The following is a 50,258-nucleotide window of genomic DNA, read 5'->3' on the forward strand; positions in this document are numbered from 1 at the left end:
ACGACGTACCCGCGGGACACGACCGGCTCGACGGCGGCGCCGTTCACCTCGAGGGCCGGGTCGCCCGCGATCCACGACGGCACGCGCAACCGCAGCGTCGCGCCGTCGGCGACCGCGCCGCCGTCGAGCGCGTCGACCCGGAAGGTCACCGTGTCCTCGTTCGGCAGGTTCGCCTCCTGCGTGAGCCGCAGGTTCTGCTCCGCGTGCTCGACGGTCGAGGAGAAGAACAGGTTGACCCACACCGAGCCCTGGCCGGTGAAGTAGATCGAGTCGCCGAGCTTGGAGAAGTTCTCCATGCCCGTGCCGGTGCAGCACCAGAACTCGGTGAACGGCAGGTTGTACACGCGGTGGTAGCCCGACGCCATGGGGTTGAAGTACGTCGTCGTCCCCGTCTCCGGGTTCTGCGACGCGAGGATCGTGTTGATGAACGCGTTCTCGTAGTAGTCCGCGTACCGGACGTCCTTGCTGAGCTTGAAGAGCTCGCGCGCGAGCTTGAGCATGTTGTACTCGTTGCACGTCTCGGCCGTCTCGGCGTTGCGCGCGGTGCCCTGCTCGTCGGCGCGCTCGTGCAGCGAGCCGGGCGCGTGGAAGTGCTCGGCCTGGCTGTTGGCGCCGGTGACGTAGGTGTGGTCGCGCACGACGATGTCGAAGAAGTTCTCCGCCGCCGCGAGGTACATCGGCAGCTCGTCCTTCTCGGCGGGCGTGAGCAGGTCGTAGTAGTCGGGGTTCTGCGTGAAGACGCGGTAGCGCTTGAGCGCCCCGAGCAGCTTGGGGATCTGCGTGTTCGCGTGCTTGCCGGGCAGCACGTCCTGGCCCGCGGCGAGCTGGCGGAAGAACGTCACCTCGTCGAACGCCTCGGCGGCCTCCTTGATCCGGACGTCGCCGGTGAGGTCGAACAGCTCGTACAGCGCCTCGTTCATGCCGCCGTACTCGGTGCGGAGCATGACGTCGGTGTTCGGGAGCTTCGCGACGCGCCCCTGCACGTAGAGGCCGAACTCGGTCGCGACGGCGAGCGCCTGGTCCCCGACGGGGCCGTCGACGTACTCGGCGACGTCGAGCAGCCCGGCGAGCACCTTGTGCAGGTTGTACCAGGGCACGATGACGTTCTCGTCCGACGTCCCGGTGCCCTGCACCTGGTCGAGGATCGACTCGCGGAACGCGGAGACGTACCCGGCCGAGCCGGGGTGGGCGGCGGCGTACGCGTCCTGCACGCGCGCGAGCCCGCCCACGCCCTCCTCGATCTCGGTGAACAGCGCGTCCTTGGTCGCCTGGTCCCGGGTCGAGGACCACGACATCGCGAGCGCCGAGAGGTAGTGCCCGAACGCGTGGCCGCGGAAGTTCACGGCGTTGCTGCGCTCCCAGCCGCCGTACCCGGCGGCGGTGGTCGGGGTGAGCCCGCCGACCTTGTAGAACTCGTAGAGGAACGTCTCGGAGTCGAGGCTCAGCAGGTACTCGTGCTCCTTCGCCGCGGCGTTCTGGAGGAAGTCGTCGGAGAGCAGCACGGACGGCAGCGCGGTGTCCTCGAGCGGCGTCTCGTCGACGAGCGCGGGCACGACGACCTCCAGGTCGCGCGTCACGGGCTCGCCGTCCAGGTAGCGCACGGTCGCGGTGAGCGTGACGTGCGCGTCGTCCTCCCCGATCGTCGGCCGGACCACGGTCCCGTCGGTCCCGACGATCTCCGGGTGCGACGACCGCCACGTCACGGTCGAGCCGCGCGAGCCCGTCGTCGGCAGCACGAGCGCGACGGTCGCGCGCTCGGGCAGCGACAGCGCGTCGGCGTCGTCCTGGGCGATCGCGTCGCGGTCGACCGTGCGCCCGCTCTCCTCGTAGAGCCCGACGACGTCGCCCAGGTCCGCGACGGCGTCGTACAGGCGGTAGTCGTCGAGCGCGGCCCGGAGGTAGGCGCCGTTGTACTGGGGTCCGTTGAACCCGATCGTCTTGGGCAGGGCCGGGTCGGAGCCGAGCACGCCCGTCGCGTCGCCGCCGACGGCGTTGGCGACCGTGGACGGGACCTTCTCGCCGTTGCGGTAGAACGCCACGTCCTTCGTCACGTGGTCGTACGTGACGACGACGTGCGTCCACTCGTCCGCCGGGAAGAACGCCGCACGGTCGGAGCTTGCGACGCGGACCTTGTACGGCTGGCCCGACGCCGGCCCGACCGACAGCGCGAGCGGCACCGTGTCCGACTCGGACGACAGGTACCAGCCGTCGGAGTTGTAGGCCCGCTTGTTCCACGTGATCACGTGCTCGCCCGAGAGCTTCCCATTGGGCTCCACCCAGAACGAGAGCGTCAGGTCCTCGGGCTGCAGCGCGGTCGACGACCCGAGGTCGAGGTACGTGCTCCCGCTCAGTCGCAGGGCCTGCCCCGCGCCGTCTACGCCATCGACGTAGGAGTAGCCGGTGGGCGCGGAGCCGGCGTGGCCCTTCAGCGTCACCGGGTGGGCGAGGGGGCTCGCGTCGGCGACGTCGCCGTCGAACGCGAGGTCGAGGACAGGGTCGGGCAGGGCGTCGGCCGCGACGGCGGACGGCGCCCAGGTGGTCAGGGCGAGCGCGGCGGCTGCCGCCACGGCAGCCAGCCGGGCCGCGCCGCCGGGTCGACGGCGGACGCCGTCGGTCGGTCGGGGGTGCATCGTTGCTCCTCAGGGTCGCGCGCGGGCGGCGTCGCCCGCGCGTCGGGACGTGCGGTGTCGTGCAGCTCGTCGCGCGACGACGTCGTCGCGCGGTCGTGCGAGAGCGGCCCGCGCACGACGCGCGGGCCGCGCCCTCGTGGCCCGCCGGACCGGCCACGAGGGAAGCAGGCACCCGCGAGGTAGAACCGGCGGTCGCGAGGTAGAGCCCGGAGGCTTCTACCTCGCGACCTGCGGTTCTACCTCGGGGTCAGCCGCAGTCGAGCGCGTCGTAGGCGACGGCGACGGTCGTGGTGACCTGTTCGCCGTCGAGCGTCGCCGTGCCCGTCATCGTCGCCGTACCCGCCGGGGCGGACGTCGCGCGCGTCGCGAACGACTGGTACGCGTTCTTGCCGGGCGCCACGTCCGCGACCGCCTTCTCGCCGTACGGCGTCGAGAGCGTCACGGAGACCGGGACGACCTCGCCGTTCGTCGCGCGCACGGCGACGTACGCCTTGCCCGCGAGGCAGCGCGGCGAGACCTCGACCGCGAGGTCGAGCTCGGGCGCCGCGTCGGACGCGTGCAGCCGCACGAACGTGATCGAGTGCGCGGGGAACTCGTAGGAGAACTCCTCGCCTACGCCCGTGAGCGTCCGCTCCACCGGGACGACCCGCTCCGGGTCGGCCTTGGTGTTGGTGTCCGACGGCGCGCCCACCATCTCCGTGACCGTCGCCTGGTCCGCGATCCCCTCGGAGCCCTCGACGTGCACCTGCGTGCGCGCCGCGGTCGCGGTGGGGTTGACGACCTTGACGACGACGTCGCCCGTGTCGTCGTCGCGCGTGACGACCTGGTAGAGCGACTTGGTCGACGGCTGCTCGTAGGACATCTGGAGCTCGCCGTCGAGGTAGAGCTCGATGGTCGAGCCCTCGACGACGACCTTGACGTGGTACGGCTGGCCGGCCTCGATGCTGTGGTTCTCGACCGCCTGCACCTCGTTGGCGCTCCCGCCCGACGCGCGCTGGAGGGCCTGGCGCGAGTTGTTCCAGCCGCCGAGGTTCCACCAGTAGTAGTCGTTGGGGCCGCCGGCGGCGAAGCCGACGAGGAAGCCCTCGGCGCCCGACGTCTTGCGCGCGTCGAGCTCGAGCGTGAAGCTCGACCAGTCCTTCGCGTACGCCCCGGCCACGATCGACCGGGCGTCGGTGACGTTCGTCGCCGACTGCACGTAGGCACCGTCCTGCGCGGCCCACGTCCCGGACTGCGGCTCCCACTGCGACGCACCGGACTCGAAGTCGTCCGAGAAGAGCACGTCGCCGCTCGCGTTGTCGGTCACGCGCACGTTGTCGTACTGCGCGGCCGTGTTCCACGTCGAGAGGAAGATCCCGCCGTCGAGCGTCGCGTCCGCCGCCGCCGGACCGGAGTGCGTGCTCGGCACGACCTCGTCGCCGGCGTTCGCCGAGAACATCTGCTGGACGTAGTAGTTCACCGAGCCCCACGACTCGTCGTTGTCGAACCAGATCGCGTCGGGCGACCACTGGACGTACGACTCGTTGGCGAGCAGCGGCGCGTACGACGCGAGCCGCACGACGTCGGAGTTGCGCTCCAGGCCCGTCATGAACGACGCCTCCGCGAGCGCGTTCGCGAACGTGTTGCCGCGCGACGCGTACTCGCCGAGGAACACGTGCGGCCCCTCGCGGTCGTAGGAGTCGTAGCGCTCGTCGTTCTCGAGGAACCACTGCGGGTCGTTGTAGTAGTGCTCGTCGACGAGGTCGACGTCCTGCTCGCGGTTGAACTCCCAGAGCTCGTCGAACCGCTGGCCCGTGTCGTCCGGACCGGAGTTGGAGATGATCTGGACGTCCGGGTAGGCGGCCGCGATCGCGTCGCGGAACGCCGGGAAGTTGGCCTCGAAGGTCTTGGTGTTCTCCTCGTTGCCGAGCCCGATGTACTTCAGGCCGAACGGCTCGGGGTGGCCGAGCTCGGCGCGCACGGCACCCCACTCGGTCGTGACGTCACCGTTGGCGAACTCGACGAGGTCGACCGTGTCGTCGACCCAGCGCTGGATCTGCGCGGGGTCCGTCATCTCGGGGATGGTGCTGCCGCAGCCGTTGGCGCCGACCGACACCACGGGCAGCGGCGTCGCACCGAGGTCCTCGGCGAGGAGGAAGTACTCGAGGTACCCGATGCCGTACGACTGGTTGTAGCCCCAGAAGTTCCAGTTGGTCGCGCGCTCCTCGACCGGGCCGATCGTCTCCTTCCACTGGTACGTGCGGCGACGGTCGGTGAAGTTGCTCTCCTCGTACGTGCGGAACGTGCCGACGTTCGTCACGCAACCGCCGGGGAAGCGCAGGAACTGCGGGTCGAGCGCCTCGATCTTCTCGGCGAGGTCCTTGCGGAGCACGGACTTCCCGTTGACCGGGCCGACCCACGTGTCCTGCGGGAAGAGCGAGACCTGGTCGAGCGCGAGCGTGCCCGCCGCGCCGGAGAGCAGCGCGAGGCGCCCGGCGTTCGTCGTGCCGGTCGCCGTGAGCGTGACGTCGTACTTCTTCCACGCGTTCGAGCCGTCGACGGTGACCTCGCCGGTCGCGTACGCCGTGGTCCCGGCGGCGTCCTCGACGCGCACGGTGACGGTCTGCGCCGTCGCCGACCGCGCCCAGACGGAGAAGTCGTACGACTCCCCCTCCTCCACGAACAGGCCCGTGTTGTACCCGGCGTTGCGCACCCCGGCGCCCGCGGCGGTCGTCGTGAGGTTCAGGTAGTTGCGGTTCGTCGCGTTGAGCCGCCCGGCGTCGTTCACGACCTGCGTCATCGCCGTCGCGCCGCCGCGGTTCGCGGCGCTCCACGCAGTGAGGCCGGTGAACGACCCGTTGTCCTGGTTGTTGAACTCGAACGACCGGTTGCGCACGAGCTCGGCGTACAGGCCGCCGTCGGCCGCGTAGTTGATGTCCTCGTAGAAGATGCCGTACAGCTCGTCGCTCATCGCGGTGCGCTCGCCGGCGAGGTCCACGGTGATCTCGTGGTCCGCGCTCGCGGCGGGCGTGACCGTCAGCTTCGTCGCCGCCTCACGCGAGCCGAGGACGAGCGCACCGTCCTGCGCGCGCACGCCGGCGTACCGCTCCGGGTCGGCCGCGTCGCGCAGCCAGACCTTGCCGCCGCCGGCGTCGGTGAGCCGCAACGCGGTCGCGTCGTCGCCCGCGGCTCCGAGGGAGAGCCGGGACGAGCCGGTGACGACGACGGGCCGGTCGCCGACGGCGAGCGTCACCGGGGACGTGCCCTCGGGGCCGTCGGCCGCCGTCGCGTCGAGCGCGACCGTCGTCGCGGGGCGCTCGTCGTCGAGGGCGAGGCCGTCGTCGGTCGCGACGAGGTACCGGGCGTCGCCCGGGCCTGCGAGCGTGAACGCGCCGTCGGGCACCTGGTCGGCGCCCTCGGCGGTCTGGAGCGCGACGTAGTCGAACGCCGCCGCGTGCGACGTGCCGTTCTGCGCGGCGAGCGCGTAGAGGCCGACCTGCGTGGTCGGGAAGTCGACGGTCACGGAGCCCGCGGGCTGCCACGCGGCGCCGTCCCAGAAGCTCGTCGCGATCGTGTCGCCGGTGCGCTGCATGCGCAGCGTCTCGCCCGTGGAGCCCGGGCGGTCGGTGAACGCGGCCGCGGAGAAGACGCCCCCGGTCTCGACGTCGTTCTCGATCGCGCGGCCCGACGGCGACAGGCTGCCCACGAAGGTCAGGCCGGAGCGGACGTAGTTGTCCATGTCCTGCCACGCGATGAGGCCTGCGCCCTGGTACACCGTGGCGACGGGTGCCTCGAGGTGGGTGACGACGGTGAAGTCGCCGGCGGGCACGTCGAGCAGCACGACGTTCTTGGCGCTGTTCGCGTCCTGGTAGGTGTCGCCGGGCTGCGACGCGAGCGTGAGCTTCCCGCCGCCGACGGTCAGCGCCTCGGGCACCGGGTTGACGACGGTCCAGTCCGCGCCGAGCGCGGCACCCTCGAACGCGTCGACCCAGGCGCCGTCGGGCTGGTCGGGCTCCGCGGCGGAGGCGGGCACCGACGTCGCGAGCGCGACCGTGCCCACCAGGCCGGTCACGAGCGCCAGCGCGACCGCGCGCCGGCGGCGGGCCGTTCGGGGCCGTGGCGGGTGAAGGGACGTATCCATGGGCTTCCTCTCTTCGTCGAGAGACACGCACCGTTGCGTGTGAGCGTTAACAGGATCGTGGCCGAGCCTAGTGTGAACGCTCACATTCGACAAGGTCATGTCGTGACACACCGTCGGCAGGGCTCGTGCCCGGCCGACCCAGGGGTGCCGGCCCCCGTCCAGCTCCGGTGATCCCGGGCGAGAGCCCGGGCAGACGACCGCGGCACCGGGCCGGTCCGCGGGAGGTCACGAGGACGCTCCCGCCGGACCGGCGCCGGCGCCGTCGGCTCACCTCCGCCTGACGACCAGCACGCGCTGCAGGATCACGAAGACCAGGAGCAGCACGCCGATGACGATCTTGGTCCACCACGAGCTCAGCGTGCCCTCGAAGGTGATGATCGTCTGGATGAGGCCGAGCACGAGCACGCCGAGCACCGACCCGAGCACGAAGCCCGTGCCGCCCGTGAGCAGCGTGCCGCCGATGACGACCGCCGCGATCGCGTCCAGCTCCATGCCCACGCCCGTGAGCGAGTAGCCGGACCGCGAGAACATCGCGAACAGCAGGCCGCCGATGCCGGCGCACGTACCGCTCACCACGTACACGAGCACCTTGGTGCGCGCGACGGGCAGGCCCATGAGCATCGCCGACTGCTCGCCGCCGCCGATCGCGTACACGGTGCGGCCGAACTGCGTGTAGTGCAGCACGTAGAAGGCGATCGCGACGACGACCAGGGCGATGATGACCGCGGTCGTGATGCGCCAGCCGTCGCCGAACTGCTGGCTCCAGCCCGCCAGGGCGACGAACGACTCGTCCGTGATCGGGATCGACTGCAGCGAGATCACGTAGCAGAGACCGCGCGCGAGGAACATCGCCGCGAGCGTCGCGATGAACGGCTGGATGTCGAAGACGTGCACCATCAACCCGACCGCGAGGCCGAGGACCGTCCCGATGAGGACCGAGATGAGGAGCACGACGGCGACGGGCCACCCGCTCTGGAGCAGGGACGCCGTCGTGATGCCCGAGAGCGCCACGACCGCGCCGACCGACAGGTCGATGCCGCCCGTGAGGATCACGAAGGTCATCCCGACCGCGAGCACGATGAGGAACGAGTTGTTGATGAAGAGGTTCGAGATGACGCGGGCCGAGAGGAAGTTCTCGTACCGGCTGCCGCCCACCACCAGCATGAGCGCGAGCACCGCGAACGTGCCGAGGACCGGGAGGTAGCGCCGGTCGAGGCGGAAGCGGCTCGTGAGTCGCTCGGTCATTCTCGGGCCTCCGGGGGTGGCGGTCTCGGCGCCCCGGGGGTCGGGCGGCGAGGTCGGGGCAGGGGTCTGCACGGCGGACATCAGGCGCTCACCTCCGCGGCCGCGGCGGCCGTCGGGGCCGCGCGACGTCGTCGGGCGGCGACCAGGTCGCGCACCTTCGGCGACTGCGCGAGGCAGACCGCGATGACGACGATCGCCTTGAACAGGGGCGTGACGGACGGCGAGATGCCGAGCATGGTCACCGTGAGCGTGAGCGTCTGGATGATGAGGACGCCGACGAGCGTGCCCGAGAGCGAGAACTTGCCGCCCGCGAGCGACGTGCCGCCGATGACGACGGCGAGGATCGCGTCGAGCTCGATGAAGAGGCCGGCGTTGTTCGCGTCGGCCGCCATGGTGCTCGAGGAGATCATGAGGCCCGCGAGGCCCGCGAAGAGCGCGCACACCGCGTACACGGTCCAGATGATGCTGCGGGACTTGACGCCGGCGAGGCGGCTCGCCTCGGGGTTGATACCGACGGACTCGATGAGCATGCCGAGCGCCGTGCGCCGCGTGAGCAGCGCGACCGCGGCGAAGACGACGCCCGCGAGGACGACCGCGACCGGGACGCCGAGCCAGAACCCGGAGCCGATCGCCTTGAACGGCGCGCTGTTGACGGTCGTGATCTGGCCGCCCGTGATGAGCATCGCGACGCCGCGGCCCGCGGTCATGAGCACGAGCGTCGCGATGATGGGCTGGATCCCGAGGACCGAGACCAGGAAGCCGTTCCACACGCCGAGGACGAAGGACAGCGCGAGCGCGATCCCCGCGGCGACCAGGACGGTCGTCAGGCTGTCGGGCGAGGGCGACGACGCGATGAAGCTCAGCGCGACGGCGCCGGAGATCGCGACGACCGCGCCGACCGACAGGTCGATGCCCCGCGTCGCGATGACGAGCGTCATGCCGAGGGCGACGAGCAGCAGCGGCGCGCCGTTCTTCAGCAGGTTGACGAGCGAGCCGAACAGATGACCGTCCTGCAGCCGGATCGAGAGGAAGCTCGGCCGGTTGATGGTGTTGACCGCCAGCAGCAGGACCAGCGCGACGATCGGCCAGAAGAGCCGGTGCTGGACGGCGCGCTGCCAGGCGGGTGCCGTGGTGCTCATGACTCCTGCCCTCCGCTCGCGATGAGCTCGACGACGTCCTCGACCGTGACGTCCTCGTCGTTGGTGATCTCCGCGACCTTGACGCGGTCGCGCATGACGGCGATGCGGTGGCTGAGCCGCAGCACCTCCTCGAGCTCGGCCGAGATGAAGACGACCGACATGCCCTCGCCCGAGAGCTGGGCGACGAGCTTCTGGATCTCGGCCTTGGCGCCCACGTCGATGCCGCGCGTCGGTTCGTCCAGGATGAGGAGCTTGGGGGCCGTCGCGAGCCAGCGCGCGAGGAGCACCTTCTGCTGGTTGCCGCCCGAGAGGTTCTTGATGAGCGCGTCCGGGTTGCCGGGGCGGATCGCGAGCGCCTTGATGTACGTCTCGACGATCTCGTCGACCTGCTTCTTCGGCAGGCGTCGGGCCCAGCCGCGCTCCGCCTGGAGCCCGAGCACGATGTTCTCGCGGATCGTCAGGTCGCCCACGATGCCCTCGGCCTTGCGGTGCTCCGAGGAGAACGCGATCTTGTGCTGCATCGCGCTGCGCGGCGTGCGCAGGCGCGCGGGCGCGCCGCCCACGCGCACCTGGCCGGAGTCGGCGCGGTCCGCGCCGGCGAGCAGGCGCGCGAGCTCGGTGCGGCCCGAGCCGAGCAGGCCGGCGAGGCCCACGACCTCGCCCGGGTACACGTCGAGGTCGAACGGCTGGACGGATCCCTTGCGGCCGACGCCGAGCGCCTGGACGAACGGGGTGGTCCCGTCGCGGTCGGCCACCGAGCGCTTGGGGGCCTCCTCGAGCTCCTCGAGCACCTCGAGGGAGGTGCCGATCATCTTGGAGACGAGCTCGAGGCGCGGCAGCTCGGCGGTGACGTACTCGCCGACGAGCTTCCCGTTGCGCAGGACCGTCATGCGGTCCGAGATCTCGTAGACCTGCTCGAGGAAGTGCGAGACGAAGAGGATCGCGACGCCCTCGTCGCGCAGCCGCCGGACGACGGCGAAGAGCTGGGCGACCTCGTCCGCGTCGAGGCTCGAGGTCGGCTCGTCGAGGATGAGGACCTTGCACTCGACGACGAGCGCGCGGCAGATCGCGACGAGCTGCTGCACGGCGAGCGAGTGGGCCGCGAGCGACGAGGCCGGGTCGATGTCGAGGTTGAGGCGGGCGAGCATCTCCCCCGCGCGGCGGCGCGTCGTGCGCCAGTCGATCGCGCCGAGGCGGCGCGGCTCGTGGCCGAGCATGATGTTCTCGGCGACCGAGAGGTTCTCGCAGAGGTTGACCTCCTGGTACACCGGCGAGACACCGGCGGCCTGGGCCTCGCCCGGGCCCGAGAACGTGTGCTCGGCGCCGTCGACGACGATGCGACCGGAGTCGATCGAGTAGACGCCGGTGAGCGCCTTGATGAGCGTCGACTTGCCGGCGCCGTTCTCGCCCATGAGGGCGTGGACCTCTCCGGGCCGGAGCGTGAGGTCGACTCCGTCGAGCGCCTTGACGCCCGGGAACTCGATCGAGATCCCGGTCATCTCGACGACGGGTCGACCGTCGGGGACGGCGGTAGTCATGGGTGACCTTCCGTGCAGCGGTGGCGACGGGGCTGCCGGGCCCCGGGGCGCCTCAGGACGCCGGCGACGTCGGCATGCCGGCGGTGGTGCGTCGGCCGCGCGCCGGGGAGACGTGCTCTCCCGGCGCGCGACCCGTCCGTGGTGGCGGGGCCGGTCGGCGTCGACCGGCCCCGCCGGGCGGGCGTCCTCTCGGATCGCTCCGAGAGGGCCGCCGAGCGCCGGTCAGTACTCGCGCGTCGGGAGCGCCTCGACGGCCTGCTCCTGCGTGAAGGACTGGTCCTCCACGACGATGCGCTTCTCGACCTCCTCGCCCGCGACGACCTTCTTGATGATCTCCGCCAGGTCCGGGCCGAGGAGCGGGTTGCACTCGACGATGAAGTTGATCTTGCCGTCGGCGAGCGCCTGCATGCCGTCCTTGACCGCGTCGACGGTGACGATCTGGATGTCCTCGCCCGGGACGAGGCCCGCGGCCTCGATGGCCTCGATGGCGCCGAGGCCCATGTCGTCGTTGTGCGCGTAGACGAGGTCGATGTCGTCGTGCGCCTGGAGGAAGCCCTCCATGACCGTCTTGCCCTCGGCGCGCGTGAAGTTGCCCGTCTGGGAGTCGATGATCGTGACGTTCGGGTTGTCCTTCGTGGCGTTCTCGAACCCGGTCTTGCGGTCGATCGCGGGCGCCGCACCGGTGGTGCCCTGGAGCTCGACGACGTTCATCGGCTCCGTCGCGGCCTCCGAGACCCAGTCGCCGGCCATCTCGCCCTCGAGGATGAAGTCCGAGCCGATGAACGACTCGTACAGCGTCTCGTCCTCGGAGTCGACCGCGCGGTCCGTGAGGATCACGGGGATCCCGGCGTCGCGCGCCTCCTCGAGCACCGCGTCCCAGCCGGACTCGACGACCGGGGAGAACGCGATGACGTCGACGCCCTGCGCGATGTAGGAGCGGATCGCCTGGATCTGGTTCTCCTGCTTCTGCTGCGCGTCGGAGAACTTGAGGTCGAAGCCGTTCTCGGCCGTGAGCGTGTCCTGGATGGACTTGGTGTTCGCCGCGCGCCAGCCGGACTCGGCGCCCACCTGCGAGAAGCCGACGACGATCGCGTCGCCGCTGCCGCCGTCGCCACCCGCGTCGTTGCTGCTGTCGTCCGTGCTGCCGCCCCCGCTGCTGCACGCCGCGAGCGCGAGGACCGCCACGCCGGCGAGGACACCCGTCAGACGCGTGCGCGCCTTGGTCGTGCTGAACATGCTCTCCTCCTTGAGATGCGACCTCGGCGCCGTGCCGAGGGTCGTCGGGTCGTGCCAGCCCACCATCGGGCTGTTGACTCTTGTTGATACATGTTTGCTTGTGTCAATGTCTAGCGGTGTCAGTGCCCCTCCCGCAAGCCCCGACCCGGCATTCCGCATAACCGTTCGGTAACCGTTGTGGTCACCGCCCGGCACTGCGGCGTGCCGTGCGCGCGGAGCCTGCCGAGGCACCGAGCCCCAGACCTGCGGATGTGATCGCTCACACCCTCCCGAGAGACGATGTTAGCGCTCACACGCGCGGAGGGGAAGCGACCCCCCGTCACGGTTCGGTCACGACCGCACCGACCGAGAGGGCCCCCGCCGCCGAGATAGCGACGTACAGCCGCGACGGCGCGCGAAAGGGTGTCGCAGGTCGCTATCTCGGCCGGGGGGTCGCTATCTCGGCGTCAGAGCGGGAGGGGTTCAGAGGCCCTGCGCGACGCGGTAGAACACCTGGTTCCACCGCACCTGGTCGCGGAAGCCTCGGCGCGTCGTGGCCTCGTCGATGACCAGGAGCTCGGTGCGGGCGATGTCCGCGAAGACCTCGAACGCGTCGATCCCCGCGGCCGTGGAGAGCACCGTGTGGTGCGCGCCGCCCGCCGTCAGCCACGCCTCGGCGGAGGTCGCGAAGTCGGGGCGCGGCTCCCACACCGCACGCGCCACGGGCAGGTGCGGCAGCGGCGCGCTGGGCGCGACGACGTCGACCACGTTGGCGGTGAGGCGGAACCGGTCGCGCATGTCCGCGAGGGACACGACGACGCCGACGCCCGGATCGGCGTCGAACACCATGCGGACGGGGTCCTCCTTGCCGCCGATGCCGAGCGGGTGGATCTCGACCCGGGGCCTGGAGGTCGTGAGCGACGGGCAGATCTCGAGCATGTGCGCGCCGAGGATCTTCTCGCTGCCGGGCGTGAGGTCGTAGGTGTAGTCCTCCATCAGCGACGCCCCACCGGGCAGGCCTTCGCCCATGACCTTCGCGGCGCGCACGAGGACGGCCGTCTTCCAGTCGCCCTCGGCGCCGAACCCGTAGCCCTTGGACATGAGGCGCTGCACCGCGATGCCGGGGAGCTGGCGCAGGTCGCCGAGATCCTCGAAGTTCGTCGTAAACGCCTTGGCGCCGACCGACTCGAGGAACGTCTCGAGCGCGATCTCCTGCCGGGCCGCGTACCGCAGCGACGCGTGCCGGTCGCCGTCCTTGCGCAGCTCGGGGACCACGTCGTAGAGGTCCTCGTACTCCGCGACGAGCGCGTCGACGTCGGCCTCGGAGACCTCCTCGACCGCGCGCACGAGGTCGTTCACGCCCCACGTGTTCACGCTCACACCGAACCGGAGCTCGGCCTCGGTCTTGTCGCCCTCGGTGACCGCGACGTTGCGCATGTTGTCGCCGAACCGGGCGAGGCGCAGCTCGTGCGTCGCGGCCCAGCCGGCGGCGCCGCGCACCCACGACCCCACGCGCGCCGTCACGGCGGGGTTCGACACGTGCCCGACGACCGTCGTGCGCGCGACGCCCAGGCGTGTCGCGACGTACGCGTACTCGCGGTCGCCGTGCGCGGCCTGGTTGAGGTTCATGAAGTCGAAGTCGATCGTGTCCCAGGGCAGCTCGACGTTGGCCTGCGTGTGCAGGTGCAGCAGCGGCTTGCGGAGCTGGTCGAGGCCCCCGATCCACATCTTCGCGGGGCTGAAGGTGTGCATCCACGTCACGACGCCCAGCACGCGGTCGTCCGCGTTGGCGTCGAGCATCGCGCGCCGGATCGAGCCGGCGTCCTTGAGCACGGGCTTCCAGACCACGTTCGCCGGGACGTCGGGCGACGCGTCGAGCGCGCGCGCGACCTCCTGGGACTGCTCGGCGACCTGCCGGAGCGTCTCCTCTCCGTACAGGTCCTGGCTCCCGGTGAGGAACCAGATCTCGCGGTCCGCGTAGGGCTTGCTCATGTCGGTCCATCTCTCGTGTCGTGAGGCGGGCGCCGCACCGCTGCGGTCCCGTCCCGGGTGGTCGTGCTGCTGTCGTGCTGCGTCGTGCTCCACGTGCCCGGTGCGCGGCGCACCGCGGGTGCCGAGACCGCCGCGGGGGGCGGCACCGACCCGTGGTCAGCGCGGGTCGGGTGCGGGCTGCTGCCCGTAGACGTGCTGGTACCGCGCGTAGAGCGAGTCGACGTCGTCCTGCGCGATGCGCGTGGGCTCGCCGAGCTGCCGGCTGACGTGCACGGTCCGCGCGACCTCCTCGCACATGACGGCCGCCTTGACCGCCGCGCGCGCGTCCGTGCCGATCGTGAACGGGCCGTGGTTGCGCATGAGGACCGCGGGGCTGCGGGATTCGCGCAAGGTCTCGACGATGCCGCGCCCGATCGAGTCGTCGCCGATCAGCGCGAACGGCCCGACGGGGATGTCGCCGCCGAACTCGTCGGCCATCATCGTCAGGACGCACGGGACGGGCTCGCCGCGCGCGGCCCAGGCGGTCGCGTACGTCGAGTGGGTGTGCACGACCCCGCCCACCTCCGGCAGGTGCCGGTACACGTAGGCGTGCGCCGCCGTGTCCGACGACGGCGACCGGTCGCCCTCGACGAGGGCCGCGTCGAGGTCGCACACGACCATCGCCGCGGGGGTGATGTCGTCGTACGCGACGCCGGACGGCTTGATGACGAGCAGGTCGCCCGAGCCGTCGGGGCGCGTGGTGTCGCGGACCCGCTCGGACACGTTGCCCGCGGTCCACACCACGAGCTCCCAGCGCGGGAGCTCGGCGTGCAGCGCGGCGACGCGCTCCTTGGCGGCATCGACGGCGTCGCGCAGGTGGGCGGGCACGGCGGGCACCGTGGGCTCAACGGGTGCCGCGACGTCCGCGGCCGGGGTGGGCGTGGTCATGCGAGGTCCTCTCCTTCGGTGCGGGCGGGCAGCGCCGTCACGGCGGCTCGCTCGACGGCGAGCCCCGCGGCGTAGCGGTCGAGGTAGGCCGCGAACCCGGCGACGTCCGCCGGGTCGGGCGCGACGGTCTCGATCTGGGCCGACGCGAACACGTGGTCGCGCAGGTACGCGCCGAGGTCGTGGCCGACGACACCGTCCGCAGACCCGGACGCGGTGCCCGACGCCTGGGCGCGTGCGAACCCGGCGAGCACCGCGATGCCCCACGCGCCGCCCTCGCCCGCCGTGCCTCCGACGCTCACCGGCGCGTCGATCGCCGCGGCGAGCAGCCGCTGCGCGACGCCCGCGGTGCGGAACATGCCACCGTGCGCGAGCATCCCGTCGAGCCGGACGCCCTCGCCCGCGAGGACGCGCATCCCGAGCGCGAGCGTCCCGAACGCGCCGTAGACCTGGGTGCGCGCGAAGTTGGCGAGCGTCAGGCGGCTCCCGGGCGTGCGCACGACGAGCGGCCGCCCCTCCGCGAGCCCCGTGATCGGCTCGCCCGCGAGGTAGTTGTAGGCCAGCAGCCCGCCACCGTCCGCGTCGCCGTCCAGCGCGGCGCGGAAGAGGGCGCCGAACACGTCGTCCGGGCCCGCGTCGCTGCCGACGGCCGCGGCGAGCTCGCCGAGCAGGCTCGCCCACGCGTCGAGCTCGCTCGCGCCGTTGTTGCAGTGGACCATCGCGACGAGGTCGCCCGCGGGGGTCGTGACGAGGTCGAGCTCGTGGTGCACGCTGCCGAGCGGAGCCTCGAGCACGACCATCGCGAAGATGCTCGTGCCCGCGCTGACGTTGCCGGTGCGCGGCGCGACGGCGTTGGTGGCGACCATGCCCGTGCCGGCGTCGCCCTCGGGCGGGCACAGCAGCACCCCGGGGACCAGCGCGCCCGACGGGTCGAGCCAGGCGGCGCCCTCGGCCGTGAGCCGGCCGGCGTCCGCACCCGCCACGAGGACCTCGGGCAGCAGCTCCGCGAGCTTCGGGCCCGCGCGGTGCGTCGCGGCACGCTCGTCGACGAGCGCGAGGAGCGCGTGGTCGTAGTCGCGCGTCGCCGGGTCGACGGGGAACATGCCCGACGCGTCGCCCACGCCGAGCACGTGCCGCCCGGTGAGCCGCCGGTGGACGTACCCGGCGAGCGTCGTGAGCGACGCGACCTGCGCGGCGTGCGGCTCGGCGTCGAGGATCGCCTGGTACCAGTGCGCGACCGACCAGCGCAGCGGGACGTTGTACCCGAGCAGCTCGGTGAGCTCGGCGGCGGCCGGGCCGGTCGACGTGTTGCGCCACGTGCGGAACGGGACGAGCAGCTCGCCGTCGGCGTCGAACGCGAGGTAGCCGTGCATCATCGCGGACACGCCGAGCGCGCCGTAGGTCGTGGGGCGCACGCCGTACCGCTCCTCGACGTCGTCGACCAGGCGCGCGTAGCACTCGCGCAGCCCGGCCTCGACGTCGTCGAGCGAGTACGTCCACACGCCGTCCTCGAACCGGTTCTCCCACGCGTGGCTCCCGCTCGCGAGCGGCGTGCCGTCGACGTCCACGAGGCACGCCTTGATCCGCGTCGACCCGAGCTCGATCCCGAGCGCGGTCTCCCCTGCCACGACGGCTGCCCGACGGCGGCCGACCTCGTCCTGCTGCACCATTGCTGCTTCTCCTCGTCGCGGCGTCGCGCCTCGGTCGTGACTGTCTTCTCGAATGTTAGCGCTCACAACCGGCGGGGCCAACTCCCCCGGCACTGGCATCTCCGATGTCTCGCGGATGTCTCGCAGGCAGGAGCGCGCGACGTCAGCCGCGCGGCGTCGCCGTGCTCTCGCGGACCATGAGCTCGGGCGGGATGGAGACGGGACGGACGGTCGCGCCGGACAGGGCGTCGATCATCATCCCCATGCACCGGCGCCCGAGGGAGCCGAACGGCTGGCGCACCGTCGTCAGCGGCGGGATGAAGTGCCCCGCGCCCGCGACGTCGTCGAACCCGACGACCGAGACGTCGCCCGGCACCCGCACGCCCTGCTCCCAGAACGCCCGGAGCAGGCCGAGCGCGAGCTGGTCGTTGCCGGCGAAGACCGCGGTCGGCCCGTCGCCCGCGCGGACCGCGTCCGCGAGCTCCTTCCCGACGGCGTAGCCGCGGTCGGAGGACCAGTCGCCGCGCACCGGCTCGGGCACCGGAGCACCGTGCTGCTCCAGCGCCGCGCGCCAGCCCGTCTCGCGCTCGCGCGCGTCGAACCAGTCGAGCGGGCCGGACAGGTGCAGCACCGTGCGGTGGCCCAGGCCGAGCAGGTGCTCGGTGGCGAGCCGGGCGCCGAGCCGCTGGTCGACCGCGATCGACAGGATCGCGCCGGGAGCGCCCAGCGCCCCGGCGCCCGGGCGCACGACCTCGGCGGCCTCGCCCTCGCCCGGGCGGTCGCGTGCCGCGATCATGATGACCGGCACCGGGGCGCGGAACGAGTCGACCGCCGCCGCGACGTCGGTCTGCGGCGCGATGACGACGATGCCCTCGACGCCCTGGTCCATGAAGTGCTCGAGCACGCGGTGCATCGTGTCCGCGTCGTAGCGCCGGATCGTCGCGACGCTCACGAAGTACCCCTGCTCGCGCGCGGCCTCCTCGACCGCGATGAGGGTCGACGTCGGCCCGTACAGCGCGGAGCCCGTCGTCACGACGCCGATCGTCCCCGAGCGCATCGTGACGAGCGCGCGGGCCGCGCTGTTGCGGCGGTAGCCGAGCGTCGCGATCGCGTCGAGGACGCGGTCGCGCGTCTCCGGCCGCACGCTCGGGTGGTCGTTGAGCACGCGCGAGACCGTCTGGTGCGACACGCCCGCGAGCCGCGCGACGTCGGACATCGCGGGCGGGCGCGTGCGCGGCGACGGCCCGTCGCTCACGACCCGGCCCCCTCGGGGTCGCGGCGCGGCGCGGGAGCGGCCGCGAGCGCCGCGGCAAGCTCGGCCGACCGGTCGCGCGCGGCCTCGAGCGCATCGAGGAACGCGGCGCGCACGCCGCCCGCGTCGAGGCGGCGCAGCGCGGCGACGGTCGTCCCGCCGGGCGAGGAGACCTTCTCGCGCGCGATCGCCGGGTGCTCGCCGGTCTCGCGCAGCATCGTCGCGGCGCCGTGCACCGTGGCGGTGGCGAGCTCGAGCGCCGTGGCGCGCGTCAGGCCCAGGAGGACGCCCGCCTCGGCGAGCGCGTCGATCACGTAGAAGACGTAGGCGGGGCCGGAGCCCGAGAGCGCCCCGACCGCGTCCTGGTCCTTCTCCGCGACGCGCACGACGAGCCCCGTCGCGGACAGGAGGCGCTCGACGAGCGCGACGTCGTCGTCGTCCGCGGCGGCACCGCCGCTCACGGCGCTCACCCCGGCGCCCACGACCGACGGCGTGTTCGGCATGACCCGCACGACGGCGGTGCCCGCCGGGAGCCGGTCCTCGTAGAAGGCCGTGGGGAGCCCGACGACGACGCTCACCACGACGGTCCCCGCGCCGACGGCGTCGTGGACCTCGTCGAGCAGCGCGGCGACGTCCTTCGGCTTGACCGCGACGACCACCACGCCGGCGCCGCGCACGGCCTCGACGTTGTCCTGGGTCGTCCGGACACCATGGCGCGTCGCGAGCTCCTCGGCCCGCTCCGGCCGGCGCACCGTCGCGACGACGTCGCCGGGGTCCCAGCCCGACGCGAGCGCGCCCGCGAGGACGGTCTCGCCCATGACGCCCGCGCCGAGGACGGCGAGCGGTCGCGCAGGGACGGACGGGGTCGGACGGTCGGTCATGGGCGATCAGCTCCCGGTGGTCGGTGAGGGCATTCTTGCGCACCCGGCGGGTGCGCGGGACCGCGGGGCGGCCGCCGCGGCGCCGCGCCGCGGGCCGTACGCCCCGGGCAGTGGGCGCCCGCAGGGCGTCGGGACGGCGTCGGGGACCGCGTCAGGACCGCGTCAGGACCGCGTCAGAGCGGGGTCAGAGCGGGGTCACAGCGGGTAGGCGGAGTACACGTCGGTGACGACGTCGGCGGGCCCGGTGGCCTGGAGGACGGCGGTGCCGTTGGTCCAGGTGACGGTCGCCTGCCCGTCGGCCGCGGGCGTCACCGCGTACGTGCCGGCGACCTCGCCGGCGACCTCGACGTCGCCCGTGTCCGTGGGCTCGCCGGCCGCGGCGACGAGGTCGCTCGCGGCGGTCTCCGCCTCCGCGACGGTGGGCCACTGCCCGGCGACCACCGTGACCGTCGTGGCGTCGTCGCCCTCGCCGTCCGCGTACACGAGCTCGTACGCCTCGAGGGCCCGCTCCGTGGACCACGCGTCCGTCGCCGAGTCGCTGCGCAGCACCAGGTCGAGCACCGTGTCCGGGAGCGCCTGCGCGAACGCGGTGGTCCCGGTGCGTGCGACGGGCTCGAGCGTGGGGGTCGGCGGGTCCGCCGTCACGGTCACCGTGGGCGCGGGCTCCGCGTCGGCACGGGCGAACCCCGGCCAGCCCCAGGCGAGCAGCGCGACCACGAGCCCGACGACGAGCACCAGCCCGACGAGCACGACGAGCCGACGGCGGCGGTACACGGCCGCCGAGGAGGGCCGCGTGTGGCGGCGGTCGCTCGCACCGACGGCGTCGCCGGGGCGGCGCGCGGCCGCGCCCTGCCCCGGTCGCGCCGGGCTCTGCCCCGGTCGCGCGGGTGCGGGCGCTCGTCCCGTCGGGCTCCCGCCGGGCGACTGGCTCATCGCGCCTACCTCCGCTGCTCTCGGTCCTCGCGGGCCCGGTCCTCTCGGCCGGGACTCTGCGGCCAAGAGTAGGACGCGCGCGTGCCCGACCCCTCGCGCTGACGCGGGGTGTCGGGCACGCGCGGACGGGTTCACCCGCCCGTCATGTCCCGGGCGGGGTCGGGATCGTCACCCGCAGCCCAGGGCGGCGTACTCCGCCCCGGTCTCCGTCGTCACCTCCGTGCCGTCGACCGTGCCGGTCGCGCGCACGACCATGGCGCCGGCCTCGACGGTCGTCGCGCGGACGGCGAACGACTGGTAGGCGCTCTTCCCGGGCGCCACCGCCGGGAACGACCGCGTCCCGTACGGCGTCTCGACGACGACGTCGACGGGCGCGTCGTGGTCGTGGGTCGCGACCACGGCGACGTACGCCTTGCCGGCGAGGCAGCGCGCCTGCGCGGTGACGGTGACCGGGAGCTCGGGCTCCGGGCCGCCCGTGCCCGGGTCGTCCGCGAACGCGCGCCACTCGGTGACGGCGACCGCCGAGTACGTCGACCCGTTGCCGTTCGCCGCGAAGGTCGCCCGGAGGCGCGACGTGGTGACCGGGTCGAACGTCACGGTGTTGAAGGCGGTCGTGCTCGTGCCGTACCCGGACGGGTTCGCCACGAGGGCCCAGTCCTCCGCCGCGTCGTCCCAGTACTCCAGCACCCAGGAGTCGGGGCGGACGACGCCGTCCCCGCTCCCCGGGTCCGAGTCCCGCCAGAACTTCAGCTCCGCGCCCGTGAGGCGGATCGGGCGCGACCAGTCGTACCGGACCCACTGCGTCGCCGGCCGCGTCCCGGACCACGTGCCCCAGATCTGGGCCTGGCTCGGGTTCGCCGGGTCGGCGCCGTCGTTGAGCGCGCCGACGCTGTTCCACCCCGCGGTGTACGACGCGCTCGCCGTGGCGATCGGCGCGACGTTGCCTGTGAGCGGTCCGGAGACGTCCGCGGGGACCGTCACGACCTTCGGCGTCTCGGCATTGCCCGCGGCGTCGACCGCGCGGAACGACACCCGGTGCTGGTTCGCGTCCGGAGCGGCCACGGGACCGCCGTACGGCTGCCACGCGCCGGTCCCGATCGCGTACTCGACGCGTGCGACCCCGGAGGTCGCGTCGGTCGCGGTGACCGTCACCGTGCGCGCCGCCGGGTCGAGGACGCCCGTGCTGACCGGCGCCACGCGGTCGATCCGGACGTCGAGTGCCGCCTCCGGCGAGACGTTCCCCGCGCGGTCCGCGGCCGTCGCGACGACCCGGTGCTCGCCGTCGCCCGCGACCGCGACCTCGGTCGACCGGGTCGGCTCCGTGGTGACGGGCGCGCCGTCGTCGACGGTCGTCGTGAGGACCACGCGCCCGCCGGAGTCGTCGGCGCCGTCGACCCGGACGCGCACGTCGGAGCGGAACCAGCCGTCGCTGCCCGCGCTGCCCAGCGGCGTGAGCGTCAGCGTCGGCGCCGTCTCGTCGCCCTCGGCCGGCTCGGCAGGGACCACCGTGACCTCGGTGCGCACGCGACCGCCCGCGTAGCCGAGCACGGACCCCTCGACGGCGAACGTGCCGGGGGCGGCGACGTCGTCCGCGGGGACCTCGTCCCAGAAGGCGGGGACCTGCAGCGTCTCCCCGCCGGGGAACGTCACGGGCACGGTGCCCGGCAGGTCGGTCTCCCCGACCTCGACCGTCACGCCCGGCGGCTCGACGGCGGCGGGCTGCTCGGCCAGGACCTTCCACTCCTCGACCGCGACGGCGGAGTACGTGCTGCCGTTGGTCGAGGCGTCGAAGACCGCGCGGACCTGGGTCGTGGTGACCGGGTCGAACGTCGTGTCCTGGAACCCGCTCGTCCCGGTGCCGTAGGCGCTGGGGTTCGGCACGTCGACCCACGCGCCGCCGTCGGACGCGTCCCAGTACTGGATGCGCCACGACGCCGGGGCGGCGACGCCGACGCCCGTGCCCTGCGGCTGGTCGTTCCAGAACTCGATCTGCGAGCCGGCGAGACGCATCGGCTGGTCCCACGTGTACTGCACCCACTGCTGCGGGGGGTTGTTCCCCGTCCACGTGCCCCACATGTCCGGGGGCAGGGGGTTGGGCCGCACGATCTCGTCGTTGAGCGCCTTCTTCCAGTACTGGGTCGGGACGGGCTCGTTGGAGACGGTGGCGGCCGCCTCCTGCGCGACGTTCGCGCGCGGCGTCGTGTCCTTGACCTTCGCGGGTGTCGTGACGACCTGCTTCATGCGGGGCGGCGACTGCGTGTCGTCCCACTCGACGCGGTCGATCGCGACCGAGCGCCGGAAGTGGTTCCCGCCGTCGGCGTCGGCCGTGTGGTAGGCGATCCACCACTCGCCGTCGAACTCGAGGATGCCCGGGTGGCTCGTCGTCGAGGAGACCGGGGCGAGGACCGTGCCGCGGTACGTCCACGGCCCCTCGGGCGAGGTCGCCGTGCCGTACGCGATGCACGCGTGGTAGTTCGCCGGGGTGCACGACGACGTCGGCCCGGCGTTGTTCCCCGCGTACGCCATGTAGTAGGTGCCGTTCCGCTCGAACGCCCACGCGGCCTCGAAGAACCCGGTGAGCCCGGTGACCGTGCGGACCTGGCCGACGGGCGTCTTCATGTCCTGCGCGAGCTCGAGCATGCGCAGGTTGGAGAAGCTGCCCCACCAGACGTAGACGCGGGCGTCGTCGCCCTCGCCGTCGACCAGGATCGTGGGGTCGATGTTGTGGATCGTGTTCGGGGTCGGGACGCGCTGCGAGATGATCGGCCCGCCGACGTGGTCGGTCCACGGGCCGGTCGGGGTGTCGGACACCGCGACGCCGATGCCGAACGCGTCGCTCGCCGTGCTGTCCGCCTCGTTCACGGGGACGTACCAGTAGTAGCGCCCGTCGACGCCCTGGACGACCTGCCCCGCGTACGCGCGGCCCGGCGTCGCCCAGTCGAACACGTCCTCGGGCCGCATGAGCGACGGGTGGTGCGTCCACTCCCCCGCGTCGACGTCGCTCGTCACGAACGCGCCCCACTCGTTCATGACGAAGTCGTTGCGCGTCGGGCCGGCCTCGTCGTGACCCGTGTAGACGTAGAGCTCGTCCTCGCCCGTCTCGTTGCCGGGCGCGCCTGCGGGGACGACGAGCGGCGCCGGGTCGGCCGAGTAGTAGCTGCCGTCGCCGAGGATCGGGTTCTCGGTGCTCGTGAACGTGTACGGGTCCGCGGCGGCGGCCGGCGCCGCGGTGGCCGCGAGCCCGGTGAGCGCCAGGCCGGCGCTGAGCACGCTCGCGAGCGCGGCGCGCGCGGGGCTCCGCCCGCGCGACGGTCGGGTGGTCGGTCTGTCGGTCATGGGCTGCTCTCCTGACGGTCGGGGCTGCTCTCATACCTGCACGGAGCGGGCCAGAGGTTCTGCGTGGAGGTCGTGCACCCCGGGAGTTCCCTCGGCCCCCGGGGCGCACGGTCGTGGAGCCCGTGCCGGCGGGCAGGTCGGCCGTGTGCCCGGCTGACGGGCGGTGACGCCCCCGCGAGCGGGGGTCGGACGCGTCACCGCCGTCGTCACGGCACCGTCGTCGTGCGCGGGGTGGTGGCCGTGCCGGACGGGCCGACGGCGGCGCGCACCTCAGCGGTGCCGCGTGCGGGCCGTCGTCGCGCTCGCGTCGTCACGGGCGTGCACCTCTCGTCGTCGAGCCGGTCGTCCGGTGCCGACCCTGCCACAGACAGAAACCTCATCGCAATGGTTTTCGGTCATCCGGTGCCGACATTGCTCGCGCGCTGGCGCAGGAAGGCTCGCGTCCTGCGCTACGAACCGCAGGATGCTGCGCACCGGCAGGTCGGGGCAGGCAGCGGCCGTCGCACGCCGGGAGAAAGTCAGTCCGGCCGGTTTTCGGTGTGCAGCCCGTGCTCGTGCTCGTGCCGGTGCTCCGCCCGGGCGCGGGCGCGCGACGTGGCGATCGAGACGAGCACGCCGACCACGACGAGGTCGAGCACGATCTGGACCATCGCCACGATCTTCGCCGCCTCGCCGACCGGGTGGACGTCGCCGTACCCGACGGTCCCGAGCGTCACCACGGCGAAGTACAGCGCGTCGGTGCGGTTCTCGATGCCGACGAACTGGTCGGCCATGAGGTAGTAGGCGAGGGCGAAGAACGTGACCACCGGCAGGAGCAGCCCCATGACCGACTGGACCCGGACGCTCGGCGTCCCCCACGCGCGGAGCTGGCGGCGCACCTGGACCACGAGGAGCGCGCACAGCAGCACCAGCCCGACGGCGAACACCACGAGCTGGACGACCTCGGGGGCGTCGTCGGTCGGCAGCGGGACCCCGTAGTAGACCGTGAGGCACGCCGTCGTGGAGGCGACCGTGAGGATGAGCGTCCACCACGGGCTGTCGTGCGGGAGCCTGCGCATGCGCCCAGCATCCCGCGCGAGGGCGTTCCCGTCGCGGCGTCGCGCCGGTGTCGGCGGCCGTGGCTAGGTTGGGCCCGTGACGTCGTCGACCACCGCGGCCCGCTCCGCGGCCGCCAAGCGCTCCCGCCCCGCCTACCGCTGCTCCGAGTGCGGCTGGACCACGGCCAAGTGGGTGGGCCGCTGCGGGGAGTGCCAGGAGTGGGGCACGGTGACCGAGGACGCCCCCGCGGCCTCCGGCCCGCGCACCACCCCGGTCTCGCCGACCCGCTCCCCCGCGCGGCCGATCGGGGAGATCAGCGTCGAGGCGGCGCGCGCCACGCCCACGGGCGTCTCGGAGTTCGACCGCGTGCTCGGCGGCGGCATCGTGCCGGGCGCGGTCGTGCTGCTCGCCGGGGAGCCGGGAGTGGGCAAGTCCACGCTCCTGCTCGCCGTCGCGAGCAACGTCGCCGCCGGCGGGTCGGACCTGCCGACGGTGCGCCCGGCCGGCGAGCGCGCCACCGCCGCCGCGCGCCCGACGCCGACGCCGCGACGCGTCCTCTACATCACGGGCGAGGAGTCCGCCGGGCAGGTGCGGCTGCGCGCGGAGCGCGTGGGCGCCCTCGCGCCGGGCCTCCTCCTCGCGTCCGAGACCGACCTGGCGACCGTCCTCGGTCACATCGAGGCGACCGAGCCCGACCTGCTCGTCGTGGACTCCGTGCAGACCATCGCGTCCGCCCAGGTCGAGGGCGCGCCCGGCGGCGTGAGCCAGGTCCGCGAGGTCGCGGCCTCGCTCATCGCCGCGGCGAAGGCCCGCGACCTCCCGGTGATCCTCGTCGGGCACGTCACCAAGGACGGCTCGGTCGCCGGGCCGCGCACGCTCGAGCACCTGGTCGACGTCGTGTGCCAGTTCGAGGGCGACCGGCACTCGCGCCTGCGGCTCGTCCGGGCCGTCAAGAACCGCTACGGCCCGACGGACGAGGTCGGCTGCTTCGACCTCACCGAGAACGGCATCGTCGGTCTCGCCGACCCGAGCGGGCTGTTCCTCTCGCACACCGGCGCCGGGTCCCCCGGCACGTGCGTCACCGTGACGCTGGAGGGTCGTCGCCCGCTCGCGCTCGAGATCCAGTCGCTCGTCGTGCCGAGCTCCCTGACCAACCCGCGCCGCACCACGAGCGGCGTGGACTCCAGCCGCCTCGCGATGATCCTCGCCGTCATGCACCGCCACGCGGGCGTGCGGCTCGTCGACCAGGACGTCTACGCGTCGACCGTCGGCGGCGCCAAGGTCACCGAGCCCGCCGCCGACCTCACGCTCGCCCTCGCCGTGCTCTCCGCGCGCGAGGACGAGGCGCTGCCCCAGGGCACCGTCGCGTTCGGGGAGGTCGGCCTCGCGGGCGACATCCGTCCCGTCACGGGCCTCGACCGCCGCCTGGCGGAGGCCGCGCGCCTCGGCTTCACGCGCGCCGTCGTGCCGCGGGGGTCGTTCCCGCGCCCCGTGGAGGGCATGACGATCCTCCCTGCGCGCCACCTCGGCGAGGCGGTCGAGCTCGCGCGCACGTGACCCCGTGGACCCGAGACCGGATCGTGACCTCTTTGTGGCGCGGGACCGCGGGTCCCTGCGGCCGGCAGAGCCGTACAGCGTAGGATTCCTTCGTGGCCAATCCCCCCGCGCACCCCGACGAGATGCTCCGGGAGACCCTTGCCGCCGTGGCACCCGGGACCGAGCTCCGTGACGGTCTCGAACGCATCCTCCGCGGCCGGACGGGCGCGCTCATCGTGCTGGGCCTGGACAAGGTCGTCGAGGAGATGTGCTCGGGCGGCTTCCAGCTCGACGTCGGCTTCTCGGCGACGCGCCTGCGCGAGCTGTCGAAGATGGACGGCGCGGTCGTGCTCGACCGCGACGCCAACCGCATCCTGCGCGCCGCCGTGCAGCTCCTGCCGGACCCGACCATCGAGACGACCGAGTCGGGGACGCGGCACCGCACCGCGGAGCGCGTCGCCAAGCAGAGCGGCTTCCCCGTCATCTCGGTGAGCCAGTCGATGCGGATCGTCGCCCTGTACGTCGGCGGCCAGCGCCACGTCCTGGAGGACTCCGACACGATCCTGTCGCGCGCCAACCAGGCGCTCGCCACGCTCGAGCGCTACCGCGCCCGCCTCGACGAGGTGTCGGGCACGCTCTCCGCGCTCGAGATCGAGGACCTCGTCACGGTCCGCGACGTGTGCGCGGTCGTGCAGCGCCTCGAGATGGTCGCCCGCATCTCCGAGGAGATCGCCGGGTACGTCATCGAGCTCGGCACCGACGGCCGCCTCCTCGCGCTCCAGCTCGACGAGCTCATCGGCGGCATCGGCTCGGACCGCGAGTTCGTCATCCGCGACTACGTCGACCTCGGCCGCAAGGACCGCTCGCTCGCCGAGGTCCAGAAGTCGCTCGGCGGCCTCGACTCGACCCAGCTGCTCGACCTCGGCCAGATCGGCCGCGTGCTCGACCTCCCCGGCGGCGGCGACGCGCTCGACGCCGCCGTCGCGCCGCACGGGTACCGCCTGCTGTCCAAGGTGCCGCGCCTGCCGGCCACGATCATCGACCGGCTCGTCGCGCACTTCGGCGGGCTGCAGAAGCTGCTCGCCGCGAGCATCGACGACCTCATGACCGTCGACGGCGTGGGCGAGCAGCGCGCGCGGGCCGTGCGCGAGGGCCTGTCGCGGCTCGCGGAGTCGAGCATCCTCGAGCGCTACGTCTGACCCACCTGACCGTCCGACCGACGAGCCCGCACGGAGGGGGACCGTGGACCACGTCGACGAGTGGTCGGCACTGGCCGACGCCTGGGCGCGCTGGTGGGCGCCCGCCGCGGCCCCGGCCCAGCAGGCGATCCTCGACGCCGCGGGCGTCGGGCCCGGCTCGCGCGTGCTCGACGTCGGGTGCGGCACCGGCGAGCTCGTCGCCCTGGCCCTCGCCCGCGGCGCGGACGCGGCGGGCTGCGACGCCGCCGCCGGGATGATCGACGTCGCGCGCCGGCACAGCCCCGGCGCCGACCTGCGCGTCGCCCAGGCCGAGCACCTCCCCTGGCCCGACGACGCGTTCGACCTCGTCACGCTCGTCAACGCCCTCGCGTTCACCGACGTCGCCAAGACGCTGAGCGAGTGCCGGCGCGTCGGCGACCTGGTCGCCGTCGCGACCTGGGCCGAGGACGACCGCAACGACCTCACCGTCCTCGAGCGGGCCGTCGCCGGCGAGGACCACGAGCCGAGCGACGAGGGCCGCGAGGAGGGCCGCCTCGGCACGCTCCTGGCCGAGCACGGCTTCACCGTCCTCGCCGAGGGCGTGGCGGACGCACCGATGGTGCTCGCGGACGCGGACGAGGTCGTCGCCGCGATCATGTTCGGCGAGTCGGACGACCTGCGCGCCGAGCTCCGCCCCGACGTCCTCGCCGCCGCCCGCCCCTTCCGCCGCCCCGACGGCACCTACCTCCTGCGCAACACCTTCCGCTGGGCCGTCGCCGGCCGCTGACCCAGCCGGTTCCCCGTCGAGGAGACCCCCCGCCGGCCGAGGGAGAAGGCCGCGCGAGACAGAACCGTGGTCGTGCGAGGTAGACCCCTGGTCCCGCCCGACGGGAGTGAGCTGGCGAACGCAGGACGATCCCGACCGAGACCGCGGGAGCCGCGAGGAACGAGCGGCGGATGGTAGACGCGGCACCACTACCCACCCCGCCACCCCAGGTGACCAGACCGCCGTCGGACAAGCCGACCACGGCTCTACCTAGCGCGACCGGCTCTACCTCGCGGGACCACGGCTCTATCTCGCGGAGGCGGGGGTCCTCATGCGCGCAGACGGGTCTCGCCCCGGTCCGTGGGGACGGACCGGGGCGAGACGTGGTGCGACGCGCAGGGTGCGGGTCAGCCGCAGGTGGCGGCGTCGTACTGCGCGGTGACCGTCGTCGACCTCCCCTCGGCGTCGGTGGCGACGACCGTGGCCTCGCCGGCCTCGACCGACGTCGCGCGCGACGCGAACGACTGGTAGGCGTTCTTGCCGGGCTCGACGCCGTTGAACGTCTTGGTGCCGAACGGCGTGTCGAGACGGACGGTGAGGGGCACGTCGTCGTCGTTGAGCGCCCGGACCGCGACGTAGACCTTGCCGGCGAGGCAGCGGGTCTCGGCCGTGACGGTGACCGCCGGACCGGCCGGGACGCCGTCGCCCACGGTGAGCGTGAGCGTCGTCGTGGTGGTGCCGGCGGTGCTCACGTAGTCCGGGAGGACGAGGTCGCCCTGGATCACGTACACGCCCGGCGTCTCGACGACGGACTCGTCGTAGTCCCACTCGACGCCGATCGCCTGGTTGTCGCGCGAGCCGTCGTTGTACGACACGAGGACCTTCGTGGGCAGCCACGGCTGCTCGCCGACGGCGACGCTCTGCTCGAACTGCTCCGCGCCCTGGATCGAGATGCCGCCCTGGGAGTTCTCCGGCCGCACGTAGACCTGGGCCTCGGCGATCAGGCCGTAGGTCGTGTTCGTGCCGTAGACGGTGAACGGCTCGACGTTGGTCTCCGCCACCATGGCCGGCGTGATCGGCTGCCAGGTGAAGTCGACCGCGCCGCGGCGACCGCTCGAGTAGACGACGTCGAGCGACGCGGGGAGCGTCGGGACCTCGCCCGTGACGGTCCGGACGACGACCGGGCTCGCCACGGAGTCCACGGTGTCGCCGTTGACGCGCCACCGCAGGATGCCGGTGCCGGCGCCGCCGGTCTGCACGCCGGTGATCCGGACGCGCAGGTAGCTGGCCTCGACGGGCTCGAACTCGAGGTGGTTGTAGGCGTTGCGCTGGAGCGCGCCCGCGTACGTGGAGCCGTCGGTCAGGGTCACGGGCGTCCAGTCGGTGCCGTTCTGCGAGTACTCGACGGTGTAGGTGTCCGCGCGCGGCATGCGCGTCCCGCCGTTGTCGTCGTACCAGTAGATGTCCGTCGAGGCGACGAGCACCGGCGACTGCCACGCGTAGCGGATCCACGCGGCGGTCTGCGCGCTCGTCCCGTTCGCGGCCTGGCCCCACGTGCCCCAGCCGTTGCCCGCACCCGGGTTCGAGCTGCCGGGCGTCGAGGACTCGTTGACGCGCAGCGGGTTCTCCCACGACGCCGACCCGCTCGTCGTGATCGTCGCGAGCGCGCCGAACTCGGCGGAGGTCGCCTTCTCGGTGAGCTCGACCTGGACGTCGCGCTCGGTCGTGAGCCCGCCGTCGGACGCGGTGAGGCGGAACGTGTACTCCCCCGCGACCGTGCCGGTCACGGTCGTGGTCAGGGCGTCGGCGTCGCCGAAGATGACGCTCGCGCCGTCGGGGGCGGAGACGGTCGTCCACCCGGAGGTGAGCGTGCCGTCGTCGGGGATGCCGTCGTCGGTCACGGTGCCGACGAGCGTCGTGGACAGGTTGCCGTCCTTGGACCGGTCGACGTTCACGGTGACCGTCGGGGCGTCGTTGACGACCTCGGGCACCTCGCGGCCGGAGTCGAAGACCTGGATCTCCGAGATCGCCGTCCAGTAGCTCGGCGTGTTCGTGAACGCGACGCGGACCTTGTCGGTCGTCACGGCCTCGAAGAGCGCCTCGTTGAACTTGGGGCCGGGGATCTTCGGCGCCTTGAACGCGTCCGGCACCGAGGTCCAGCCGCCCGAGCCGTCGGGCACCTGGACCGAGTACCGGACCGGCTCGCGGTACCCGCCCGCCTGCCGGTCGCTGACGAACCAGACCTTGACGTTGTCGAACGTCGTGGGCTCGCCGAGGTCGAGCTCGACGTACCCCGTGTCGCCCTCGGTCCCGTAGTTGCCCCAGTACGGCTCGTTGACGGTCGTGCCGTCGGTGACCGCGTCGAGCGACACGGGCCGCTCGGTCTCCTTGATGGCGCCCGGCGTGTAGTTCATCGACCCCGTGCTCCAGCCCGGTGTGTGGAACTGGCGCCACGGCGTCGGGCGCACGCCCTGCTGGGTGGCCGACGACGAGAGCTCCGCCCCGCGCGCGAGGTTGCCCGCGTCCTCCGTGAGGTCGATGCCCGCGGTCTTCAGGTAGGACACGACGCGCTCGTCCTCGATCGGGGTGTCGACCGCGGTCGGCAGGTCGGCGCCCTGGTCGTCCACGACCTCGACGGCCAGCCCCTCGTCGGACTCGACGACCTCGTTGGCCGCCGGGTCGTAGACGAACCGGCCGAGCGCGTCGGCCGCGGCCTTGCGCTCGCCGTCGACGAACAGGCTATAGCCCTCGCCGAGCCCGTAGTGCGAGCCGTCCTCGTCCCAGACGATCGTGACGTCCTTGCCGTGGTACCGCAGGTTGTTGACCATGAAGTGGTCGTACCCGAGGTCGATCGGCCAGAGCTCGATCTTGTCGTCGGACCGCGGCTGGATGCCGCCCATGTCCTCGACGTAGATGTAGTTCATGTTGCCGAGCATCACGTGGTTCGGGTTGTTGCGGTTGAACGTCTGCGTGCTCGCGTTCCAGTTCGAGTAGTACTCGGCCTGGTTCGGGACCAGCGCGTTGCCGTTCGGGTAGATGCTCCACGCCATCCAGTCGAGGAGCTTCGCGGCGTACTCGGGCGTGACGTACGTGTGGTCGGGGTCGTAGTGCCGCAGCGCGGACCGCACGCCGCGGTACTGGACCGTGAAGTTGATGTTGGAGAAGTTGTTCGAGCCGCCGATCCCGAACTTCGCCCGGTCGTACTGGTTGGCCGTGTAGAACGGGAAGATCGGGAAGTTGTCGCCGTACCGCAGGAAGCGGAAGCCGTCGACGTACCGGTCGGCGTCCTCGAACGGGATGAGGTTCTCCGCGTAGACGTCGTAGAGGTTCGACTCCTTCGCCGGGATGAGGTCGCGCTCGGCCTGGCTCAGCGGGTTCTGGTTCCCGCCCGACGTCGCGCCGTGCGACGTGCCCGCGAGGAACATGCGGGTCTCCTCGCTCCACAGCCGGCCGAGGATCGCGTCCCGGATCTCGTCGGCCGCGGTCCCCATCTCGGCGACCTTCGCCGGGTCGGCCCCCGCCATCGCGTAGAGCTGGCGGGCGGCGTCGAACGCGCCCCACACGTACGCGGACTCCGGGCGCTCGATCGTGCGCGCGCCCGGTGCCCCGGCGTTCACCTTGGGGTAGCCGAAGCTGATCGCGTCGGCGTCGTTGCCGGGCATGTAGTTGGTGTCGTAGGCGATGAGCTTGTCGTCGTTGCCGTCGTAGTGCTCGAGCTGGCCGACGCCGTCGCCCTCGAAGTACGTCGCGAAGCGCTCGGCGACCGCCGGACCGCCGCCGTGCACGTTGTACGCCTCGAGGCCCGCGGTGCCGAGGTACTGCGAGTAGTGGTTGTTCCAGCTCGTGTGGCCCGGGCTGTCGAGGAACGCCGACGACCCGGACAGCTCACCGATGTTGAGGATCTGGCCGTACCCGAGGTACGGGTTGCGGATCCACTTGGTGTCCTGCAGGTGCATGGGCTGCGTGAGCGCCACCGAGTTCTGGTAGAGGTTCACGCCCTCGATCGTCGTCGGGTACTGGTACACGTAGCCCGGCTCGTTCGCGTCGAGGCTGTTGTACCGCTCGCCCCACCAGCGGTACACGATCGCCTTCTCGATCGCGGCGTCGGGCACGTCGAGGTACGGGATGTCCTGCGCCCACTGCCGGTTGAACTCCGTCACGCCCGTGCGGAACGCGTCCGCGGGCGACAGCGCGGCGTACTCGTGGAAGCTCTCGACCGACTCGGGGAGCGTGTCGCTGGAGAGCACGCCGAGGACGGACAGGTCGACCGACCCGCCCGCCGGGACGGTCACCTCGCGGTCGAGGTTGGTGCCCACGCGCTCGAACCCGGGCGCCTTGAGACCGACCGTGACGTCGGACCACGGGGTGTCGACGAGCCCGTTGTTCGCGCCGCTCGTCAGGGTCCGCGTCCCGGTGAGCTCGTCGGCCGCGTCCGTCGACGTGGTCGCCAGCGGGGACGCCGCGCGGACCGTGAACGTCACGTCGCTCGCGCCGGGGTTGGTGAACGTGATCGCCGAGAGCGCCACGTTGTCGTACGTGATGAGCTTCTTGAGGTCGGCGGTGACGCCCGTCGTCCCGACCGTGTAGCGCGCCTTCGCGTGGCTCGGCGCGTTGAAGCGCTGCGCCCCGACCTCGGTGATCGTCTGCCCCGGGACGGTCACGGTGTAGAGGTTGCCGAGGTTGTTGGGCCCGCCCGCGAACGCGGAGCCCGCGAAGCCCATGACCGCCCAGTTGCTGTTGCCCCGCAGGTACAGCGAGCGGCCGCGCGTCTGCAGCACGGTGTTGCCCGACGTCCCGCTCACCCCGAGCACGCGGTCCAGGTAGTAGTCCGTGCCGCCCGCCGCGCGGTCCTTCTCGAAGATCGACCCGTGCATCGAGCCCGCCGTCCACGGGACCCCGGGCTCCAGGGCCGCGGCGACCTGGTCCAGGTTCGAGTAGACCGGGTCACCGATGTCCATCGAGTCGGTCGTCCCGTCGGTGTACACACCGACGTCGCTCTCGTTGCCCGGCACCACGTCGGCCTGCGCCCCCGGTGCCAGCGCGACGCCGGTCACGGCCATCGCACCTGTCATCGCCGAGGCGACGACCCTTCTCAACGCTCTCCCCGACATCACCAAGTCCTCTCCATCGGGAACCGGAAAACAGGTTTCGGGACGACGACGGGCCTCGCCTCGCACGGGCGGACTGCCTCGTCCGCCCGCCCCGCTGCGGGACGCGGGACCCTGATCGTCGTGCCGCCTCGCGCCGCGCCGTGGAGCGCTCGCGCCCGGGGCCGGGGCCCCGAGCACCTCCGCGGTGAGGTCGCCAGACGCGAGCCAGTCAACCAGCCACGAAGGGCTGACCGCAATGGTTTTCGGTCTCGACTTTGCCTCGTCGGCCGGAGCCTCACGGACCGGTGTGGCGCCCGATGATCGTTGGTACGACGCCATCCGGGCTCCGTGCGACGCAATCTCACAGGCAGGAGGAGCGGCTGACATGGGGCGCTACCGAAAGGTCGTGTCCATCGCTTTCAAGCGCCCCGGGGCTCGCGCGGCAGCAGGATGCGTCCCGCCACGACGGCCAGGGCTCGCCGCCGGGGACGGCCCCGCACCCGCCTATCAGGCGCCGTCGGCGGGCGGGGCGGTCCCGTCCCCGGGCGGCGTCGCACCGTCCGCCGGTGGTGCGGTCCCGTCCGCGGGCGGCGTCGCACCGTCCGCGGGCGGCGTCTCACCGTCCGCCGGCGGCGCGGTGCCGTCCGCCGGGGCGGTCGTGTCCGCGGGGTCCGGGGACGGCGGGGGCGGCTCGAGCAGCGTGAACGTCACGGGCTCGCTCGTCGCGCCGTCGACGCCCGCGATGCTCAGGACCGCGGTGTACGTGCCCGGTCCGACCTCCGGCTGGTCGGGCGCACAGCCCTCGGCCGAGCGGTGCCGGTCCCAGCGCACGAGCTTCGACGGGTCCTCGTCCCCGGTGCTCATGAGCAGCAGCCGCTCCGTCGTGCCGCAGTCGGCCGACGACCAGACGAGCTCGTCACCGGCGTAGACCTGCACCTGACGCCCGGCGTCGGAGCCGTCGACGAGGCAGGGGCGGCCGCCGGACTGCCGGAGCGTCACGGTGAGCTGGACCGCGCGACCTGGCTCGTACTCCGCCGCGCTCGCCGTCAGCCCGAGCTCGAGGGACGCCGCCGTGCAGTCCTGGGGCGGGCCGGCCGCCTCCGGGGTCGGCGGCGCGGACTTGCCCTCCTGCGCCGTCTCGTCGCCGGCGAGCAGCGGCTGCACCGCCCGCACCACGACCTGCCCGAGCAGGACGAGCCCCACCACGAGGCCGACGAGCAGCGCGAGCACGACGAGGCGGCGTCGGAGCAGGGCCCCGCGCGTGGGCCGGTCGCCCGGCCCGCTGCGGGGGCTGGCGCCCGGCCTCGGGGCGCGGTCGGTCCGCGGCGTGCTCACGGGTCCTCCGTCGTGCAGGTGCTGGTCGCGACCACGGTAGCGGCGACCGACGCCCGGCCCCGTGCTGCCGCGCCGACGACCGCCCAGGTCGGGGCAGAATGGGTCCCTCCCCACCCGACGGCGCCCGCCACCGGCACGACCGCCGGCCAGCACGGCGGCGCGGCGGCGCGGGGCCCACCGACGACCGAGAGGGACGACCGCCGTCATGACCGCCCCGGCCGCGCGCCCGGCCCGACCGCACGTCGCCGCCACCGTCACCACCGCCGCTGCCGCGGGACCGCACCCGCACGCCGACCTGCGCGACGCCGTCGGGCGCTGGTTCGGCGAGACGGCGCGCGACCTGCCGTGGCGCGCGGCGGACCGCACCGCGTGGGGCGTCCTCGTGAGCGAGGTCATGCTCCAGCAGACGCCGGTGGTGCGGGTCGAGCCCGCGTGGCGCGCGTGGATGGAGCGCTGGCCGGAGCCCGCGGACCTCGCGGCGGCGTCGACGGCAGACGTGCTGCGCGCGTGGGGCCGCCTCGGCTACCCCCGCCGCGCGCTGCGCCTGCAGGAGTGCGCCCGGGCGGTCGTCGAGCGGCACGGCGGCGAGGTCCCGCACGGCGAGGACGCCCTGCGCGCGCTGCCGGGCGTCGGCGAGTACACCGCCGCGGCGGTGACCGCGTTCGCGCACGGCCGGCGCGCCGTCGTGGTCGACACGAACGTGCGCCGCGTCGTGGCGCGGGCCGTCGGCGGGAACGCCCTGCCCGCGCCGTCGTACACGGCCGCCGAGCGCGCGACGGCGGCCGCCCTCGCCCCGGCGGACGACGCGGACGCGGTGCTCTGGGCTGCCGCCTCGATGGAGCTCGGCGCGCTCGTGTGCACCGCCCGGACGCCGCGCTGCGGCGTCTGCCCCGTCCGCGACGCGTGCGCGTGGCGCCTCGCCGGTCGCCCGGGCGACGAGCACGCGGGACGACGGCGCACGCAGGCCTGGGCGGGCACCGACCGGCAGGTGCGGGGTCGGGTCATGGCCGTGCTGCGCGACGCGCCGGGACCGGTGCCGCGCGGCGTCGTGACCGAGGTGTGGCACGACGCCGCGCAGCTCGACCGCTGCGTCGCGAGCCTCGTCGAGGACGGGCTCGTCGAGCAGGTCGACGACCTCTACCGGCTCCCCGCCTGACCCGCCGCCGGCGACGGGGCGAGCGGCTCCGGCGCCGGGTCACAGGGTCGGCAGCCAGACCCGCATCGTCGACGGACCGCGCTCGGCCCAGTCGTGGTACGGCACGAGCCGGACGTCGACGGGGACCTCCGCCGAGGTCGCGACCGGCTCCTCGCCCGGGCGGTCGGCGCCCGTCCGCCCGGGCGCCCCGCCCCGGAGCGGGGTGTACGGCCACGGAGCCGTCGCCGGGTCCACGAGGAGCCCGCGCACGACGACGCGCCCGTCCTCCTCGCGCGGGGGCACGGCCACGTCGACGCGCAGGTCGGCGACGTCGCGCCCGCCCGGCAGGTCGACGGACTCCACGCACAGGACCTCGGGCCCGCGCTGGACGGCGACGCACCCGCGCACGGCGTCCACGCGCTCGTCGGGCACGAGGAACCGGGGCGTGACGTCGAGGTCGAGCGTGACGACGCTCCCCGCGCGCAGGTCGGGCACCGCGACCGTGCCCGCGGGCACCTGGCGGGCCGGGCCGTCGTCGACCACGAGCAGCCCCGAGCCCGACCACGCGGGAACGCGCAGCGTGAGCGCCCAGCGCTCGGGCGCCTCGACGACGCGCACCCGCACGCGCCCGTCCGCGGGGTAGCCGGTCTCGACGTCGAGCGCGACGGGCTCCCCGGACGGCAGCGTCGCGCGGACCTCGCTCGTGGCGTACTGGTGGAGCTGCACGCCGCCGTCGTCGACGGTGGCGAGGTACCCGGCGAGGCTCGCGAACGTGCGTGCGACGTTGGGCGGGCAGCACGACACCTCGAACCACGGCGCGCGCAGCGACGACTCGGCGCGCTTGCTCACCTGGTCCGGTGCGGCGGGCTCGCCCGGGACGCGCTGGTGGAGCGTGTTGGCGTAGTAGAAGGCGCGGCCGTCGTGCGCGGGCGACGTCGCGACGACGTTGAACAGCGTGCGCTCGACCACGTCCGCGTACCGCGGGTCGCCCTGCGCGAGCAGGAGGCGCCACGCGACCATCACCGACCCGATCGACGCGCACGTCTCCGAGTACGCGCGGTCGGGCGGCAGGACGAAGTCCTCGCCGAACGCCTCGTCCTGGTGGTGCGAGCCCTGGCCCCCCGTGACGTAGGTGCGCGCGGCCTGCGTGCGCTCCCACTGCCGCGCGACCGCGGCGACGAGCTCGTCGTCGCCCGTCTCGACCGCGACGTCGACCGCACCGGCGGCGAGGTAGTTCGCGCGGACCGCGTGGCCCCGGAAGACGGTCGCCTCGCGCACCGGGACGTCGTCCTGGTAGTAGGAGCGCCCCCACTCGATGTCCGCGAGCGTGCCGTGCCCGCGCCGCTCGACGAAGAGGGCCGCCTGCCGCACGTACCGGGGCTCGTCGAGCGCGCGCCCCAGCTCCGCGAGCGCCACCTCGACCTCCGCGTGCCCGCAGACCCCCTGGATGCCGTCCGGGCCGAACGCCTCGCACACGTGGTCGGCGGAGCGGCGCGCGACCTCGACGAGGAGGTCGTCCGGGTGCCCGGTGCGCGCCCGCGCGACGGCCGCCTGCAGGAGGTGGCCCTGCACGTACAGCTCGTGGCCCCACTCGAGGTCCGTGTACCGGGCGTCCTGACCGGGGCTGCCGAACCGCGTGCAGAGGTAGCCGTCGGGCGCCTGGGCCGCCGCGACGCGCCGCACGATCGCGGCGAAGCGGCGCTCGAGGTCGTCGTCGGGGCGGCGGCCGAGCTCCCAGGCCATCGCCTCGAGCAGCTTGTACACCTCGGAGTCGCTGAACTCCCGGCCGCGGCGGGTCGTCGCGACGTCGCCGCGCACGACGGCGTCGAAGTTCGGCAGCCAGCCCTCGGCCTCGAGCCAGTGCTCGATGTGCCCGAGGGTCGCGGCGCGGTTCACCTCCTGGCGCTCGGCCCAGAACCCGCCCGTGATGCGCACCTGCGCCAGGCCGAGCGGCTGCAGCCGCCCGGTCGCGGGGACGACCGGCCGTCCGCCGTCCGTGGGGCGGGCACCGGTCCCCGTCGTCCGGGGCACGGTCGGGGTCGTGGTCATGGCAGCACCTCCGGAGGCGACGGCGTCGCCTCGTGGTTCGTCGGGTCGTCGTGGTGGGACGACGCCGGGCGTCGTGGGGTCGGTCGGTCGGACGGGGGTCGGGTCGGGGGCGTGGGTCGTCATCCCTTCAGCGCCCCGGACATGAAGCCGCGCACGTAGTGGCGCTGCAGGAGCAGGAACAGGACGATGCACGGGGCCGCGAGGACGACGACGCCCGCCTGGGTCGCGCCGTAGTCGACGATGCCCATGACCTGCTGGCGCATGTTCGCCACCGCGAGCGGCAGCGGCGCCTTCGTCGAGTCGGTGATGAGGATCAGGGGCGCCACGAAGTCGTTCCAGGCGGCGAGGAAGGCGAACAGCCCGACGGTGATGAGCCCCGGCTTCACCGCCGGCAGCAGGACCCGCCACAGCGCGCCGAACGACGAGCACCCGTCGACCATCGCGGCCTCGTCCAGCTCGCGCGGCACCGACTCGAACGCGATGCGCATCATGAACGTCGCGAACGGGAGCTGGAACATCGTCAGGACCAGCGCGAGGCCGAGCAACGAGTTCTGCAGGCCGAGGGTGTTGAGGAGCACGTAGAGCGGGATGAGCAGCGTCGCGTACGGGACCATGAGGATCGCGAGCGTCACGAGGAACAGCACGTCGCGCCCGGGGAAGCGGAACCGCGCGAAGGCGAAGCCGCCGAGCAGCGACACCCCGAGCGTGAAGAGCACCGTGAGCCCGGACACGACCACGGAGTTCAGGAGGTACTGGCCGATGCCCGCCTGGTAGTTCGCCAGGGTCACGTAGTTCCCGAAGCCCCAGCCGTCGACCTGGTTGCTGCCGGGCTGCGGCGAGAACGAGGCCACGCCCGCCCAGATCAGCGGGAAGAGGAAGACGATGGCGAGGCCCCCGGTGAGCACCCAGTACGGGGTGCGGGTGAGGACGCCGGCGATGCGGGCGCGCGGGGCCGGCCGGCCGGTGGGAGCGGGTCGCGCCGCGGGTGCGGGAGCGGGTGCGGTGACGGTCATGTCACTTCTCCTCGGGTGCGCGCATGCCACGGACCTGCGCGACGTTGATGAGCACGAGGGCGGCGAGCACGATGATCGACAGCGCGGCGGCCACGCCCAGGTCGTTCTGGCCCTGGAAGGCGATGTTGTAGATGAGCTGGACCACGGTGATCGTGCTGTTGTCCGGGCCGCCCTTGGTGAGGATGTAGAACTGGTCGAACGCGAGCAGCGAGCCGGTGACGCACATGATCGTGCACAGCGCGAGCGACGGGCGCAGCAGCGGGAGCGTCACGCGCCCGAACGTCTGCCAGCGGTTCGCGCCGTCCATGCGCGCGGCCTCGTAGACCTCGTGCGGGATCCCCTGCAGCCCCACCATGAGCAGGAGCATGTAGAACCCGGCGAAGCGCCAGACGATGAGGAACACCGTCGACCACAGCGCCCCCTCGGGCGAGCCGAGGAACGACACCGGCTCGTCGACGATCCCCAGCCGCTCCAGGAGCGGGGAGATCGGCCCGACCTGCGGCGAGTACAGCGCGTAGAAGAGCAGCGACGCGGACGCGAGGCCCAGCGCGCTCGGCACGAGGATCGACGTGCGCAGGAAGCTCTTCCACCGGCTCGACTCCTGCACCAGGAGCGCGAAGCCGAGCCCCAGGGCGATGAGGAGCACGGTCGCGATCACCGTGTACGTGAGCGTGAAGACGATCGAGTCCCAGAAGAACCGGTTGTCGACGGCGTCGCGGAAGTTGTCGGGGAAGTTGGGGCCCCGGTTGCCGGCGAGCAGCGGCCAGTCGGACACCGACATCTGGCCGACGAGCAGGACGGGCAGGACGAAGAACACGAGGACGAACACCGCGGTGGGCGCGGCGTAGGCCCACCCGCGGGCGGCCTGCGAGCGCCCCGGCCGACGGCGGCGCCGCCCGGCGCTCGCGGTCAGGGTGCCGCGGGGCGGTCGGTGGTCGCTCGCGGCGGGGCCCGGCGACGCCGCGCCGTGCTGCGCGGGCGAGGGCGGCGTCGAGGACGCGGACTGCACGGACATGAGAGGTCTCCTGGAACAGGGCGAGGGAAGCCGGACCCGGCCCGCCGCCGCACGGGTGGCCGCGGCGGCGGGCGCTGTGGTCACGCGGGGTGGTCGCTCGGGACGATCACGCCGGACCGGTCACTGCGAGAGGACCGCGGTGATCTCCTCGTTGTCCGGCTCGATGCTCGAGGCGTCGCCGAAGACCGCGTTGCGCACGAGCGTGAGCCACGGGCTGTTCGGCGCGTTGAACGCCTGCTGGAAGTTGCGGGCGACGGGCGTGCGACCCTTGCTCGCGATCTCGTTGATCGTCACGACGCGCGGGTCGGCCGAGGAGTACTCGTTGTCGACCAGGTCGGCGCGCGAGACGACGTCGCCGTTCTTGGCGAGCACCTCGACCTGGGCGTCCTCGGACATCATCCAGGAGAGGAAGTTCCACGCCTGGTCGGACTGCTCGCTGTCCTTGGAGATGCCGATGCCGTCGCCGCCGACGAACGTCGACTCGCCGCCGCCCGGCCCCGGGATCGGCGCGACGCCGACGTCCACCGTCTCGTCCGCCGTCGACAGGAGCGTCGCCGGGTACGGCATGACGCCGACCTTGCCCTCCTGGAAGGGGGCGACCCAGGTCGCGCCGGTCTCGTCCCGCGTGCCGGCGCCCACGGCGTCGGAGTCGACGAGGTCCTTGTACACGGCGTAGACGTCCTGCGCGGTGTCGCTCGCGAGGAGCGACTCGGTGCCGTCCGCGCTGAGCACGTCCTCGTCCGCGGCCCAGACCGACGGGAACCACGTGAAGACGAGGCACCCGCCGCAGTTGCCGCCGAAGAAGGTGCCGTCGACGCCGCCCCCGAGCGCGTCGACCGCCTTCGCCTGCTCGGCGAACTCCTCGAGCGACGTCGGCCCGGCCTCCGGATCGAGGCCGGCCTGCTCGTAGAGGTCCTTGTTGTAGAAGAGGACCGAGATGTCGAGCACGAACGGCAGGACGTACTCCTCGTCCTCGTACGTGCCGGCCTCCAGGTGGCCCTGGTTGATCTGGTCCGCGAAGTCGAGCTGGTCGATGCGGTCGGTGACGTCCTGGTAGAGCCCCTGCTCGACCCAGTTCGGCACGTACACGATGTCGGCCGCGAACAGGTCGGGCAGCCCGCCGCTGCCCGCGGAGGCCCCGACCTTCGCGACGTAGTCGTCGTTGGGGACGATCGTGAGCTCGACCTGGTTCTCGTGGCTCGCGTTGTACGCGTCCACGAGCAGCTTCGCCTGCTTCTCGAGCGGCGCGCGCGTCCACAGCGTGAGCGTGCTGCCGTCGTCGACCCCCTCGACGCCGCCGTCTCCCGTCCCGCCCGTCGCGGCGTCGTCGCCGCCGGATCCGGACCCGCCGCACGCGGCGAGCCCGAGCGCGACGAGGCCGGCGAGCGTCGTCGTGGCCACGGACCTCTTCCACGAGGCCCCGCGGTGGTTCTTCATCTCGTGTCTCCTCGTACTCGTCTTCGAGCCGTTGCACCTGTGCCCCGTGCCCGCGCTGTGGGCGAACACGTTTTCGGTCACCGTGTCGCGCTGCAGCGCGCTCCACGTGGCCGACCCTCCCCTCAGGCGGCTAGTGTTCGATGTCCTGGCGTCATCCGCGAGCAACGTGCTCGCGACGTCGCCAGCACCGAAACCAACCGAAAAGGTTTTCTGAATGTATGGCAGCGCGGTAGTCTCGTCAAGCAGGGCAGCGGGTTACAGTTCGATCACGGCTCGATCGTCGAGGGCGCAGCGCAGCGCACCGGCAGGAGGGGGAACGGCCTCATGACGACCCAGAGCGGGAGCGCCACGCCGCGCGCGGCGACCCTGACCGACGTCGCGCGCCTGGCGGGCGTGTCCATCGCGACCGCGTCCAAGGCGATCAACGGGCGCGACCAGGTCAAGGCGGAGACGCGCCTGCGCGTCCTGGAGGCCGCCGAGCGGCTGTCCTTCGCCCCCAACGCGCTCGCGCGCGGGCTGCTCAAGGGCCGCACCGGCACGGTGGGGCTGCTCACGAGCGACCTCGAGGGACGCTTCTCGATCCCCGTCCTCATGGGCGCCGAGGACGCGTTCGGCGCGGGCCGCGTGTCGGTCTTCCTGTGCGACGCGCGGGGCGACGCCATCCGCGAGCAGCACCACGTGCGGGCCCTGCTCTCGCGGCGCGTCGACGGCCTCATCGTCGTCGGCTCGCGCACCGACCCGCGGCCGCCGCTCAGCGCGGACATCCCCGTCCCCGTGGTCTACGCGTACGCGCCCTCCGAGGACCCCTCGGACGTCTCGATCACGGCGGACAACGTCGGGGCGGGGCGCCTCGCCGTCGAGCACCTGCTCTCGTGCGGGCGCCGGCGCGTCGCCCACGTCTCGGGCGACCCGGGCTACAAGGCCGCGCAGGACCGCGCGGCGGGCGCGCAGGCCGCGGTCGCCGCCGCCGGCCTGGAGCTCGTCGGCGGCCAGACCTTCTTCGGCTCGTGGAGCGAGGGCTGGGGGCGCGGCGCCGCGCGCATGATCGTCGAGCAGCACGGCGACGTCGACGCCTTCTTCTGCGGCTCCGACCAGATCGCCCGCGGCGTGCTCGACGCGCTGCGCGAGCTCGGCCGCGACGTGCCGGGCGAGGTGTCGGTCATCGGGTTCGACAACTGGGAGGTGCTGACGACCAACGCGCGCCCCCAGCTCACGAGCGTCGACATGAACCTCGAGCGGCTCGGGCGCGTCGCCGCGCAGCGGCTCTTCGCCGCGATCGACGGGACCGTGCGCCCGGGGGTCGAGGAGCTCCCGTGCCGCGTGGTGACCCGCGCGTCGACGGTGCCGATCAGCTGAGCGTCGCGCCCGCGGCGCCGCCGTCGAGGTCGTCGAGGGCGTCGAGGTCGAGCAGCATGCGCGTGTTGCCGAGCGTGTTGGGCTTCACGCGCGCGAGGTCGAGGAACTCCGCGACGCCGTCGTCGTGCGAGCGCAGGAGCTCGGCGTACACCTCGTGCGAGACGGGGGTCCCCTCGATCACGCGGAAGCCGTGCGCCCGGAAGAAGTCGACCTCGAACGTCAGGCAGAACACCCGACGGAGCCCGAGCGCGCGCGCCCGCGCCAGGAGCTCGACGACGAGCGCGTGCCCCACGCGGTGCCCGCGCCACGCGGGGTCGACCGCGAGGGTGCGGATCTCGGCGAGGTCGTCCCACATGACGTGCAGCGCGCCGCACCCGACGACGCGTGGCGCCCGCTCGCCGTCGGGCTCACCGGTGGTGCCCGGCACGGCCGGGTCCACCTCGGCGACGACGAACTCCTGGACCGCCTCGTAGTACCCGACCAGCTCCTTGGCCAGGAGGATCCGGTCCTCCGCGTACGGCTGCACGAGCGCACGGACCGCGCGCACGTCCGCGGGCAGGGCGGGACGGACGCGGACGGCGGAGGTCGTGGGCACCGCGTCACTGTACGCGGATCGGCGCCCCGGTGCATAGTCATGCATCGCACCGCATATCTCCGTGGAGGTCAGGTGCCCCCGACGAGGTGCGCCGCCGTGATCTCGTCCACGACGAGGTCGGTGACGACCCCGGCGCGCAGCGCGGCGCGCAGCGGCGCCACCTTGTTGTCGCCCGCGACCGCGCACACGCGTCGCGGGACGCGCCGCAGCTCCTCCGGCGCGGGGCCGGTCGCACGGCCGTTGAGGGCGATGTCACGGTAGGTGCCGTCCGCGCGCAGGAACACCGTGCACACGTCGCCGACGACGCCCTCCGCGTCGAGGACCGCGATGTCGTCCGGCTCGAGATACCCCGCCGAGTACACGTGCGACGGCACGCCGCCCGCCACGGCCCCGACGGAGAAGAGCGCGATGTCCGCCCGGTGCTGCACGTCGAGCACGCGCCGCACCGACCGCTCGCGCCACATCGCGCGCTTGGTCTCGGCGTAGTCGAAGAACGCGGGCACTGGGAAATGGTGCACGTGCGCGTCGAACGCGGTGCCGAAGCCCGCGATGAGGTCGCCCGCGTAGTGCACGCCCGACGTGCGCGTGTTCGCGGCGCCGTTGAGCTGGACGACGGCGCTCCCCCGCGTCGGCTTCCGCGGCAGGTGCCGGGAGATCGCCGACAGCGTGGTCCCCCACGCGATGCCGAGGATCATGTCGGAGTCGAACCACGTCGACAGCAGGCGCGCGGTCGTCAGGGCGACCTGCTCCAGCCGCTCGACCTGCGGCGCCTGGTCCGGCACCGGGACGACGTACGCGTCGATGCCCCACGTGCTCGAGAGGTGCTGTCCCAGCCCGGGGCCGCGGCTCCGCGCCGGCCGCAGCGAGATCTCGACCAGCCCCGTGTCCCGGGCCCGCTTCACGAGCCGCGACACGGTGGACCGCGACGTGTGCAGGTGCTTGGCGATGGCCTCCATCTTCATGTCCTGCAGGTAGTACATCGAGGCCGCCCGCAGGACGTCCTGCTCCCGGTCCACCATGCCCGTCTCCCTTCGCTCGACCTCCATTCTGCACGTTTGTGCACCACGGTTGCGCGTCCGTTCGGCGCGTGGTGGTCTGGAGGGCGTGCCAGCGCGCCGGGACCCCGGCGCGCCCACGACGGTTACCGCTCGCGCACCCTGGTCGGGCGTGGGACCGTCGCTGTGAGCGCACCGTGGGCGCATCGTCCCGCGGCGTGCCCGCAGCACCGAGGGACGAGAGAGGAAGACGGATGGCATCCACGAGACTCACCGCGGAGTCGCGCCGGCAGGCGCTCGCCGCGCTCGAGGCCAGCACGACCCCCGACGCGGAGCTCGACGTCCTCGTGATCGGCGGCGGCGTCACCGGCGCGGGGATCGCGCTCGACGCCGTGACGCGCGGGCTGTCGACGGCGATCGTCGAGGCGCAGGACTGGGCGGCCGGGACCTCGAGCCGGTCGAGCAAGCTCGTCCACGGCGGGCTGCGCTACCTGCAGATGCTCGACTTCCACCTCGTCAAGGAGGCGCTGACCGAGCGCGACCTCCTGCTCAAGGACATCGCTCCGCACCTCGTGCGGCCCGTCCCGTTCCTCTACCCGCTCGAGCACCGCGTGTGGGAGCGCGCCTACGTGGGCGCGGGCATCGCGCTCTACGACACGCTCGCGAGCCTCGCCCCCGGCAAGCGCGCCATGCCGATCCACCGGCACCTGTCGCGCAGCCGCATGGAGAAGAAGTTCCCGGACCTCGCGCACGACGCCGCGATCGGCGCCGTGCAGTACTGGGACGCGTCCGTCGACGACGCGCGCCTCGTCACGACGCTCGTGCGCACGGCCGCGTCCTACGGCGCGCACGCCGCCTCGCGCACGCAGGTCGTGTCCCTCACCAAGGGGTCGACGGGCGCGGTGAACGGCGCCGTGCTCCAGGACCTCGAGACCGGGGCCGAGATCACCGTCCGGGCCCGCGCCGTCATCAACGCGACCGGCGTCTGGACCGAGGACACCGAGGCGCTCGCCGGCAGCGAGGGCGGGCTGCGGGTCCTCGCGTCCAAGGGCGTCCACATCGTCGTCCCGCGCGAGCGCATCAAGGGCCAGGTCGGGCTGATCCTGCAGACCGAGAAGTCGGTCCTGTTCATCATCCCGTGGTCGCGCTACTGGATCATCGGCACCACGGACACCCCGTGGGAGCAGGACTTCCAGCACCCCGTCGCGACGTCGGCCGACATCGACTACGTGCTCGACCACGCGAACGCGGTGCTCGCCCACCCGCTCACACGCGACGACATCATCGGCACGTACGCCGGGCTCCGCCCGCTCCTGCAGCCGGGAACCAAGGAGGGGACGAGCTCCGCGAAGGTCTCGCGCGAGCACACCGTCGCCTCCCCCACCCCGGGCCTGACCGTCATCGCCGGCGGCAAGCTCACGACCTACCGCGTGATGGCCAAGGACGCGGTCGACTTCGCGATCGGCCAGCGCGCCAGCGCCCTGCCGTCGATCACGCAGAAGATCCCGCTCCTGGGCGCCGTCGGCCTGGACGCCGTCCGGCGCCAGGCGCGCCCGTGGGCCTCGCGCTACGGCTGGACGCCCGCGCTCGTCGACCACCTGCTGCACCGGTACGGGTCCAACCTGCGCGAGATCGTCGAGCTGTGCGAGGCGCGGCCGGACCTCGCGAAGCCGCTGGAGCACGCGCCGGCATACCTGCGCGCCGAGATCGCGTACGGCGTCTCCCACGAGGGCTCGCTGCACCTCGAGGACCTGCTCCTGCACCGCACCCGGCTCAACTACGAGGTCGCCGATCGCGGCCTCGCCGCGCTTCCCGAGATCGCCGACCTGGTCGCCGAGCTCCTCGGGTGGGACGACGCGACCCGCGCCGCCGAGATCGCCAGCTACACCGACCGCGCGAACGCGGAGGCCGCCGCCGAGCAGGAGCCCGACGACGCGTCCGCCGAGCGCACCCGGCTGGAGGCCGACGACGTGTCGCCCCTGCAGCCGCTCCGTACCACCTGACAGCAGCACACCGCCGCGAGCGAACCTCGGGCGCCGTCCGGCAGGGGACGGCGCCCGACCGGCCCTCGCACACCGACCTCACGGGGCGCACGCCGACGGCGGACCGGCCCGAGGACCCGGCGCTCAGGCGCGCCGGGACGGTTGAGACAGAGAAGTCCACCACGAAAGAGAGAGCACGATGGATCAACTCCTCATGAACGCCTTCTGGTCCGAGGTCCTCGGCACGGCGACCCTGATCCTCCTCGGTGCGGGCGTCGTCGCGAACGTCGTCCTGCCGAGGTCCAAGGGCTTCAACGGCGGCTGGCTCCTCATCAACTGGGGGTGGGGCCTCGCGGTCTTCGCCGGCGTGTACGTGGCGCACAAGTCGGGCGCCCACCTCAACCCCGCCGTGACGATCGGCCTGTTCGCAGCCGACCAGCCCTTCGCGACCATCACCGGCCCCGAGGGCGTGGTCACCGCGACGATCGAGCCGACCGTCGGGAACATGTTCATGTACTTCGGCGCAGAGATGCTCGGCGCCTTCATCGGCGCGGTCTTCGCGTTCCTCGCCTACAAGAAGCACTTCGACGAGGACGCCCCGGGAGCGACGAAGCTCGCCGTGTTCTCCACCGGACCGGAGATCCGCTCCTACTGGTGGAACTTCCTCACGGAGGTCATCGCGACGTTCGTGCTCGTGTTCTTCGTCGTCGTGTCGGGCAAGACGCCGTCCGGTCTCGGGCCGCTCGCCGTCGCGCTCATCGTCGTCGGGATCGGCGCGAGCCTCGGTGGTCCGACCGGCTACGCCATCAACCCTGCGCGCGACCTCGCGCCCCGCATCGCCCACGCGCTCCTGCCGATCAAGGGCAAGGGCTCCAGCGACTGGTCCTACTCGTGGGTCCCGGTCGCCGGCCCGCTCGTCGGCGGCGTGCTCGCGGGCCTGCTCGGCGCCGCATACATCTGACGGACGCCCACGTGGCCGGGGAGGGGCACCCCGGCCACGTGGCCACACGCTGCTGCACCTCAACCCACACCCACACCGACGTGAAGGACTGAACGCACCATGGCCGACTACGTTCTCGCCATCGACCAGGGGACCACGAGCTCCCGGGCCATCGTCTTCAACCACTCCGGGGAGATCGTCTCCACCGGCCAGCTCGAGCACGACCAGATCTTCCCGCGCGCGGGGTGGGTGGAGCACAACCCGGAGCAGATCTGGAACAACGTCCGCGAGGCCGTGGGCCTCGCCCTGACCCGGGCGAACGTCACCTACCAGGACATCGCCGCCGTCGGGATCACGAACCAGCGCGAGACAGCGGTCGTGTGGGACAAGACCACCGGGAAGCCCGTCTACAACGCCATCGTCTGGCAGGACACCCGGACGCAGAAGATCGTCGAGGAGCTCGGCGGCTCCGACGGCCCCGAGAAGTACAAGTCGGTCGTCGGTCTCCCGCTCGCGACCTACTTCTCCGGCCCCAAGGTCAAGTGGATCCTCGACAACGTCGAGGGCGCCCGCGAGGCCGCCGAGCGCGGCGACCTGCTGTTCGGCAACACCGACACGTGGACGCTGTGGAACCTCACGGGCGGCGTCAACGGCGGCGTGCACGTCACCGACGTGACCAACGCGTCGCGCACCATGCTCATGGACCTCGACACCCTCTCGTGGCGCGAGGACATCGCCGCCGACATGGGCATCCCCCTGTCGATGCTCCCGGAGATCAAGTCGTCCTCCGAGGTGTACGGGCACGGGCGCCAGCAGGGCCTCCTGCCGGGCGTGCCGATCGCCGGCATCCTCGGCGACCAGCAGGCCGCCACGTTCGGCCAGGCGTGCTTCGAGGTCGGGCAGGCCAAGAACACGTACGGCACCGGCAACTTCATGCTGCTCAACACCGGGACCGAGAAGGTCATGAGCGAGAACGGCCTGCTCACGACCGTCTGCTACAAGATCGGCGACCAGCCCGTCCGCTACGCGCTCGAGGGCTCCATCGCCGTCACCGGCTCGCTCATCCAGTGGCTGCGCGACAACCTCGGCATGTTCGAGGACGCACCCGACGTCGAGTGGCTCGCCGGGAAGGTCGAGGACAACGGCGGCGCGTACTTCGTGCCCGCGTTCTCCGGCCTCTTCGCCCCGTACTGGCGGCCCGACGCGCGCGGCGCGCTCGTCGGCCTCACCCGGTACGTCAACCGCAACCACATCGCGCGCGCCGCACTCGAGGCGACGGCCTTCCAGACGCGCGAGGTGCTCGACGCCATGAACGCGGACTCCGGCGTCGACCTCACCGAGCTGCGCGTCGACGGCGGCATGGTCGCCAACGAGCTGCTCATGCAGTTCCAGGCCGACCAGCTCGGCGTCGACGTCGTGCGCCCCAAGGTCGCGGAGACCACCGCGCTCGGCGCCGCGTACGCCGCCGGCATCGCCGTCGGGTTCTGGCAGGGCGAGCAGGACGTCATCGACAACTGGGCCGAGGACAAGCGGTGGAGCCCGTCGATGGACGACTCCGAGCGCGAGCGCCTCTACCGGAACTGGAAGAAGGCCGTGACGAAGACGTTCGAGTGGGTGGACGAGGACGTCGAGCAGTAGTCCCTCTCTCGACGGAGGTCCCGCCTTCCGGAGGGGGTGGGGTGGTGTCGCCGGTCGTGGCGACACCACCCCACCCCCTCTTCGCGCGTCGCCTCTCGTGCGGGGCGTGCCCCCACGTCCGGAGAGGCGACCAGGGCGCGGGTGTCAGCCGAGGCTGAGGGGGAGGCGGGTCGCCAGGGGGCCCAGCGCAGCTCGCTCCGCGGCCGTCGGGGCGCGGCGCCCCGTCACGACGCGCAGGGCGTCCGGGTCCGCGAGGGACGGCGGGACCGGCGCGCCCAGGAGGGCCTCGAGGAGCGTGCGCGACGCCGCGAGCGTGGCCTCGGGCGGTCCGGCCGCGGACGGCAGGTGCGCGACGAGGTCGAGGTGGTGCACGGTCCACTCCAGGACGTACGCGTCCAGGAAGTCGCGGACGGTGAGCGTCTCCCCCTGCGTCCCGACGACGGCCGTCGGGTCCGCGAGCCCCGCCGCACGTCCCGCGGCGGCGAGGAGGTCGTCGACGTGGTGCCGCAGGGCGCCCGGCAGCCCGTAGGCCGCCGCGAGCCGCGCGACGAGGCGGCCGTGGGGGTCGGGGTGCGCCTCGGCCTCGCCCGCACGCCAGTACGCGACCGCGTCGACGGTCGGCTCCGCGTCCTCCGGGGTCACCAGGGTGACGAGGACGTCCTGCGCGCCGATGGTCAGGTGGCAGACGAGGTCGCGCACCAGCCACCCGGCGCAGCCCGACGGCCGCTCCCAGTCGTCGTCCGCGAGGTCGTCCACGGCGTCCTGCAGGGCGGTCACCGCCTGGGTGAAGAGGAGCATCCCGGCACGCTAGCCCCGCCGCCGAGGCCGGACAAGGGGTCGCCGCGGTCCCCCCGCCGCGTGGGCGTCGCGCCCGACCGGCGCCGTCCCCGGCGACTAGGGTGAACCGGGTGAGCGTCGTGCGCGAGACCAGCTACACCGTCCCCGGGATCCACGTCACCGACCGCGAGCTCGAGGTGCCGCTCGTCTGGGGCGACGACGGCGACCCGCGCCGCCTGACGCTGTTCGTGCGCGAGCTCGTCGACCCCGTGCGCCGTCGGGACGACCTGCCGCTGCTCGTCTTCCTCCAGGGCGGCCCGGGCGGCAAGGGGCCGCGCCCCACCGGCCCCGACGGCTGGGTCGGCACGGCGCTCGAGACGCACCGGGTGGTGCTGCTCGACCAGCGGGGCACCGGGCGGTCGTCGGCCGTGCGGGGCGCGGCGCTCGCGGCCCGCGGGTCGGGCGCCGCCCAGGCCGACCACCTGTCGCACTTCCGCGCCGACGCGATCGTCGCGGACGCGGAGCACGTGCGACGCACGGTCTACGGCGGCCGGCGCTGGTCCTCGCTCGGGCAGTCCTACGGCGGGTTCCTCACCATGACCTACCTGTCCCGGGCGCCCGAGGCCCTCGACGCGTGCTACGTGACGGGCGGGCTCCCGGGTCTGACGGCGGACGCGCGCGAGGTCTACCGCCGCACCCAGCCGCGCGTCGTCGCGAAGAACGCCGCGTACCGCGAGCGGTATCCCGACGACGCGGCCCGGCTCGCGCGCGCCGCGGACCGCCTGGCGGTGGGCGACGTGCGTCTGCCCGACGGCGACGTGCTCACCGTCCGCCGGCTCCAGTCGCTCGGCATGGACCTCGGGATGAAGCCGGGGCCCGAGCGCATCCACTGGGTCGTGGACGAGGCGTTCGACGCGGACGCGCCGGACGAGCTCACCGACACGTTCCTCGCGGAGGTCGCCGCGGCGACGTCGTTCCGCACGAACCCGCTCTACGCGGTGCTGCACGAGTCGATCTACGCGCAGTCCGGCACCGGAGCCACCGCGTGGGCGGCGGAGGCCGTCCGTGCCGAGGACCCCGCGTTCGACCCCGCGGCCCGGCCGCTGCTGCTCACGGGCGAGATGATCTACCCCTGGATGTTCGACGAGGTCGCCGCGCTGCGGCCGTTCCGCGCGGCGGCGGAGGCGCTCGCCGCCCGCGACGACTGGCCGGACCTGTACGACCTCGACGTGCTCGCCCGCAACGAGGTGCCCGTCGAGGCGGCGGTCTACCACGACGACATGTTCGTCGACGCGGGCCTCTCGCTCGAGACCGCGGCCCGCGTGGGCAACGTCCGCACCTGGGTCACCAACGAGTTCGAGCACGACGGCCTGCGCACGGGCGACGTCCTCGCCCGCCTCCGAGACCGCCTCGCCGCCCGAGGCGGCCCCCTCCCCACATGACCCCACCTTGCTGTGGGCGTGAAATGGGCTCGGTTGTCTGGCGGTCACCCAGCGCAATTGACTCCCAACGCCGGGGGCCGGGGAACA

Annotated in this window: 32 protein-coding genes (1 of these 32 cut by a window edge); 9 read left to right on the forward strand and 23 right to left on the reverse strand. The window is 73.1% G+C overall.

Features of this window, described 5'->3' with window-relative positions:
• The 14 genes from ACFC2L_RS00905 to ACFC2L_RS00970 form a co-directional block, all read right to left on the reverse strand.
• A protein-coding gene (locus ACFC2L_RS00905; RefSeq protein ID WP_375822360.1) for a beta-L-arabinofuranosidase domain-containing protein crosses the window boundary here: on the reverse strand, positions 1-2,630 show its 5' portion. The gene continues 1,561 nt to the left of window position 1, outside the view; the window shows 2,630 of its 4,191 coding nt (coding positions 1-2,630); it begins with the start codon at positions 2,628-2,630; its stop codon lies off the left edge, out of view.
• A 247-nt stretch (positions 2,631-2,877) separates the two neighbouring features.
• Complete coding sequence (locus tag ACFC2L_RS00910) at positions 2,878-6,750, reverse strand: alpha-L-arabinofuranosidase C-terminal domain-containing protein (RefSeq protein ID WP_375822361.1); 3,873 nt, start codon at positions 6,748-6,750, stop codon at positions 2,878-2,880.
• Positions 6,751-7,017: 267 nt separating this feature from the next.
• Positions 7,018-7,995: a galactofuranose ABC transporter, permease protein YjfF gene (gene yjfF / locus ACFC2L_RS00915; RefSeq protein WP_375822362.1), complete on the reverse strand. Its 978-nt coding sequence runs from the start codon at positions 7,993-7,995 to the stop codon at positions 7,018-7,020.
• An 80-nt stretch (positions 7,996-8,075) separates the two neighbouring features.
• Positions 8,076-9,134: an ABC transporter permease gene (locus ACFC2L_RS00920; protein ID WP_375822363.1), complete on the reverse strand. Its 1,059-nt coding sequence runs from the start codon at positions 9,132-9,134 to the stop codon at positions 8,076-8,078.
• Complete coding sequence (locus ACFC2L_RS00925; protein WP_375822364.1) at positions 9,131-10,672, reverse strand: sugar ABC transporter ATP-binding protein; 1,542 nt, start codon at positions 10,670-10,672, stop codon at positions 9,131-9,133. The genes ACFC2L_RS00920 and ACFC2L_RS00925 overlap by 4 nt, the downstream gene beginning before the upstream one ends.
• A gap of 222 nt (positions 10,673-10,894) precedes the next feature.
• Positions 10,895-11,908, reverse strand: coding sequence for an ABC transporter substrate-binding protein (locus tag ACFC2L_RS00930; RefSeq protein WP_264031128.1), 1,014 nt, complete (start codon positions 11,906-11,908; stop codon positions 10,895-10,897).
• Positions 11,909-12,370: 462 nt separating this feature from the next.
• Positions 12,371-13,879: an L-arabinose isomerase gene (gene araA / locus ACFC2L_RS00935; protein ID WP_375822365.1), complete on the reverse strand. Its 1,509-nt coding sequence runs from the start codon at positions 13,877-13,879 to the stop codon at positions 12,371-12,373.
• Between the two features lie 156 nt (positions 13,880-14,035).
• Positions 14,036-14,806 carry an L-ribulose-5-phosphate 4-epimerase gene (locus ACFC2L_RS00940; protein ID WP_375822366.1) on the reverse strand — a complete coding sequence of 257 codons (771 nt, stop codon included), beginning with the start codon at positions 14,804-14,806 and terminating at the stop codon, positions 14,036-14,038.
• Positions 14,803-16,473 (reverse strand): xylulokinase, encoded by a 1,671-nt coding sequence (locus ACFC2L_RS00945; RefSeq protein ID WP_375822367.1) that lies wholly within the window; start codon positions 16,471-16,473, stop codon positions 14,803-14,805. The genes ACFC2L_RS00940 and ACFC2L_RS00945 overlap by 4 nt, the downstream gene beginning before the upstream one ends.
• Positions 16,474-16,615: 142 nt before the next feature.
• On the reverse strand, positions 16,616-17,668 hold the full coding sequence (locus ACFC2L_RS00950; RefSeq protein ID WP_375822748.1) for a LacI family DNA-binding transcriptional regulator: 1,053 nt from the start codon (positions 17,666-17,668) through the stop codon (positions 16,616-16,618).
• Between the two features lie 35 nt (positions 17,669-17,703).
• Complete coding sequence (proC, locus tag ACFC2L_RS00955) at positions 17,704-18,585, reverse strand: pyrroline-5-carboxylate reductase (protein ID WP_375822368.1); 882 nt, start codon at positions 18,583-18,585, stop codon at positions 17,704-17,706.
• 195 nt (positions 18,586-18,780) lie between these two features.
• Positions 18,781-19,518 carry a hypothetical protein gene (locus ACFC2L_RS00960; protein ID WP_375822369.1) on the reverse strand — a complete coding sequence of 246 codons (738 nt, stop codon included), beginning with the start codon at positions 19,516-19,518 and terminating at the stop codon, positions 18,781-18,783.
• A 168-nt stretch (positions 19,519-19,686) separates the two neighbouring features.
• Positions 19,687-22,854 (reverse strand): family 43 glycosylhydrolase, encoded by a 3,168-nt coding sequence (locus ACFC2L_RS00965; protein ID WP_375822370.1) that lies wholly within the window; start codon positions 22,852-22,854, stop codon positions 19,687-19,689.
• Between the two features lie 518 nt (positions 22,855-23,372).
• Positions 23,373-23,912 carry a potassium channel family protein gene (locus ACFC2L_RS00970; RefSeq protein ID WP_375822371.1) on the reverse strand — a complete coding sequence of 180 codons (540 nt, stop codon included), beginning with the start codon at positions 23,910-23,912 and terminating at the stop codon, positions 23,373-23,375.
• A 76-nt stretch (positions 23,913-23,988) separates the two neighbouring features.
• Between ACFC2L_RS00970 and ACFC2L_RS00975 the strand changes: the two genes are divergently transcribed.
• The 3 genes from ACFC2L_RS00975 (at position 23,989) to ACFC2L_RS00985 (ending at position 27,393) form a co-directional block, all read left to right on the forward strand.
• Complete coding sequence (locus ACFC2L_RS00975) at positions 23,989-25,449, forward strand: DNA repair protein RadA (protein WP_375822372.1); 1,461 nt, start codon at positions 23,989-23,991, stop codon at positions 25,447-25,449.
• A gap of 122 nt (positions 25,450-25,571) precedes the next feature.
• Positions 25,572-26,627, forward strand: coding sequence for a DNA integrity scanning diadenylate cyclase DisA (gene disA, locus ACFC2L_RS00980; protein WP_375822750.1), 1,056 nt, complete (start codon positions 25,572-25,574; stop codon positions 26,625-26,627).
• Between the two features lie 43 nt (positions 26,628-26,670).
• Complete coding sequence (locus tag ACFC2L_RS00985; protein ID WP_375822373.1) at positions 26,671-27,393, forward strand: class I SAM-dependent methyltransferase; 723 nt, start codon at positions 26,671-26,673, stop codon at positions 27,391-27,393.
• A gap of 386 nt (positions 27,394-27,779) precedes the next feature.
• Here ACFC2L_RS00985 and ACFC2L_RS00990 read toward each other — a convergent pair whose 3' ends face one another.
• Complete coding sequence (locus ACFC2L_RS00990; protein ID WP_375822374.1) at positions 27,780-32,432, reverse strand: discoidin domain-containing protein; 4,653 nt, start codon at positions 32,430-32,432, stop codon at positions 27,780-27,782.
• A gap of 537 nt (positions 32,433-32,969) precedes the next feature.
• Positions 32,970-33,797 carry a hypothetical protein gene (locus ACFC2L_RS00995; RefSeq protein ID WP_375822375.1) on the reverse strand — a complete coding sequence of 276 codons (828 nt, stop codon included), beginning with the start codon at positions 33,795-33,797 and terminating at the stop codon, positions 32,970-32,972.
• A 205-nt stretch (positions 33,798-34,002) separates the two neighbouring features.
• Between ACFC2L_RS00995 and ACFC2L_RS01000 the strand changes: the two genes are divergently transcribed.
• Positions 34,003-34,953, forward strand: coding sequence for an A/G-specific adenine glycosylase (locus ACFC2L_RS01000; protein WP_375822376.1), 951 nt, complete (start codon positions 34,003-34,005; stop codon positions 34,951-34,953).
• A gap of 39 nt (positions 34,954-34,992) precedes the next feature.
• Here the strand turns inward: ACFC2L_RS01000 and ACFC2L_RS01005 are convergent, their stop codons facing one another.
• The 4 genes from ACFC2L_RS01005 to ACFC2L_RS01020 form a co-directional block, all read right to left on the reverse strand.
• Positions 34,993-36,981: a glycoside hydrolase family 127 protein gene (locus tag ACFC2L_RS01005; protein WP_375822377.1), complete on the reverse strand. Its 1,989-nt coding sequence runs from the start codon at positions 36,979-36,981 to the stop codon at positions 34,993-34,995.
• Positions 36,982-37,100: 119 nt separating this feature from the next.
• Positions 37,101-37,994 (reverse strand): carbohydrate ABC transporter permease, encoded by an 894-nt coding sequence (locus tag ACFC2L_RS01010; protein WP_375822378.1) that lies wholly within the window; start codon positions 37,992-37,994, stop codon positions 37,101-37,103.
• 1 nt (position 37,995) lies between these two features.
• Entirely contained in the window at positions 37,996-39,009 is a 1,014-nt protein-coding gene (locus ACFC2L_RS01015) for a carbohydrate ABC transporter permease (RefSeq protein WP_375822379.1), read from the reverse strand.
• Positions 39,010-39,129: 120 nt separating this feature from the next.
• Positions 39,130-40,446, reverse strand: a complete 1,317-nt coding sequence (locus ACFC2L_RS01020; RefSeq protein ID WP_375822380.1) for an ABC transporter substrate-binding protein — start codon at positions 40,444-40,446, stop codon at positions 39,130-39,132.
• A 324-nt stretch (positions 40,447-40,770) separates the two neighbouring features.
• Between ACFC2L_RS01020 and ACFC2L_RS01025 the strand changes: the two genes are divergently transcribed.
• Positions 40,771-41,802, forward strand: a complete 1,032-nt coding sequence (locus ACFC2L_RS01025) for a LacI family DNA-binding transcriptional regulator (protein ID WP_375822381.1) — start codon at positions 40,771-40,773, stop codon at positions 41,800-41,802.
• Here the strand turns inward: ACFC2L_RS01025 and ACFC2L_RS01030 are convergent.
• Together ACFC2L_RS01030 and ACFC2L_RS01035 are read right to left on the reverse strand one after the other, a co-directional pair.
• On the reverse strand, positions 41,795-42,442 hold the full coding sequence (locus tag ACFC2L_RS01030; protein ID WP_375822382.1) for an amino-acid N-acetyltransferase: 648 nt from the start codon (positions 42,440-42,442) through the stop codon (positions 41,795-41,797). The genes ACFC2L_RS01025 and ACFC2L_RS01030 overlap by 8 nt on opposite strands.
• A gap of 23 nt (positions 42,443-42,465) precedes the next feature.
• A complete protein-coding gene (locus tag ACFC2L_RS01035) occupies positions 42,466-43,416 on the reverse strand; it encodes a sugar-binding transcriptional regulator (protein ID WP_375822383.1) in 951 nt (316 codons plus the stop codon).
• Positions 43,417-43,646: 230 nt separating this feature from the next.
• Here ACFC2L_RS01035 and ACFC2L_RS01040 point away from each other — a divergent pair, with 230 nt between their 5' ends.
• From ACFC2L_RS01040 to glpK, 3 genes are all read left to right on the forward strand, one after another.
• The gene (locus ACFC2L_RS01040; RefSeq protein ID WP_375822384.1) at positions 43,647-45,395 is read left to right on the forward strand and encodes an FAD-dependent oxidoreductase; all 1,749 of its coding nucleotides are present in this window, start codon (positions 43,647-43,649) and stop codon (positions 45,393-45,395) included.
• A gap of 193 nt (positions 45,396-45,588) precedes the next feature.
• Positions 45,589-46,335, forward strand: a complete 747-nt coding sequence (locus ACFC2L_RS01045) for an MIP/aquaporin family protein (RefSeq protein WP_375822385.1) — start codon at positions 45,589-45,591, stop codon at positions 46,333-46,335.
• Positions 46,336-46,434: 99 nt separating this feature from the next.
• Positions 46,435-47,952 carry a glycerol kinase GlpK gene (gene glpK / locus ACFC2L_RS01050; protein WP_375822386.1) on the forward strand — a complete coding sequence of 506 codons (1,518 nt, stop codon included), beginning with the start codon at positions 46,435-46,437 and terminating at the stop codon, positions 47,950-47,952.
• Between the two features lie 144 nt (positions 47,953-48,096).
• Here glpK and ACFC2L_RS01055 read toward each other — a convergent pair whose 3' ends face one another.
• Positions 48,097-48,750, reverse strand: coding sequence for a maleylpyruvate isomerase N-terminal domain-containing protein (locus ACFC2L_RS01055; protein WP_375822387.1), 654 nt, complete (start codon positions 48,748-48,750; stop codon positions 48,097-48,099).
• 119 nt (positions 48,751-48,869) lie between these two features.
• On the opposite strand from ACFC2L_RS01055, the gene ACFC2L_RS01060 reads away from it, so the two are divergent.
• Entirely contained in the window at positions 48,870-50,171 is a 1,302-nt protein-coding gene (locus tag ACFC2L_RS01060) for an alpha/beta fold hydrolase (RefSeq protein WP_375822752.1), read from the forward strand.
• Positions 50,172-50,258: the final 87 nt, after the last annotated feature.

It is taken from the genome of Cellulosimicrobium sp. NPDC055967, assembly GCF_042269845.1.
Taxonomy (GTDB): domain Bacteria; phylum Actinomycetota; class Actinomycetes; order Actinomycetales; family Cellulomonadaceae; genus Cellulosimicrobium.

Bases quoted from the DNA above. Each gene is read 5' to 3' on its own strand.
- ACFC2L_RS00910 (WP_375822361.1), bottom strand. From the start codon at position 6,750: ATGGATACGTCCCTTCACCCGCCACGGCCCCGAACGGCCCGCCGCCGG.
- yjfF (WP_375822362.1), bottom strand. From the start codon at position 7,995: ATGACCGAGCGACTCACGAGCCGCTTCCGCCTCGACCGGCGCTACCTC.
- ACFC2L_RS00920 (WP_375822363.1), bottom strand. From the start codon at position 9,134: ATGAGCACCACGGCACCCGCCTGGCAGCGCGCCGTCCAGCACCGGCTC.
- ACFC2L_RS00925 (WP_375822364.1), bottom strand. From the start codon at position 10,672: ATGACTACCGCCGTCCCCGACGGTCGACCCGTCGTCGAGATGACCGGG.
- ACFC2L_RS00930 (WP_264031128.1), bottom strand. From the start codon at position 11,908: ATGTTCAGCACGACCAAGGCGCGCACGCGTCTGACGGGTGTCCTCGCC.
- araA (WP_375822365.1), bottom strand. From the start codon at position 13,879: ATGAGCAAGCCCTACGCGGACCGCGAGATCTGGTTCCTCACCGGGAGC.
- ACFC2L_RS00940 (WP_375822366.1), bottom strand. From the start codon at position 14,806: ATGACCACGCCCACCCCGGCCGCGGACGTCGCGGCACCCGTTGAGCCC.
- ACFC2L_RS00945 (WP_375822367.1), bottom strand. From the start codon at position 16,473: ATGGTGCAGCAGGACGAGGTCGGCCGCCGTCGGGCAGCCGTCGTGGCA.
- ACFC2L_RS00950 (WP_375822748.1), bottom strand. From the start codon at position 17,668: ATGTCCGACGTCGCGCGGCTCGCGGGCGTGTCGCACCAGACGGTCTCG.
- proC (WP_375822368.1), bottom strand. From the start codon at position 18,585: ATGACCGACCGTCCGACCCCGTCCGTCCCTGCGCGACCGCTCGCCGTC.
- ACFC2L_RS00960 (WP_375822369.1), bottom strand. From the start codon at position 19,518: ATGAGCCAGTCGCCCGGCGGGAGCCCGACGGGACGAGCGCCCGCACCC.
- ACFC2L_RS00965 (WP_375822370.1), bottom strand. From the start codon at position 22,854: ATGACCGACAGACCGACCACCCGACCGTCGCGCGGGCGGAGCCCCGCG.
- ACFC2L_RS00970 (WP_375822371.1), bottom strand. From the start codon at position 23,912: ATGCGCAGGCTCCCGCACGACAGCCCGTGGTGGACGCTCATCCTCACG.
- disA (WP_375822750.1), top strand. From the start codon at position 25,572: ATGCTCCGGGAGACCCTTGCCGCCGTGGCACCCGGGACCGAGCTCCGT.
- ACFC2L_RS00990 (WP_375822374.1), bottom strand. From the start codon at position 32,432: ATGGCCGTGACCGGCGTCGCGCTGGCACCGGGGGCGCAGGCCGACGTG.
- ACFC2L_RS01000 (WP_375822376.1), top strand. From the start codon at position 34,003: ATGACCGCCCCGGCCGCGCGCCCGGCCCGACCGCACGTCGCCGCCACC.
- ACFC2L_RS01005 (WP_375822377.1), bottom strand. From the start codon at position 36,981: ATGACCACGACCCCGACCGTGCCCCGGACGACGGGGACCGGTGCCCGC.
- ACFC2L_RS01010 (WP_375822378.1), bottom strand. From the start codon at position 37,994: ATGACCGTCACCGCACCCGCTCCCGCACCCGCGGCGCGACCCGCTCCC.
- ACFC2L_RS01015 (WP_375822379.1), bottom strand. From the start codon at position 39,009: ATGTCCGTGCAGTCCGCGTCCTCGACGCCGCCCTCGCCCGCGCAGCAC.
- ACFC2L_RS01020 (WP_375822380.1), bottom strand. From the start codon at position 40,446: ATGAAGAACCACCGCGGGGCCTCGTGGAAGAGGTCCGTGGCCACGACG.
- ACFC2L_RS01025 (WP_375822381.1), top strand. From the start codon at position 40,771: ATGACGACCCAGAGCGGGAGCGCCACGCCGCGCGCGGCGACCCTGACC.
- ACFC2L_RS01030 (WP_375822382.1), bottom strand. From the start codon at position 42,442: ATGCATGACTATGCACCGGGGCGCCGATCCGCGTACAGTGACGCGGTG.
- ACFC2L_RS01035 (WP_375822383.1), bottom strand. From the start codon at position 43,416: ATGGTGGACCGGGAGCAGGACGTCCTGCGGGCGGCCTCGATGTACTAC.
- ACFC2L_RS01040 (WP_375822384.1), top strand. From the start codon at position 43,647: ATGGCATCCACGAGACTCACCGCGGAGTCGCGCCGGCAGGCGCTCGCC.
- ACFC2L_RS01045 (WP_375822385.1), top strand. From the start codon at position 45,589: ATGAACGCCTTCTGGTCCGAGGTCCTCGGCACGGCGACCCTGATCCTC.
- glpK (WP_375822386.1), top strand. From the start codon at position 46,435: ATGGCCGACTACGTTCTCGCCATCGACCAGGGGACCACGAGCTCCCGG.
- ACFC2L_RS01055 (WP_375822387.1), bottom strand. From the start codon at position 48,750: ATGCTCCTCTTCACCCAGGCGGTGACCGCCCTGCAGGACGCCGTGGAC.